The organism is Acinetobacter baylyi DSM 14961 = CIP 107474, from assembly GCF_000368685.1.
In the GTDB taxonomy this organism is placed as follows: Bacteria; Pseudomonadota; Gammaproteobacteria; order Pseudomonadales; family Moraxellaceae; genus Acinetobacter; species Acinetobacter baylyi.
This window is the reverse complement of sequence record NZ_KB849623.1, coordinates 288,357-346,027: the sequence shown is the minus strand read 5'-3', so window position 1 is coordinate 346,027 and position 57,671 is coordinate 288,357. Positions and strand designations below refer to the sequence as shown.

Annotated in this window: 51 protein-coding genes and 1 pseudogene (2 of these 52 cut by a window edge); 36 read left to right on the top strand and 16 right to left on the bottom strand. The window is 40.9% G+C overall.

All coding sequences use genetic code 11. The features are described 5' to 3' along the window. The 9 genes from secE to F952_RS01540 form a co-directional block, all read left to right on the top strand. Positions 1-333, top strand: partial view of a preprotein translocase subunit SecE gene (gene secE / locus F952_RS01580; RefSeq protein ID WP_004920616.1) — the 3' portion only. 108 nt of this gene lie to the left of the window's left edge; only the last 333 of its 441 coding nucleotides appear in the window; its start codon lies beyond the left edge, outside the window; it ends in the stop codon at positions 331-333. 7 nt (positions 334-340) lie between these two features. Then, on the top strand, positions 341-874 hold the full coding sequence (gene nusG / locus F952_RS01575; RefSeq protein WP_004920613.1) for a transcription termination/antitermination protein NusG: 534 nt from the start codon (positions 341-343) through the stop codon (positions 872-874). Positions 875-991: 117 nt separating this feature from the next. Then, positions 992-1,420: a 50S ribosomal protein L11 gene (rplK, locus tag F952_RS01570; protein ID WP_004718484.1), complete on the top strand. Its 429-nt coding sequence runs from the start codon at positions 992-994 to the stop codon at positions 1,418-1,420. A 3-nt stretch (positions 1,421-1,423) separates the two neighbouring features. After that, positions 1,424-2,119 carry a 50S ribosomal protein L1 gene (rplA, locus tag F952_RS01565; protein WP_004920610.1) on the top strand — a complete coding sequence of 232 codons (696 nt, stop codon included), beginning with the start codon at positions 1,424-1,426 and terminating at the stop codon, positions 2,117-2,119. Positions 2,120-2,480: 361 nt separating this feature from the next. Beyond that, a complete protein-coding gene (rplJ, locus tag F952_RS01560; RefSeq protein WP_004920606.1) occupies positions 2,481-2,987 on the top strand; it encodes a 50S ribosomal protein L10 in 507 nt (168 codons plus the stop codon). Between the two features lie 48 nt (positions 2,988-3,035). After that, a complete protein-coding gene (gene rplL, locus F952_RS01555) occupies positions 3,036-3,401 on the top strand; it encodes a 50S ribosomal protein L7/L12 (RefSeq protein ID WP_004920605.1) in 366 nt (121 codons plus the stop codon). 304 nt (positions 3,402-3,705) lie between these two features. Beyond that, positions 3,706-7,794 (top strand): DNA-directed RNA polymerase subunit beta, encoded by a 4,089-nt coding sequence (rpoB, locus tag F952_RS01550; protein ID WP_004718475.1) that lies wholly within the window; start codon positions 3,706-3,708, stop codon positions 7,792-7,794. Between the two features lie 88 nt (positions 7,795-7,882). Continuing rightward, positions 7,883-12,076: a DNA-directed RNA polymerase subunit beta' gene (gene rpoC, locus F952_RS01545; RefSeq protein ID WP_026056991.1), complete on the top strand. Its 4,194-nt coding sequence runs from the start codon at positions 7,883-7,885 to the stop codon at positions 12,074-12,076. A gap of 246 nt (positions 12,077-12,322) precedes the next feature. Further along, a complete protein-coding gene (locus tag F952_RS01540; protein ID WP_004920598.1) occupies positions 12,323-12,679 on the top strand; it encodes a YMGG-like glycine zipper-containing protein in 357 nt (118 codons plus the stop codon). Between the two features lie 46 nt (positions 12,680-12,725). Here the strand turns inward: F952_RS01540 and F952_RS01535 are convergent, their stop codons facing one another. Next, complete coding sequence (locus F952_RS01535) at positions 12,726-13,211, bottom strand: DUF4442 domain-containing protein (RefSeq protein WP_004920596.1); 486 nt, start codon at positions 13,209-13,211, stop codon at positions 12,726-12,728. 120 nt (positions 13,212-13,331) lie between these two features. On the opposite strand from F952_RS01535, the gene F952_RS01530 reads away from it, so the two are divergent. The 5 genes from F952_RS01530 (at position 13,332) to htpG (ending at position 19,263) form a co-directional block, all read left to right on the top strand. Further along, entirely contained in the window at positions 13,332-14,207 is an 876-nt protein-coding gene (locus F952_RS01530; RefSeq protein WP_004920594.1) for an alpha/beta fold hydrolase, read from the top strand. A 119-nt stretch (positions 14,208-14,326) separates the two neighbouring features. After that, on the top strand, positions 14,327-15,748 hold the full coding sequence (locus F952_RS01525; protein ID WP_004920591.1) for a Na+/H+ antiporter family protein: 1,422 nt from the start codon (positions 14,327-14,329) through the stop codon (positions 15,746-15,748). Positions 15,749-16,026: 278 nt separating this feature from the next. Then, positions 16,027-16,653, top strand: coding sequence for an OmpW/AlkL family protein (locus F952_RS01520; RefSeq protein ID WP_004920588.1), 627 nt, complete (start codon positions 16,027-16,029; stop codon positions 16,651-16,653). Between the two features lie 232 nt (positions 16,654-16,885). Next, positions 16,886-17,236 carry a lysozyme inhibitor LprI family protein gene (locus F952_RS01515; RefSeq protein ID WP_004920584.1) on the top strand — a complete coding sequence of 117 codons (351 nt, stop codon included), beginning with the start codon at positions 16,886-16,888 and terminating at the stop codon, positions 17,234-17,236. Between the two features lie 104 nt (positions 17,237-17,340). Beyond that, a complete protein-coding gene (htpG, locus tag F952_RS01510) occupies positions 17,341-19,263 on the top strand; it encodes a molecular chaperone HtpG (RefSeq protein ID WP_004920581.1) in 1,923 nt (640 codons plus the stop codon). An 81-nt stretch (positions 19,264-19,344) separates the two neighbouring features. Here the strand turns inward: htpG and F952_RS01505 are convergent, their stop codons facing one another. Further along, the gene (locus F952_RS01505) at positions 19,345-20,190 is read right to left on the bottom strand and encodes a hypothetical protein (RefSeq protein WP_004920577.1); all 846 of its coding nucleotides are present in this window, start codon (positions 20,188-20,190) and stop codon (positions 19,345-19,347) included. A 438-nt stretch (positions 20,191-20,628) separates the two neighbouring features. Between F952_RS01505 and cuyB the strand changes: the two genes are divergently transcribed. After that, positions 20,629-21,339: a cysteate racemase gene (gene cuyB / locus F952_RS01500; RefSeq protein ID WP_004920575.1), complete on the top strand. Its 711-nt coding sequence runs from the start codon at positions 20,629-20,631 to the stop codon at positions 21,337-21,339. 117 nt (positions 21,340-21,456) lie between these two features. Next, positions 21,457-22,755, top strand: a complete 1,299-nt coding sequence (locus tag F952_RS01495) for a dicarboxylate/amino acid:cation symporter (protein ID WP_004920571.1) — start codon at positions 21,457-21,459, stop codon at positions 22,753-22,755. Between the two features lie 54 nt (positions 22,756-22,809). On the opposite strand, the gene F952_RS01490 is transcribed toward F952_RS01495, so the two are convergent. The 3 genes from F952_RS01490 to F952_RS01480 all read right to left on the bottom strand — a co-directional run bounded on the left by F952_RS01490 (position 22,810) and on the right by F952_RS01480 (position 25,790). After that, entirely contained in the window at positions 22,810-23,706 is an 897-nt protein-coding gene (locus tag F952_RS01490; protein WP_026056990.1) for a LysR substrate-binding domain-containing protein, read from the bottom strand. A gap of 428 nt (positions 23,707-24,134) precedes the next feature. After that, positions 24,135-25,319, bottom strand: a complete 1,185-nt coding sequence (locus F952_RS01485) for a hypothetical protein (protein ID WP_004920565.1) — start codon at positions 25,317-25,319, stop codon at positions 24,135-24,137. 240 nt (positions 25,320-25,559) lie between these two features. Next, entirely contained in the window at positions 25,560-25,790 is a 231-nt protein-coding gene (locus tag F952_RS01480) for a hypothetical protein (RefSeq protein WP_004920562.1), read from the bottom strand. A 354-nt stretch (positions 25,791-26,144) separates the two neighbouring features. On the opposite strand from F952_RS01480, the gene F952_RS01475 reads away from it, so the two are divergent. After that, positions 26,145-26,372, top strand: coding sequence for a hypothetical protein (locus tag F952_RS01475; RefSeq protein ID WP_004920558.1), 228 nt, complete (start codon positions 26,145-26,147; stop codon positions 26,370-26,372). 420 nt (positions 26,373-26,792) lie between these two features. On the opposite strand, the gene F952_RS01470 is transcribed toward F952_RS01475, so the two are convergent. Then, positions 26,793-27,500: a DsbA family oxidoreductase gene (locus tag F952_RS01470; RefSeq protein ID WP_004920556.1), complete on the bottom strand. Its 708-nt coding sequence runs from the start codon at positions 27,498-27,500 to the stop codon at positions 26,793-26,795. Positions 27,501-27,667: 167 nt separating this feature from the next. Here F952_RS01470 and F952_RS01465 point away from each other — a divergent pair, with 167 nt between their 5' ends. Together F952_RS01465 and F952_RS01460 are read left to right on the top strand one after the other, a co-directional pair. Continuing rightward, complete coding sequence (locus F952_RS01465) at positions 27,668-28,426, top strand: hypothetical protein (protein WP_004920551.1); 759 nt, start codon at positions 27,668-27,670, stop codon at positions 28,424-28,426. A gap of 252 nt (positions 28,427-28,678) precedes the next feature. After that, positions 28,679-29,173, top strand: coding sequence for a hypothetical protein (locus tag F952_RS01460; protein ID WP_004920545.1), 495 nt, complete (start codon positions 28,679-28,681; stop codon positions 29,171-29,173). Positions 29,174-29,219: 46 nt separating this feature from the next. Here the strand turns inward: F952_RS01460 and fadA are convergent, their stop codons facing one another. Further along, the gene (gene fadA / locus F952_RS01455; protein WP_004920543.1) at positions 29,220-30,392 is read right to left on the bottom strand and encodes an acetyl-CoA C-acyltransferase FadA; all 1,173 of its coding nucleotides are present in this window, start codon (positions 30,390-30,392) and stop codon (positions 29,220-29,222) included. A 13-nt stretch (positions 30,393-30,405) separates the two neighbouring features. Continuing rightward, entirely contained in the window at positions 30,406-32,559 is a 2,154-nt protein-coding gene (gene fadB / locus F952_RS01450; RefSeq protein WP_004920538.1) for a fatty acid oxidation complex subunit alpha FadB, read from the bottom strand. 422 nt (positions 32,560-32,981) lie between these two features. Here fadB and F952_RS01445 point away from each other — a divergent pair, with 422 nt between their 5' ends. The 8 genes and pseudogenes from F952_RS01445 to F952_RS01410 all read left to right on the top strand — a co-directional run bounded on the left by F952_RS01445 (position 32,982) and on the right by F952_RS01410 (position 40,834). Further along, positions 32,982-33,965, top strand: a complete 984-nt coding sequence (locus tag F952_RS01445; RefSeq protein WP_026056989.1) for a hypothetical protein — start codon at positions 32,982-32,984, stop codon at positions 33,963-33,965. Between the two features lie 165 nt (positions 33,966-34,130). Continuing rightward, positions 34,131-35,045: a lipid A hydroxylase LpxO gene (lpxO, locus tag F952_RS01440; RefSeq protein ID WP_004920532.1), complete on the top strand. Its 915-nt coding sequence runs from the start codon at positions 34,131-34,133 to the stop codon at positions 35,043-35,045. Positions 35,046-35,397: 352 nt separating this feature from the next. Then, positions 35,398-35,778: pseudogene (locus F952_RS01435) on the top strand (CHAP domain-containing protein); the annotation flags it as partial. Positions 35,779-35,868: 90 nt separating this feature from the next. Then, positions 35,869-37,668 (top strand): excinuclease ABC subunit UvrC, encoded by a 1,800-nt coding sequence (gene uvrC / locus F952_RS01430; protein ID WP_004920527.1) that lies wholly within the window; start codon positions 35,869-35,871, stop codon positions 37,666-37,668. 99 nt (positions 37,669-37,767) lie between these two features. Then, the gene (locus tag F952_RS01425; RefSeq protein ID WP_004920524.1) at positions 37,768-38,559 is read left to right on the top strand and encodes a thioesterase family protein; all 792 of its coding nucleotides are present in this window, start codon (positions 37,768-37,770) and stop codon (positions 38,557-38,559) included. Positions 38,560-38,666: 107 nt separating this feature from the next. Next, a complete protein-coding gene (gene pgsA, locus F952_RS01420) occupies positions 38,667-39,254 on the top strand; it encodes a CDP-diacylglycerol--glycerol-3-phosphate 3-phosphatidyltransferase (protein WP_004920522.1) in 588 nt (195 codons plus the stop codon). A gap of 114 nt (positions 39,255-39,368) precedes the next feature. Beyond that, positions 39,369-40,229, top strand: coding sequence for a bifunctional transcriptional activator/DNA repair enzyme AdaA (locus F952_RS01415; RefSeq protein ID WP_004920520.1), 861 nt, complete (start codon positions 39,369-39,371; stop codon positions 40,227-40,229). After that, positions 40,226-40,834, top strand: coding sequence for an alpha-ketoglutarate-dependent dioxygenase AlkB family protein (locus F952_RS01410; RefSeq protein ID WP_004920517.1), 609 nt, complete (start codon positions 40,226-40,228; stop codon positions 40,832-40,834). Before F952_RS01415 ends, F952_RS01410 begins: the two co-directional genes overlap by 4 nt. Positions 40,835-40,887: 53 nt before the next feature. Here F952_RS01410 and F952_RS01405 read toward each other — a convergent pair whose 3' ends face one another. Further along, positions 40,888-41,670 (bottom strand): IclR family transcriptional regulator, encoded by a 783-nt coding sequence (locus tag F952_RS01405; RefSeq protein WP_004920515.1) that lies wholly within the window; start codon positions 41,668-41,670, stop codon positions 40,888-40,890. 453 nt (positions 41,671-42,123) lie between these two features. Here F952_RS01405 and F952_RS01400 point away from each other — a divergent pair, with 453 nt between their 5' ends. From F952_RS01400 to F952_RS01390, 3 genes are read left to right on the top strand one after another with little or no spacing between them, the layout of a single operon-like run. Next, positions 42,124-44,223 carry an FUSC family protein gene (locus tag F952_RS01400; protein ID WP_004920513.1) on the top strand — a complete coding sequence of 700 codons (2,100 nt, stop codon included), beginning with the start codon at positions 42,124-42,126 and terminating at the stop codon, positions 44,221-44,223. After that, positions 44,210-44,419 carry a DUF1656 domain-containing protein gene (locus F952_RS01395; protein WP_004920510.1) on the top strand — a complete coding sequence of 70 codons (210 nt, stop codon included), beginning with the start codon at positions 44,210-44,212 and terminating at the stop codon, positions 44,417-44,419. The genes F952_RS01400 and F952_RS01395 overlap by 14 nt, the downstream gene beginning before the upstream one ends. A gap of 34 nt (positions 44,420-44,453) precedes the next feature. After that, on the top strand, positions 44,454-45,470 hold the full coding sequence (locus F952_RS01390) for an HlyD family secretion protein (RefSeq protein WP_004920508.1): 1,017 nt from the start codon (positions 44,454-44,456) through the stop codon (positions 45,468-45,470). A gap of 62 nt (positions 45,471-45,532) precedes the next feature. Here F952_RS01390 and ruvX read toward each other — a convergent pair whose 3' ends face one another. From ruvX to recN, 3 genes are all read right to left on the bottom strand, one after another. Further along, the gene (gene ruvX, locus F952_RS01385) at positions 45,533-45,976 is read right to left on the bottom strand and encodes a Holliday junction resolvase RuvX (protein WP_004920504.1); all 444 of its coding nucleotides are present in this window, start codon (positions 45,974-45,976) and stop codon (positions 45,533-45,535) included. Then, on the bottom strand, positions 45,969-46,523 hold the full coding sequence (locus F952_RS01380; RefSeq protein ID WP_004920502.1) for a YqgE/AlgH family protein: 555 nt from the start codon (positions 46,521-46,523) through the stop codon (positions 45,969-45,971). The genes ruvX and F952_RS01380 overlap by 8 nt, the downstream gene beginning before the upstream one ends. Positions 46,524-46,638: 115 nt before the next feature. Next, complete coding sequence (recN, locus tag F952_RS01375; RefSeq protein WP_004920499.1) at positions 46,639-48,300, bottom strand: DNA repair protein RecN; 1,662 nt, start codon at positions 48,298-48,300, stop codon at positions 46,639-46,641. 115 nt (positions 48,301-48,415) lie between these two features. Between recN and F952_RS01370 the strand changes: the two genes are divergently transcribed. The 4 genes from F952_RS01370 (at position 48,416) to F952_RS01355 (ending at position 51,932) form a co-directional block, all read left to right on the top strand. Then, positions 48,416-49,723 (top strand): tetratricopeptide repeat protein, encoded by a 1,308-nt coding sequence (locus tag F952_RS01370; protein ID WP_004920495.1) that lies wholly within the window; start codon positions 48,416-48,418, stop codon positions 49,721-49,723. Between the two features lie 78 nt (positions 49,724-49,801). Next, positions 49,802-50,128, top strand: a complete 327-nt coding sequence (gene ppnP / locus F952_RS01365) for a pyrimidine/purine nucleoside phosphorylase (RefSeq protein ID WP_004920494.1) — start codon at positions 49,802-49,804, stop codon at positions 50,126-50,128. A 99-nt stretch (positions 50,129-50,227) separates the two neighbouring features. After that, entirely contained in the window at positions 50,228-50,974 is a 747-nt protein-coding gene (rlmB, locus tag F952_RS01360; protein ID WP_004920490.1) for a 23S rRNA (guanosine(2251)-2'-O)-methyltransferase RlmB, read from the top strand. Between the two features lie 40 nt (positions 50,975-51,014). Beyond that, positions 51,015-51,932, top strand: coding sequence for a DMT family transporter (locus tag F952_RS01355; protein ID WP_004920488.1), 918 nt, complete (start codon positions 51,015-51,017; stop codon positions 51,930-51,932). Here F952_RS01355 and coaE read toward each other — a convergent pair. The 4 genes from coaE to pilB are packed head-to-tail and all read right to left on the bottom strand — an operon-like array spanning position 51,929 to position 56,349. Continuing rightward, the gene (coaE, locus tag F952_RS01350) at positions 51,929-52,516 is read right to left on the bottom strand and encodes a dephospho-CoA kinase (RefSeq protein WP_004920482.1); all 588 of its coding nucleotides are present in this window, start codon (positions 52,514-52,516) and stop codon (positions 51,929-51,931) included. The genes F952_RS01355 and coaE overlap by 4 nt on opposite strands. Before the next feature lie 5 nt (positions 52,517-52,521). Further along, the gene (locus F952_RS01345; RefSeq protein ID WP_004920478.1) at positions 52,522-53,382 is read right to left on the bottom strand and encodes a prepilin peptidase; all 861 of its coding nucleotides are present in this window, start codon (positions 53,380-53,382) and stop codon (positions 52,522-52,524) included. After that, positions 53,382-54,608: a type II secretion system F family protein gene (locus F952_RS01340; RefSeq protein ID WP_004920476.1), complete on the bottom strand. Its 1,227-nt coding sequence runs from the start codon at positions 54,606-54,608 to the stop codon at positions 53,382-53,384. The genes F952_RS01345 and F952_RS01340 overlap by 1 nt, the downstream gene beginning before the upstream one ends. Positions 54,609-54,636: 28 nt before the next feature. Beyond that, entirely contained in the window at positions 54,637-56,349 is a 1,713-nt protein-coding gene (gene pilB, locus F952_RS01335) for a type IV-A pilus assembly ATPase PilB (protein ID WP_004920473.1), read from the bottom strand. 264 nt (positions 56,350-56,613) lie between these two features. On the opposite strand from pilB, the gene tpiA reads away from it, so the two are divergent. Both tpiA and secG read left to right on the top strand, forming a co-directional pair. Beyond that, a complete protein-coding gene (gene tpiA / locus F952_RS01330; protein WP_004920470.1) occupies positions 56,614-57,411 on the top strand; it encodes a triose-phosphate isomerase in 798 nt (265 codons plus the stop codon). A gap of 9 nt (positions 57,412-57,420) precedes the next feature. Then, positions 57,421-57,671 carry the 5' portion of a preprotein translocase subunit SecG gene (gene secG, locus F952_RS01325; protein ID WP_004920467.1) on the top strand. It continues 79 nt past the right edge of the window, so 251 of the gene's 330 nt are visible here — the first part of the coding sequence; its start codon is at positions 57,421-57,423; the stop codon falls past the right edge of the window.

Genomic DNA, 57,671 nt, shown 5'->3' with positions numbered 1-57,671 from the left:
GTCATTGCACTGGCATTATTGATTGGTGCCGCGATGGTGAATCAATATTTACCAGCCTACTGGCCACCAGCAAATAATATTTGGGTGCGCGTTGGTGTAATTTTGGCTTGTATCGTCGTCGCTTTAGGTTTATTATACGCCACCCATCAAGGTAAGGGCTTTATTCGTTTGCTGAAAGATGCGCGAATCGAGTTGCGTCGAGTAACTTGGCCGACCAAGCAAGAAACAGTGACTACATCTTGGCAAGTGCTGTTGGTCGTAGTCATTACATCCATTGTATTATGGTGTTTTGATTATGGTTTAGGCTGGTTAATTAAGTTGATTATCGGGTAAGAGAGCTATGAAACGTTGGTACATTATTCATGCCTATTCAGGTTATGAAAAACAAGTGATGCGTTCACTTAATGATCGAATCCAGCGTAGCGCTGTTGCTGATAGTTTTGGTGAAGTCCTTGTTCCTACCGAAGAAGTGGTAGAGATGAAGGATGGTAAGAAACGTAAATCAGAGCGTAAATTCTTTCCTGGCTATGTGTTAGTCGAAATGGAAATGAATGATGAAACTTGGCACATTGTTAAAGAATGTCCAAAAGTATTAGGTTTCATCGGTGGTACAGCTGAAAAGCCAGCACCAATTACGCAAAAAGAAGCTGATGCGATTCTTGCACGTGTACACAATAAAGGTGAAGCACCTCGTCCTAAGACGATGTTTGAGCCGGGTGAAGAATTATTGGTTATTGACGGTCCATTCACAGACTTTAAAGGAGTCGTGGAGGAAGTTCAGTACGAAAAATCACGTTTAACGTTGACGATTAATGTATTTAATCGACCAACTCAAGTTGAATTGGAATTTCGCCAAGTCGAAAAAACAATTTAATTTGCACTGTTTGAAAGCGCCCGATTTGTTATGGATCGGGCATTGTTGTTGTAACGGTATCGTTACTTGAAATGTTGGGGAGCTCTAAAAGGCGTTTGTACCCAGAGGTAATTTGAAATGGCTAAGAAGATTGACGGCTATATCAAGCTGCAAGTTCCAGCTGGTAAAGCGAATCCATCTCCACCGATTGGTCCTGCACTAGGTCAACGTGGTGTTAACATCATGGCATTCTGTAAAGAATTCAATGCTGCTACACAAAAAGTTGAACAAGGTCTTCCAATTCCTGTAGTGATTACTGTGTACAACGATAAGTCGTTCACATTCATCATGAAAACTCCACCTGCTGCGATTCTTCTTAAGAAAGCTGCTGGTATCCAAAAGGGTTCTGCTGTACCAAACAAAACTAAAGTTGGTAAGTTGACTCGCGCTCAGTTAGAAGAAATTGCGACTACTAAAGAACCAGATTTAACTGGTGCTGATTTAGACGCACGTGTACGTACCATTGCTGGTTCTGCGCGTTCTATGGGCTTGGAAGTGGAGCTATAAGACATGGCAAAGTTAACTAAACGTCAAAAAGCCATTGCTGCAGCTATTGAAGCAAACAAAGTTTACACTTTGGAAGAAGCAGTACAAGTTCTTAGCAGCCTACCTGCTGCAAAATTCAAAGAATCTTTGGATGTTGCGGTAAACCTAGGTGTTGATCCTCGTAAATCTGACCAAGTTGTTCGTGGCGCGACTACACTTCCTGCAGGTACTGGTAAAACTGTACGTGTTGCTGTGTTTGCTCAAGGCGCTGCTGCTGAAGCTGCTAAAGCTGAAGGCGCGGACATCGTTGGTTTTGATGATCTTGCTGAAAGCATTCAAGCGGGTAACTTAGACTTCGACGTTGTGATTGCTGCTCCAGATGCAATGCGTGTTGTTGGTAAGTTAGGTACGATCCTTGGTCCACGTGGCTTAATGCCAAACCCTAAAGTGGGTACTGTAACTCCTGACGTAGCAACTGCAGTTAAAAATGCAAAAGCTGGTCAAGCACGTTACCGTGTAGACAAAGCGGGTATCATCCACGCTGCGATTGGTCAAGTAGGTTTTACTGCTGAAGCAATCCGTCAAAACGTTGAAACCTTAGTTGCAGACTTGAAAAAGTTAAAACCTGCGACTTCTAAAGGTATCTACATCCAAAAGATCACTTTGAGCTCAACTATGGGTCCTGGTCTTGTTGTTGATGTACAAAACGTTTCTAAATAATTATTTTTCAATAATTATATTGCGATAAAAGAATTTTAAAGTCCTGAGTAAAATTTGAAGTGTTACTTCAAATTTTACGCAAGAAAGAGTGATGACTTCTATTGAGGTTGAGCTTTTCTTCTTGTGGATTGATAAAGCATTGCTTTGTTGATCATCAGGCGGACTTTGAATTGATAGATGTAAATTTATCAGCGTCAAAGACCTCAGGCGAGGGGAGTCTTCGGATTCGCTTCTTAAAATACCAGTCTGAGTAGACGCGGTGGTGTGATTGATTCCTCCTCCGCGTGTAAGTCAAGAGATTGATTTACGAATTGGGAGTGCAGTCCGTGGATTGCATAAATCACCGTTAGGAGGTTTTACAATGGCTCTTCTTATCGAAGACAAAAAACAGATCGTTGCGGAAGTAAATGAAGTTGCTTCTACCGCGTTTGCTGCTGTTGTTGCTGACTACCAAGGTTTAACAGTTGAACAATTGACTACACTTCGTGTTGAAGCTCGTAAGCTTGGTGTTGCTACACGTGTTGTACGTAACACTTTGGCTAAACGTGCTTTCGAAGGTACTCAATTTGATATCTTAGACGAAAACCTTGTTGGTCCAACTATTCTAGCTTTTTCAACTTCTGAAGATGACATGGGCGCAGCTGCTCGCTTGTTTGAAGAATTTGCTAAAACGAACAAAGCATTTGAACTTAAAGCTGCTGCATTTGACGGCAAACTTTATCAAGGTGCTGACGTTAGCGTTATCGCGAATCTTCCGAACCAAGAAAAAGCACTTACTATGCTTGCCAATGTTCTTCAAGCTCCTATTTCGAAATTGGGTCGCCTTATTACAGCGCTCAAAGAGAAAAACGAGTCAGAAGCTGCATAAGCTTAATAAATTTCACACACCATTCAATATCCATTTGGAGTTATTCTCATGGCTTTAACTAACGAAGAAATCTTAAACGCAGTTGCTGAAAAAACTGTTCTTGAACTTGTTGAACTTATCTCTGCTTTCGAAGAGAAATTCAACGTATCAGCTGCTGCTGTAGCTGTAGCTGCAGGTCCTGCTGTTGCTGCTGTTGAAGAGCAATCAGAATTCAATGTTGAATTGACTTCTTTCGGTGCTAACAAAGTTGCTGTAATTAAAGCAGTACGTGAAGTTACTGGTCTTGGCTTGAAAGAAGCTAAAGACTTAGTAGAAGGCGCTCCTTCAAATCTTAAAGAAGGCGTTTCTAAAGAAGAAGCTGAAGAACTTAAGAAAAAACTTGAAGAAACTGGTGCTACAGTTACTGTTAAGTAATTTCGCTAGGGGTCGAATTTTAATTTGACCCCAAAAATTGGCTGATGGCTCTTGGGTCATCAGCCTTTTTGCGTTACAATAATCGGCTCGATTTTAGATTGATTGGTAGAAAAACCATCAATTTTAAAAATAAATAAACACAATCAAACGCTTAGCAATATTTTTCCATTTTAAAAATATTGCTAAGCGTTTTGTACCACTGAAATTTGCAGCATTTGTATAAAAGTGGTGGTCATATCGACCTGCGTAATTCCTTCTAAGTTCGTTCTGCAGGCGGACTTAGTTTACTTTCCGAGGACTCCAGATGGCATACTCATATACCGAAAAGAAACGGATCCGTAAGAATTTTGGTAAATTGCCCCAAGTCATGCATGCTCCGTACCTGCTCTCGATTCAAGTCGACTCGTACAGAACATTCTTGCAAGACGGCAAAACACCAAAAAATCGCGAAGATATCGGTCTCCAAGCTGCATTTCGTTCAGTTTTTCCTATTGAAAGTTATTCGGGCAATGCTGCTTTAGAATTCGTTGAGTATAGTCTTGGTAAACCAGAGTTTGATGTTCGCGAATGTATTCTTCGTGGCTCAACCTTTGCGGCACCAATGCGCGTTAAAATTCGTTTGATCATCAAAGATCGTGAAACGAAATCTATTAAAGACGTACGTGAACAAGAAGTGTACATGGGTGAAATGCCACTCATGACTGAGAATGGTACCTTTGTGATCAATGGTACTGAGCGTGTAATCGTATCTCAATTACACCGTTCACCAGGCGTATTCTTTGACCATGATAAAGGTAAAACGCATTCAAGCGGTAAAGTGCTTTATTCAGCACGTATCATTCCTTACCGTGGTTCATGGTTAGATTTTGAGTTTGATGCTAAAGATTTAGTCTTTGTACGTATTGACCGTCGTCGTAAATTGCTTGCGACTGTTGTGTTACGTGCATTGAGCTATAGCAATGAACAAATTCTGAATATGTTCTACGAAAAAGTACCTGTATATCTTGATATGGGTAGCTATCAGATTGACCTTGTGCCTGAACGTCTTCGTGGTGAAATGGCTCAATTTGATATCGTGGACAATGATGGTAAAGCCATTGTTGAACAAGGTAAACGTATTAATGCTCGCCATGTACGTCAAATGGAAGCTGCTGGTTTAACTAAACTTCCAGTTCCAGATGAATATTTGTATGAGCGTATTACTGCTGAAGATATCGTACTTAAAGACGGTGAAGTAATTACTGCTAACACTGTATTAAGTCATGAGATTTTGGTCAGAATTGCTGAAGGTGGTATTAAACAATTTAATATCCTGTTCACCAATGACATCGATCGTGGTTCTTTTGTTGCTGACACCTTACGTGCAGATACAACATCTGGTCGTGAAGAAGCGCTTGTAGAAATCTACAAAGTGATGCGTCCAGGTGAGCCACCAACGAAAGAAGCGGCTGAAAACTTATTCAATAACTTATTCTTCTCTACAGAGCGCTATGATTTATCGCCTGTGGGTCGTATGAAGTTTAACCGTCGTTTGGGTCGCCCTTACGAAGTAGGTACAGATCAGAAGTCTCGTGAAGTAGAAGGTATTCTTTCTAACGATGACATCATCGATGTACTGAAAACACTGGTAGAAATTCGTAACGGTAAAGGTGAAGTCGATGATATCGATCACTTGGGTAACCGTCGCGTACGTTCTGTTGGTGAAATGACAGAAAACCAATTCCGTGTTGGTTTAGTTCGTGTTGAACGTGCTGTTAAAGAGCGTTTAAACCAAGCTGAAACAGATAACTTGTCTCCACAAGATTTGATCAATGCGAAACCAGTTGCTGCTGCAATCAAAGAATTCTTTGGTTCAAGCCAATTGTCACAGTTTATGGATCAAAACAACCCATTGTCAGAAATTACACACAAACGTCGTGTATCAGCATTGGGACCAGGTGGTTTGACACGTGAACGTGCAGGCTTTGAAGTGCGTGACGTACATCAAACTCACTATGGTCGTGTATGTCCAATTGAAACTCCTGAAGGACCAAACATTGGTTTGATCAACTCGCTTTCTGTTTATGCAAAAGCGAACAACTTCGGTTTCTTGGAAACACCATACCGTCGCGTTGTTGATGGTCGTGTAACAGATGATGTTGAATATTTATCTGCAATTGAAGAAGTAGGTACTGTTATTGCACAGGCCGATTCTGCATTGGATAAAGATGGACATTTAACAGAAGACTTCGTTTCAGTACGTCACCAAGGTGACTTCGTTCGTATGCCACCTGAAAAAGTGACGCATATGGATGTATCTGCTCAACAGGTTGTATCTGTCGCTGCATCACTTATTCCATTCCTTGAACACGATGATGCCAACCGTGCATTGATGGGTTCAAACATGCAACGTCAGGCTGTTCCTACATTGCTTGCTGATAAACCACTTGTGGGTACCGGCATGGAAGCAAACGTAGCGCACGACTCTGGTGTATGTGTGATCGCGAAACGTGGCGGACGCATTGAGTTTGTAGATGCATCACGTGTGGTTATTCGTGTCAACGAAGATGAAATGATCGCGGGTGAAGCAGGTGTAGATATCTACAACTTGATCAAATACACGCGTTCAAACCAAAACACATGTATTAACCAAAAAGTGCTTGTGAGCATGGGCGATAAAGTCGGCCGTGGTGACGTTCTTGCTGATGGTCCATCAACTGATGGTGGTGAATTAGCATTGGGTCAGAACATGCGTGTCGCGTTCATGACTTGGAACGGTTATAACTACGAAGACTCGATTTTATTATCTGAACGTGTTCTTCAAGAAGATCGTTTAACGTCAATTCATATTCAAGAATTATCATGTGTTGCACGCGATACGAAGTTAGGTGCGGAAGAAATCACTGCCGATATTCCTAACGTAGGTGAAGCAGCGTTATCTAAACTTGATGAATCAGGTATTGTTTATATCGGTGCTGAAGTTGCAGCGGGTGATATTCTTGTTGGTAAAGTGACACCTAAAGGTGAAACACAATTAACCCCTGAAGAAAAATTACTTCGTGCAATCTTTGGTGAGAAAGCAGCAGACGTTAAAGATTCATCTTTACGTGTTTCTTCAAGCGTTAAAGGTACAGTCATCGACGTTCAAGTGTTTACACGTGACGGTATCGAGAAAGATGAACGTGCTCAAGCGATTGAGAAAGCGCAACTTGATGCTTATCGTAAAGACTTGAAAGAAGAATTCAAAATCTTCGAAGAAGCTGCTCGTGAACGTATTATCCGTTTGTTAAAAGGCCAAGAGTCAAATGGCGGCGGTACGACCAAGCGCGGTGATAAGCTATCTGAAGATGTATTGTCTGGTTTAGAGCTTGTTGATCTTTTAGAAGTTCAACCAACAGACGAAGGCATCGCTGAACGCTTAACTCAAATTCAAGTGTTCTTGAAAGAGAAGAGCTACGAGATTGATGAGAAATTTGCTGAGAAAAAACGCAAACTTTCTACAGGTGATGAGCTTACAACAGGTGTATTGAAAGTTGTTAAAGTTTACTTAGCTGTAAAACGTCGTATCCAGCCTGGTGATAAAATGGCGGGTCGTCACGGTAACAAAGGTGTTGTATCAAACATCTTGCCTGTTGAAGACATGCCGCATGATATCCATGGTGTTCCAGTTGATGTCGTACTTAACCCATTGGGTGTACCATCACGTATGAACGTGGGTCAGATTCTTGAAACTCACTTAGGTATGGCTGCAAAAGGTCTTGGCGATAAGATCGACAAGATGATGAAAGAGCAACGTACCGTTCTTGAGCTTCGTGATTTCTTAGACAAGATTTATAACAAAGTTGGTGGCGAGCAAGAAGATCTTGATAGCTTAACTGATGAAGAAATCTTGGTGTTATCAGGTAACTTGCGTAAAGGTGTTCCTTTAGCTACGCCAGTATTTGATGGTGCAGAAGAAAGTCAGATCAAAGAGTTACTTGAGCTTGGTGGTATCTCACGTACAGGTCAAACAGTATTGTATGACGGACGTACAGGTGAGCGTTTTGACCGCCCAGTAACTGTTGGTTATATGTACATGCTCAAGTTGAACCATTTGGTTGATGACAAGATGCATGCACGTTCTACTGGTTCTTATTCACTTGTAACTCAACAACCGCTTGGTGGTAAAGCACAATTCGGTGGTCAGCGTTTCGGTGAGATGGAAGTCTGGGCACTAGAAGCTTATGGTGCTGCTTATACACTTCAAGAAATGCTTACTGTGAAGTCGGATGACGTTGAAGGTCGTACTCGCATCTATAAGAACATCGTAGATGGTAACCATTATATGGATCCGGGTATGCCTGAATCGTTTAACGTATTGACCAAAGAGATCCGTTCTTTAGGTATCAACATTGAACTGAAAAATGGTGACTAAGCGTTAAGCTGACTCAGATTTTTCAGGAAAAACAGTATTTGTGACCCAGCCGAGTGAGCGAATGCTCCTCGGTATACGGAGAAATAAATTGAAAGACTTGCTCGATATCATGCGTAAGAAAACGGACTCAGACGGTCACACACCGATTGAGTTTGACCGTATTCGTATTGGTCTTGCGTCACCAGAAATGATTAAGTCATGGTCTCACGGTGAAGTTAAAAAGCCTGAAACCATTAACTACCGTACTTTTAAACCAGAACGTGATGGTTTGTTCTGTGCCAAAATCTTTGGTCCAGTAAAAGATTACGAATGCTTGTGTGGTAAATACAAGCGTATGAAATACAAAGGCGTCATTTGTGAAAAATGTGGCGTTGAAGTAACAACTGCAAAAGTTCGTCGTGAACGTATGGGTCACATCGAGCTTGCATCTCCAGTGGCTCACATCTGGTTCTTAAAATCATTGCCAAGCCGTATCGGTTTGCTACTTGATATGACACTACGTGATATCGAACGTGTATTGTATTTCGAATCTTACGTAGTAACTGATCCTGGTATGACTCCGCTTGAGAAATATCAGCTTTTAACCGACGAAGAATATTTCAACGCGCTTGAAGAGCATGGCGATGAATTCTCTGCCAAAATGGGTGCAGAAGCAGTTCAAGACTTGTTGAAAGATATCGATCTTGAAGCTGAAATTTCACGTCTACGTGAAGAAATTCCACAAACAACCTCTGAAACGAAGTTGAAAAAAGCGTCAAAACGTTTGAAATTGATGGAAGCTTTCAAAGAGTCGAACAACAAGCCAGAATGGATGGTGATGAATGTATTGCCAGTACTTCCGCCAGATCTACGTCCGCTTGTACCACTTGAAGGTGGCCGTTTTGCGACATCTGATCTAAACGATCTTTACCGTCGTGTGATCAACCGTAACAACCGTTTGAAGCGTCTTCTTGATCTTGCGGCGCCAGATATCATCGTACGTAACGAAAAACGTATGTTGCAAGAATCTGTAGATGCATTGCTTGACAACGGCCGTCGTGGTCGTGCGATTACTGGTTCGAATAAACGTCCATTGAAATCTTTGGCAGATATGATCAAAGGTAAACAAGGTCGTTTCCGTCAGAACTTGTTGGGTAAACGTGTTGACTATTCTGGTCGTTCGGTCATTACCGTAGGTCCTACTTTACGTCTACATCAATGTGGTCTTCCAAAGAAAATGGCACTTGAGCTCTTCAAGCCGTTTATTTTTGCAAAACTACAGGCATCTGGTCAGGCAACCACCATTAAAGCTGCGAAGAAAATGGTTGAACGCGAAACCCCAGAAGTATGGGACGTTCTTGCCAACGTGATTCGTCAGCATCCAGTGATGTTGAACCGTGCGCCAACACTTCACCGTTTAGGTCTTCAAGCGTTTGAACCGATTCTGATTGAAGGTAAAGCGATCCGTCTACACCCACTCGTCTGTGCTGCGTTTAACGCCGACTTCGACGGTGACCAAATGGCGGTACACGTGCCATTGACACTTGAAGCACAGCTTGAAGCCCGTGCCTTGATGATGTCGACCAACAACATCTTGTCACCGGCCAACGGTGAGCCGATTATCGTTCCTTCTCAGGACGTGGTCTTGGGTCTTTACTACATCACCCGTGATGCAGTCAATGCCAAAGGCGAAGGCATGATGTTTGCTGACACACACGAAGTTAACCGCGCGCTTGCAACCGGTCAGGTGGCTATTCACGCACGCGTAAAAGTTCGTGTTCACCAAACCGTAATCAATGAAGACGGTCAACGTGAAAAGCAAACTATTGTTGTGGATACTACACCAGGTCGCTGCTTACTTTGGGAAGTTGTTCCTGAAGGCTTGAGCTTTGAAATGATCAACCTTGAGATGACTAAAAAGAACATCTCGAAGTTAATCAACTCGTGCTACCGTAAGCTCGGTCTTAAAGACACGGTTATTTTCGCCGATCAGTTGATGTATCTTGGCTTCCGTCAAGCAACACGTTCAGGCGTTTCTGTTGGTATGGAAGACATGGTCATTCCACCGCAGAAGCAAGCGATTATCGACAAAGCAGAAACTGAAGTTCGTGAAATCGAAGAGCAGTTCGAGCAAGGTTTCGTAACCGCAGGTGAGCGTTATAACAAAGTGGTCGATATCTGGGCGCGTACCAACGACCAAGTTGCAAAAGCGATGATGGACAACTTGTCTTTCACCAATGTGAAAAACAAGCAAGGTCAAGACGAGAAACAAAAATCGTTTAACAGCATCTATATGATGTCTGACTCGGGTGCCCGTGGTAGTGCGGCGCAGATTCGTCAGTTGGCGGGTATGCGTGGTTTGATGGCGAAACCAGATGGTTCGATCATTGAAACGCCAATTAAGGCAAACTTCCGTGAAGGTTTGACGGTACTTCAGTACTTTATTTCAACGCACGGTGCGCGTAAAGGTTTGGCCGATACCGCATTGAAAACTGCAAACTCGGGTTACTTGACACGTCGTCTTGTTGACGTTGCGCAGGACTTGGTGATTACCGAGCCAGATTGTGGCACCATGGGTGGTCTGGTGATGACACCATTCATTCAAGGTGGTGACGTGATCGAGCCATTACGTGACCGCGTATTGGGTCGTGTAACGGCAGAAGACGTACGTCGTGCATCTGACAATGAAATCGTATTGCCTCGCGGTACGCTCATTGATGAAAAAATCGCAGCTCAGCTTGAAGAAGCGGGTGTCGATGAAGTTAAAGTCCGTTCAGTCATTGCATGTGAATCTACATTCGGTGTGTGTGCAAAATGTTATGGACGCGACCTTGCACGTGGTCATCAGGTCAACCCTGGTGAGTCTGTTGGTGTTATGGCTGCCCAATCAATTGGTGAGCCAGGTACACAGTTAACCATGCGTACCTTCCACGTGGGTGGTGCGGCAAGCCGAACTTCTGCTGCAAACAGTGTTCAAGTACGTAATAAAGGTACGGTTCGTTTCCATAACGTAAAAACTGTACAGCATGCAAAAGGTCACTTGGTCTCTGTTTCACGTTCTGGTGAAATCGGTATTGCAGATGAGTTAGGTCGTGAGCGTGAACGCTATAAACTTCCTTACGGTGCAAGCATCTTGATTAAAGATGGTGAAGCTGTAGAAGCTGGTGGTATTGTGGCGACTTGGGATCCGCATACGCATCCACTCGTAACAGAAGTAGCAGGTAAGGCACGTTTCAGCCAAATCGCGGATGGCGTGACTGCAACATCGAAAACTGATGATGCAACAGGTATGACTACTGTTGAAATCTTGCCTGTAACAGCACGTCCTGCGTCTGGTAAAGATTTACGTCCTGCGATTGTACTGGATACAACGGATGGTGGTGAACAGTTCTACTTCTTGCCACAAAATACCATTGTGACCGTTCGTGACGGTGAAACGATTGGTGTAGGTGATGTACTTGGTCGTGTACCACAAGAAACTTCACGTACACGTGATATTACCGGTGGTCTTCCACGCGTAGCTGACTTGTTCGAAGCGCGTAAACCGAAAGAACACGCGATCTTGGCAGAAGTGTCTGGTATCGTGAGCTTTGGTAAAGAAACCAAAGGTAAGAACCGTTTAGTGATCACGCCTGATGATGGTTCTGAAATTTACGAAGAATTGATTCCAAAATGGCGTACCATTAACGTGTTCGAAGGTGAGCATGTCAACCGTGGTGAAACCATTTCTGATGGTCCGCAAAACCCACATGACATCTTGCGTTTGAAAGGCGAAGTCGCATTGACCAATTACATCGTGAACGAAGTTCAAGACGTTTATCGTCTCCAAGGTGTAAAAATCAACGACAAACATATTGAAGTCATCGTACGTCAAATGTTGCGTAAAGTGGACATCACCGATGGCGGCGATACCAGCTTCATCAAAGGCGAACAAGTGGATTACATCCGTGTTGTTCAAGAGAACCAAGCAGTCTTGGCGCAAAACAAATTCCCTGCGAAATTTGAGCGTCAATTGATGGGTATTACCAAAGCATCGCTTTCGACTGACTCATTTATCTCGGCTGCATCGTTCCAGGAAACAACGCGCGTGTTAACCGAAGCGGCTGTTACTGGTAAAGAAGATGATCTACGCGGTCTCAAAGAGAACGTGGTGGTGGGTCGTCTGATCCCAGCAGGTACAGGTCTCGCTTATCATCTAGAGCGTCGTCGTCAGGAAGCGGAAGCGGCAGAGTTTGAACTGCACAACGACTTCAGCGAAGTCGATCAAGCGTTTAGTCAAGCATTGAACCAAGAACAGTTCTAATCTGAACAGATCATAAAGAAAGCCACCTTCGGGTGGCTTTTTTTTATCGTGTTATATTGCTTGATATATCCATTTAACGCTGCGTTGTTGTTAAAGCGCTCACCAGCTTTAGTCATTGATAAGTTATGCAATATATTGCGATAGTAGTTACAAAACTCCTGCACTTTTTTGTAGGAATTAACATTTTGACAAGTATGAGTTCACAAAAAATGCTTATGCTGAGTTGAAAGAAAGGAGGATCTTTTCATGAAAAAGACAATAAGTTTAATTGCTACAGCACTCGTTTCAACTGTACTGCTTGCAGGCTGCCAAAACATGAGCCCATCTGATCAACGTATTGGTGCAGCAGCACTCGGCGGAGCAGTTGGTGGTGGTGTAGGTAACCATGTCGGTGGTGGTTTAGGTGCAGGTGTAGGCGCAGCTGCCGGCGCAGGTGTAGGATCAAATGCCAAAGGTGGTAGCAGTAATACCACCACCAGTAGTGCAGTCGGTGCTGGTATTGGATCTGTGGTGGGTAAAGCTATTTTTGGCGGCGATAGTGGTGCTGCGATTGGTGGCGCGATTGGTGGTGGTGCAGGAGCCGCAATTCAAGAGAAACGCTAAAAGCTCTATATGTCTATCAGAAAAAGACGACACTAAGTCGTCTTTTTTAATGCTGATAAGGCTTGGGCTTCTTACGTCTAATGTATAAAGTCTTGTGTACCTCGGCGATGCGTAAACCTGACTCATCAAAAATATTCACTACATAATTACGGATGACGGGTGCATAATTTTCTGCAAGTTCTTTGACATGATTGATTTCATTGGCATCGAGACGTATGTCTGCATATACCGTACTTCTGCCAGGAGCTAAGAAGTTAATTGTCGCTGCTTTATCCCACACGATATATTTTGAGCCTAAATGATGCATTAAGATCAGCATGTAGAACGGATCAACCATTGAGTAAAGACTGCCGCCGAAATGTGTCCCCACGATATTTTGATTTTTACGAGTCAGTGGCATTTTGACGCGAATATAGTAGTTGGCTAGATCAATCTGATCAATTTCAATCCCCGCACCGCGATAAGGGGAATATCGATTGATCATAAATTTGGACACCATGGGTATGGTTTGAAGTTGTTTTAAAATATTCATATCGGTCAATTGTTTTTATATCGTGATTATTCATACTAGATAACTATCACTAATATGGCATTGATGGCAATGCCCAATCTGACTAACAATATGGTCAATCAAAATAAAAAGGAAACGACAATGCATCCACAGATTCATACCGTCCAGACCTCAGATCATCAATTCTTATGTGCGAAAACTTGGGGAAAACCTGAACTTCCAGCATTAGTTTTAGTGCATGGCTATCCAGATAACCAAGAAGTGTGGGAGCCGATCATTCACGAGTTAATCAACGAGTTTTATATCGTCACGTATGATGTTCGAGGTGCGGGTGAGTCTAGTATTCCAAAACATATCCGTGATTATCGTCTTGAACGCTTATCCTTAGATCTGGAAGCAGTGGTTAATCAGTTATTGGGTCATCGTCCATTTCATCTGGCTGCACATGATTGGGGATCCATCCAAACATGGGAGTCAGTGACAGAACCTAGATTCAAAGATCGCATACTTTCTTATACGACTATTTCTGGCCCTTGTCTGGATCATGCTGCGATGTTGCTAGGTGATGAAATCAAACAAAATCCAGTAGGATTTTTGAAAAAACTGTCTAAATCATGGTATATCGCAGCATTTCATTTACCGTTACTTGCACCTACGGTGTGGCAATTTCTTACTGCAAAACAATGGGCCAAAGTCTTAAGTGGTCTTGAAAAAAAATCAAATTTACCACTTAACCACAATATTGCAAAAGATGGAAAATATGGCATCAATTTGTATCGTGCCAATTTTATCCCTGCGCTGACCAAACCGCGTGAGCGTTATGCTCAGTGCCCTGTACAGGCCGTTGTTTTGACACGTGATGCTTTTGTCAGTCCTGATTATATTTTAAAGGAAATGCCAAAGTGGGTAGATCAATTTGAATACGTAGAACTTGATGCAAACCATTGGGCTATCCTGAGTCAGCCACAAACGATTGCCAAGTATATTGCAGGTTTTGCACAACGACATCCTGTATAGGTTATCTTGGAATCATCAGGAGACGACATTGAAGTGGTTTGACTAAATAGTGAATTATCCAGAATCATGAAAGTGAATCTGCTAAAATATCGCCCTTTTATGTTGTCTAACCTGAATTCATGAATGCTGTTGTTATTGCGATTGCCGTGATGTTTATCTTGTCACTGGCACGAGTTTCTGTTGTTTTAACGTTGGTAATTTCTGCTGTTGTTGGGGGATTGGTTGCAGGATTAAGCTTGTCTGATACCGTTCAGGCATTTAATGCTGGACTCGGAGATGGCGCTGAAGTGGCACTTGCCTATGCAGTTTTGGGTGCATTTGCGCTGGCATTGTCTAAATCTGGATTACCTGACTTACTGGCACATAAGCTGATTGGCTTACTGGGGATGGAAGCCAGCAAGAGCCGAGAAAAGAAAGTTAAATTTCTTCTGCTTGTGATTTTATTGATAGCCGCTATTTTTTCACAAAACCTGATTCCTGTGCATATTGCATTTATTCCTGTGCTGGTGCCACCTTTACTCAAAGTAATGAACCATCTGAAGTTGGATCGTCGCGCGGCGGCATGTGTACTGACCTTGGGATTGGTAGGTACCTATATCTTTTTACCTGTTGGTTTCGGCGCAATTTTTCTAGAGCAGATTCTAATGGGGAATATCAACAAGATTGGTACTCAATACGGCCTGCATGTCGATCGCTGGATGATGCCAATGGGCATGGCAATTCCAGTGGTTGGAATGGTGGTAGGAACATTGGTTGCCGTGTTTATCAGTTATCGAAAACCACGTCATTATCAGGATCGCGCTGTAGCACGCGTGACCAGCATTGATCTGGATAAGCCACTTCGCTCAGACGAGCATGTGACCCACAATTTACGTGAAGATGCAGAAGAACTGAAACATGAAGCAGAACAAGTGCCTTATATTTCAAAGAAAACCATGTTGATGGCGGTCATCGCAATTGCGCTGACTTTGGTCGCCCAGTTGTATTCAGGTTCGATGATTTTAGGTGGATTGGTGGGTTTTGCTGTCTTATCCACTGCAGGTATTTTCAAATGGCAAGATGCCGATGATGTCTTTGTGCAAGGTATGCGCATGATGGCACTCGTAGGATTTATCATGATTTCGGCAGCGGGTTTTGCATCAGTGATGACGCATACAGGCGATATTGGTCATCTGGTCAATGGTGTTGTTCATATCATTGGTGATAATCGTGCTTTAGCTGCATTTCTCATGCTGTTTATTGGTTTGTTTGTGACGATTGGTATTGGTTCTTCATTTTCAAGTGTGCCTGTATTGGCGGTTATCTATGTACCTTTGTGTGTACAGTTTGGCTTTTCACCACTCGCAACCATTGCACTCATTGGAACCGCAGCAGCATTAGGTGATGCGGGTTCACCTGCTTCTGACTCAACCTTGGGGCCTACAGCAGGGTTAGGTGTTGATGGGCAGCATGATCATATTTGGGATACGGTGATCCCTACTTTTGTTCACTTTAATATTCCGCTGTTGATATTTGGATGGATTGCCGCAATGGTGCTTTAAAAAGCACCATTTTTTTAAGTTATTAATCAGAGTAAATTGCTCTGATTAATATCAATTCTGATTTATTCACTTGGTTTAATTTATATAAAATAAATAAAATATAAAATCATATTAAAATGGTATGGATTTATTTTAATTCATACTAAAATGCTATGTTTAAAATAAATATTTATATAAAACAAATTATTAAAAATATTGTTGTTAATTAATTTATAATCCATATTGCATTAAATTAAAATAGATGTTTATTATTATAAAAGAAGTTGAGGGGTAGTAAAATGTTAGGTAAATTATTTGTTGTAGCATTAATGGGTTTGTCATCTTCTGTATTTGCAGGTGGTTGGCAAGTTAAAATTGGTGGTAGTGTTTTAGCGCCATCAAAAGACAATAATACTTTGGCTGATGGTGCGGTAACCAATGCAAAAGCCGATCATGCTTTTAGTTTTACCCCATCGATTGAATATTTCTTCGGTGATACGAATATTTCTTCAGAGTTATTATTGGCGACACCATTTAAGCATGATGTCACTGCCAATGTCGCGGGTGGGCCATCTGAAACAATTGCATCATTCAAGCATTTACCGCCTACATTAACGGTGAAATATAACTTTAAAAATTCAACAGGTTTTACGCCATATATAGGTATAGGCGCAACAGCCGTGATTGCCTGGGATGAAGAGACCAAAGGTTCACTGACAGGCACTGAACTTAAAGCAGAAAATGCATACGGTATCGCGGGTCAGGTCGGTTTTAATTTTCAACCTGCCGATGCTAAAAACTGGGGTGTTTTTGCCGATGTGCGTTATGCCGATGTAGGCTCTGAACTGAAATGGAATGGCCAGAAAATTGGTACGTTGGAAGTCAATCCATGGGTTTACAGTGTTGGCTATAGTTATAAATTTTAACCAGCGACCGAACAAAATAAACCGTACAACATAATTAAAAGTAAATCAGAACAATAACCCAATAATAATAACGATAATGTGCAATCGGCGATTTAGACCTTAATGGAGAGCTTAAGGTCTTTTTTTTTCACTTTTCAAAGATACATAGTGTCACATATTGTGGTGAAAAATTACTAAACATCCTATTGGCTTTTTCTAATCTAATAGGAACCATCTTGAAGAGACAATTAGAATGAAAGCTTCAATTCAACTTATCACCATATTCATAGGTGTAGCACTCAGCGGAGCTGCTTCTGCGGCAAGTTTTCCATGTAACAAAGCACAGTTGCGTTCAGAAAAAACCATTTGCCAGACACTTTCTCTCAACGATGCTGATGTCAAAATGGCAACCACCTATAATATTATTTTACATGCGTTGCCTATGGGCGGACGTGATTCAGAGAAAGGTGCACAATATCAGTGGCTCAAACAGCGTAATGCGTGTGGTTCAAATGTAAGTTGTTTAACCGCCAGTTATGCCTCACGCCAACAACATTTAGACAGTATTATTCAAAATCGGATTTTAAGCCAAGGGCCGTTCTGATTGATCAAAAAATCTTAAGCAGCCCCATTGAAAAAAGCATAGGGCACTCCAATACATATGGCATTACATAAAAAGATGTCGCTATAGATTTTAAGGAGTGCTTTATGACTGAACAAACAGCAACACAGAATTATAGTTTTCAGGCGGAAGTTGCACAGCTTTTGCATCTTGTGACCCATTCATTGTATTCCAATCCAGAAATTTTCCTGCGTGAATTGATTTCGAATGCTTCTGATGCCTGTGATAAATTACGTTTTGAAGGAATTAATCATCCTGAATATTATGAAGATGATGCCAACTTACGTGTTCGTGTGAGTTTAGATAAAGAAAACAAAACGATCACTATTTCAGATAATGGTATTGGTTTAAGTCAGCAAGAAGCGATTGATAATCTGGGAACCATTGCAAAATCGGGCACCAAAGACTTTATGTCGAAACTCACGGGTGACCAAAAATCAGATGCACAACTGATTGGTCAGTTTGGTGTTGGTTTTTATTCTGGATTTATTGTTGCGGATAAAATCACGGTAGAATCACGTCGTGCGGGTTTACCTGCAAATGATGGTGTGCGCTGGATTAGTGGCGGTACAGGAGATTTTGAAGTACAACAAATCACCAAGGATTCACGTGGAACAAGCATCATTTTGCATTTACGCGATGATGCATTGGACTATCTGGATGCATGGAAAGTTAAACAGATTATCAATAAATACTCTGACCACATTAGCCTGCCTATTGAAATGCAAAAAGAAGTCTGGCAGGAAGAAGAAGTCGCGGAAGGCGAAGAGCCAAAAGGCGGTCAGTATGTAAAAACAGACGAGTGGGAAGTCATCAACTCGGCAAGTGCCTTATGGACACGCAGCAAAAATGAAATCAGTGAAGAGCAGTATATTGAGTTTTACAAAAATTTGACTCACGACTTTGACGCTCCTTTAGCTTGGTCACATAACCGCGTAGAAGGCAATACCGAATACACCCAGTTACTTTATATTCCTGCCAAAGCATCGAGTGATATTTTCACCCGTGAAGCCAAAGCAGGTATTAAGCTGTATGTGAAGCGTGTGTTTATTATGGATGATGCGGATAATCTGATTCCAAACTATTTGCGCTTTGTTAAAGGTGTCATTGACAGTGCAGACTTGCCACTCAATGTGAGCCGTGAACTTTTACAAGAGAGCCGTGATGTTAAAACCATTCGTGAAGGCAACACGCGCCGTGTATTGACTTTACTGGATGGTCTGGCCAAATCTGAAGATGAGAAAGATCAGGAAAAATTCAAGACTTTCTATCAAGAGTTTGGTTCTGTACTCAAAGAAGGTTTAGGTGAAGATTTTACAAATCGTGAGCGTATTTTAAAATTATTGCGCTATGCGACATCAAATCAGGACGAAATCTCGACCTCATTTGCCGATTATAAAGCACGTATGAAAGAAGGCCAAAAGGCCATCTATTATGTGAGTGCTGATAGTTTGGCTGCTGCCAAAAATTCGCCACAGCTTGAATTATTTAAGAAAAAAGGCATTGAAGTATTACTGATGTCTGAACGTGTAGACGAATGGGCAATGAACTTCGTACATGAGTTTGATGGTACACCTCTACAAAATGTGTCTAAAGGCGCGGTAGATTTGGGTGACCTGCAAGATGCCGAAGAAAAGAAAGCATTGGAACAGGCAGCAGAACAGTTCAAACCTGTGGTGGATAAACTCACAGATGCTTTAAAAGACAAAACCAAAGAAGTACGCGTGACTACACGTCTAGTAGACTCGCCAGCATGTTTGGTCACCAGTGATGGTGAGTTGTCTCCTCAACTGATTCGTATGCTGAAACAGGCGGGTCAGGCTGTACCAGAGAGCAAGCCGATTTTAGAAATCAATCCTGAACATCCTTTGGTACAAAAACTAGAAGGTTCGGCTCAGTTTGATGATTTGGCCAATGTCATTTTCGATCAAGCTGTGATTGCAGAAGGTGGTTTACCAGAAGATCCTGCGGCTTATGTCAAACGTATTAACAGCTTACTGTTAAAATAAAACATTTAAAAAACCGATCTAGTATCGGTTTTTTAAACACACTGTGGATAACTTCAAGGTTATCCATAGTTGTTGCTGTGGTTAAAAGTTGGCTTCAAACGTCATTTGATAACTTAAATGATAGCCATGCTGGTCGTTTAAATCATCGGTATAGTTTAAATCATTTTGAATATATAGCCAGTTGCGCCACAGTGGACGTCGCCAAGAAAAATAAGGCCCCCATTGGCTCACCTTCATATCTTTTTTCTCTTTTTCATACACACCTGTACTAAATACACCATAGGTGAGCTTATCTTTCGTCGGAAAACTCAGTTGATGAAAGGTATAGTTTTTCCACGAAAAATCTTCGTCCTGACTTTTACTTAAATTAAATTGACTGGAAAACATGGTGTTGTCCCGTAACGTCTGATTTAAGTTTAGATTGGTTTCACTATAATTTTTACTGGTGGCGCCATAGCGAAAAATCTGTTGGGTATCAAGATTGAGATGATGCTGTAAAACCCATTTTTTCTGTGCCAAAAATTGCACATATACATCTGAATCTGAATTCGAACCTAGATCCAGACCATTTGAGAATGGAAGCAAACTAGACAGTGTGTTCCAGCTCGCTGTAAGTGGATTGCTCAGTGAAACAGACTTAGGCGTAACTTTGGTCTTTTTTTTCGACTTACCAAATTTTTTAATCTCTTTCGGATAGTTTTTTTCGGTACGTTCCCACAATGAATCTTGTGCGAAAGCGGCCATAAGCTCTTTGATCAATGCTGGATTATTTTTTTCATTGAGTGAAGCATCTGAAACAGAATCCAGTTCTGCTTCACAAGGCTGGGGCATCAGCTTGTGGTCGCCTTGTCTTGCCAGAAATTGTTCCGCATACAGCAAACTAAATTGTTCTGATTTTTTAAATGATCTCTGTAAATAGTGAGACATTAAGGAAGAATGTAAGGAAGTTGTGAAACAACAATATGAAGCAAATATTGCGACCATCACAGAATACGTTTGAACAGCATACCGTTGAGCCATGAGAACAAGAAAAATAATCAGCGATTAAAAAGAAAATTATAAAGATCTAATCTTAACAATTTATTTTTGGCTAATACATTATTTAATTATTCGCTGCTATCTGTCAGGTAGCCAGGCTTTAAAAGAAGGCAGGCATAATGCAATATGCTACATTGTGATGCATATTTTGCATTAGGATAAAAATGTTAAATTCTACTAGTATATATAAATCAAATACATATAAAAATTTGGATAATTCTTATATTTTAATGTTATGCAAAATGTAGATGGTTAATCTGTATTTTGCAAGGTGATGGATTTTTTTTCTGTAAAGCTAATAAATATCTTAGATTACAGGTAAAACTCATGCATAAAGCAATCGGAATATTAGGAGGAATGGGACCGCAAGCAACAGTTGATGCGATGAATAAAATTATTAAAAACACATCTGCTCATTCTGATCAGGAACATATTCCTGTCATTATTGTTTCTATTCCTGATATTCCAGATAGAACAAAATCCATTATTAATCATGATGATAAGCCATTCGAAAAAATGAGAGAGTATCTTAAAATTTTAGAGAATGCGAATGTCGGCTGTATCATTATTCCATGTAATACTGCGCACTTCTGGTTTGATCAATTACAGCAACAAACACATACCAAAATGATTAGTATCATTGAAGCAACGGTACGCTTTATTCAAAAAAGTAATGCTCAAGAGATTTGTATACTTGCGACGTCAGCAACCATCAATACGGAACTGTATCAAAAAGAATTAGCGAATCATCAGATAAAATTTACTCTTCCTGAGTTGGAGATCCAGCAACTGGTCATGCAAAGTATCTACTCCTATAAGTCTGGAAATATTGAAGAAGCTAAAAATATAATGATTAATATCATTAATTTATATGAATATAATCCTGCCAGAAAATTTCTTTTAGCATGTACAGAAATTCCTTTGATCTTAGAAGACTGGATTATAGAAAAACCAGAATTATTTATTGATGCGACCGATGTATTAATTCGAAATGCAATCGAATGGTATCAAAACGGACAGCCAGAAACTTGTAGCTGATCATGAAGGTTCATGCATTTTGTGCATGAGCTTTTTTATTTATGCATTAAGCAACAAGAAAAAGCTGCCATAACTAAAAAGGGACACTGAGTTCTTCGGTAATCTAGTGAGTGTAGTATGAAAAAGGAAACCACAGTACGCTATGTACTTATTGCCATATTTTTGGGTGCCATAATTGGGTTGTTATGTCACTATCTGGCATCTACAGCAGAGCAGGCAAAAGAAATTTCATCTTATTTTAATCTATTAACCGCTATCTTTCTTAGATTAATTAAAATGATTATTGCCCCATTAATCTTCTCAACGATTGTCGTTGGTATTGTATCTATGGGTAACTCATCATCAATAGGTAAAATTACCTTTAAGGCCATGGGATGGTTTATTAGCGCCTCAATTATTTCGCTAGGGCTTGGAATGTTATTTGCAAATGTCTTCCATCCTGGTGTTGGCTTGAACCTCACTCCTGATCATGCAACCAATGCATTACCTTCTTCTATTAATACAGATGGGTTTTCATTAAATGGATTTATTACTCATCTATTTCCGCGCAGCTTTGCTGAAGCCATGGCGAACAATGAAATTCTGCAAATCCTCATTTTCTCGATTTTCTTTGGGAAAGCGCTCAGTTTTATTAATCATCAATACACGTCAGTTATTTTTAAGATGGTTGAAGAACTTAGCCATATCATGTTTAAAATTACAGAATATGTCATGAAATTTGCACCTGTTGCTGCATTTTCAGCGATTGCTTCTGCAATTACAGTACAAGGTGTTGGTGTATTTGTAAATTATGCAACTTTTCTCGGTTCATTCTTTTTAGCTTTAGCTGTTTTACTTGTTATTCTATTTTCTGTGGCTTACATTTTCCTTAGAACGGATACATTTAAGTTGGCTAAACTTATACGTGAACCTGTCATGTTAGCTTTTGTAACGACCAGTAGTGAATCTGCTTATCCTAAAACCATGGATGCATTGAATAAATTTGGTGTACCTAAGCAAGTGACGAGCTTTGTATTGCCTTTAGGCTACTCATTCAACTTAGATGGTTCAATGATGTATGCAGCGTTTGCAATTCTTTTTATTGCACAAGCTTACAATATAGATTTGAGTATTACACAACAAATCCTCATCTTATTGACGTTGATGATTACCAGTAAAGGGATTGCAGGGGTATCAAAGGCATCGATTGTGGTGGTTGCTGCAACGCTCAGTTTGTTTAAGCTCCCTGAAGCTGGATTACTCCTGATACTCGCAATTGATCAATTTTTAGATATGGGACGTACCGCGACGAATGTTGTCGGTAATAGTATTGCAACAGCAGTGATTGCGAGAACGACACCAATGGAAGAGTTAAAGCCAGAAACGAATATGGAAGACGTTCAACAGATGGTGAACACTTCGCAACAAAGTGCCTAACTCAGTTTTTAACTAGGACAAAAGAAAGTAGCTTAGTTGGAGTTACTTTCATTTTTATGCAATTGTCCAGTCAATTGCTTTAATGAAGTTCCATAGACCTTCTGATGCTGCATTCAATCTTGAGCTACTTCTATATAAGTAGATATCAACGGATAAAACAGAATCTTTTAACGGAATAATCATCAATTCATTATTTTTAAGTTCTTCCTGAATACTATAATCGGGTAACCATCCAATACCAAAACCCCCTTTAATCATATCTTTAAGCAAAATACTCATAGAAGAAACAAAAGTAATATTAAAATATTCAGATTGACTGTCTTGAAGAAATTTATTGACCTTTTTGCCCATATAGCTATCATCGGTATAATTCATTAATGGCAATGACCGATCTTCTAAAGAGAATTTTGGACGCCCAAGATGATTCGGTGCGGTCACTAAATACAGTTTTGCAGAAAAAATTTTATGGCATAAAAACTGTGGATTCATCAATTCATCATCATAAAATGAAGCAATAAAATCACATTTTCCATTTCGTAAATGGTCTACCGTTTCATTGACATTGATTGCTTCGACATGAAAGATTTTTTCTTGATAATTTTTAAGATTGCCTAAGATTTTTGGAAAAATATAGCCAGCTAAAGAATGGGCAGAAGCAATGGTCACTTTACTTCTGATATTGTCAGTTCCTTTAATTTTATCAATATTATATTCAAAATCATCGAGAAAGCTCCTTGCATGTAAAACAAAGAGCTTGCCTTTCTCGGTGAGTTGTAATGGTGACATTTCTCGATTAAAGACCTCAAATCCTAACGTATTTTCTAGGGTTTGAATGCGTCTACTGAGTGATGATTGAGAAATATTTCGCATATCAGCGGCCATGGTGAAGTTCCGATACTTTTCTAAAGTAATCAGATCGTACAACCACTTTAATTCAATATTTTGTATCAAGGACATTCACCATTTTTGAATTGCCTAATCAAGAGCAATAACTACTGTTACACACTAAAAATAACTGGTTATATAAGTTTGATTTTAACATAATTACCTGTCTAGTCATTTTAGTCTATCGACGATGCTCAAGCTTGCAAGAGTTTGGGGGGTGACCTTTACTAGATTATTTATAGCTTTTAGGAAAGTTTAATAAGGGCTAACTTTTTTCTACTGTTTTACATCCTTTAAGGTGAGTAGCAAGATGAATCTATGCGATCAAATTTACTCACCATGAATAGAAAGTGGGGCATTACTCATGCTTATATGCTCGAAATAACGAGTGTGATAGCTATGTTAGTTTAATTCTTAGATTAAAAAATTAGAGGGAACTCCAAGTTAAATAAGAATAAGAATATGAATGCTGAACAATTCTTTGATGTTCAGCATTAGAATAAAGCTTCCAGACGCACAAACGTACTCAGATAATGATTGCGGTCTTCACGATGATCGTTTAGGTAATTTAGATCGCCTTGGACATAAAACCATTCCCGCCACACAGGTTGACGCCAAGACATAAAAGGCCCCCAACTATTTAGACGTAGATCATTATCGTTATAATATCCACCTGCATAGATGCCGTAGCTGAAGCGATTATTGGCAAAGAACTGATGTTGCCTAAATAGTCGATTGTCCCATGTCCAGTTATCATCCTGATCATCGGCATGCGTTAGGCTGAGCTGATTTGAAAAAAAAGCTTCGTCTGGTCGAGCATGTGTCAGTTCAAGATTGGTTCTAAAATAGTTTTTGCTATTGATCCCATAACGGTAAATTTGTTCGGCATAGAATGAAAAATCATTTCGAAGTTCCCATGTACGTTTTGCTTTTAGGCGAACATAGATATCATCACCTGAACGTATCCCAAGATCTGCATCTGTTTCAAACGGAAGACGTTTTGCAAAGTCAGACCAGCGTAAGGCAATTGAACCATTACTATCTCGGGTCTGGCGTGTATCCAGACGTTTATTATCACCATTTGGATCGATATTGGTATTTGCAATATTATTGTCAAATTCGTTATCCAGGGAATCATCACCAAAAACGACACTTAAACGGCGTTCAAGCGTAGGCAACTTGATTTTACCGCGAATACGGGGTTTCACTTCAAAGCCGTTATATTTATCCCAATAGTTATCCAGCATGATTCGCAAGGAGGCATCGGCTGGTTTTTTTGGATCAATTTCACCAAACCAGTTATCAATTTTAACTGATGTTCGATCAGCCCATTGACTGATTTGTTTTTGTTTACGATCAACCCATGTCTTGTTTTGTGTTTCTATCACAGAGGGAACTATGGATTGATTGGATTCTGGGGGAAGAATCGTTGGTAATGCATCAATCCAGGCTGGAATATAATCCAGAAGATTTTTATCGTGTACCTGATTGAGATTACGTAATTCAATGGGATAAGCCACCGAGGTTGGTGGTATGTCTGGATTATTTGGCAGGATCAGGTCATTTGAAGATGAATCATGTGGTTGAACCATTCCTGCAAAGCCAAATTGGGGTGTCACCAATAACAGGCAAATTGAAAGTGAGGCTAATTTCCATATCTTTTGTTGTGCTGTCATCATGTAAAAATTCATTATTATGAAGATGATGTGACAACTGTTATTGTTTTCACTTATAAAATCAAGTGTATACAACAAAATAAAGTAAATTTAATAAGATAAGTGTCTTTTAATCTAAAACAATTGGTTTTTTAACCAAACATTGGTTGCGCCAAAGTAAAAATGCGGCCCAGATAGCATGATATAACATACCCTGAGCCGCAATTGGTCTAATTGTTCGCTTGGTTCAATATGCATGACCCATTATGCTTTGGCACAGCGCTTGGAATAGACTTTACCTGCGATACCTCCAATTAAAGCACCGCTAAAAGTACCAAATACGGGCAGAATGCTACCCGCAGCTGCACCAATTAAAGCGCCTTTAACCGTAGGTGAAAAACGAGACTTTTTATTCGGCACAGGGGTTTCATTTTTTTCTGAAGGTTCTACAGAACCTAAAGGACGAGCTGTATCATGCGTATCTAATGTAGTCATTGAATGGCCCTCGTTGTAAATTATTAAATTAAACAGATATAACAATGATCTGATTTATTTTATCTAAACACAGAATAGATTTTAGAATGTGGTCGAGATGTTACGATGCCTTTCTGTTAAGTAAAAAGCAGGAGTATTTGATTGCAAATATAGCGTAGTGCACTGTTTGGGTAACGGTATGTACTAAACTCGATAAGCTGAAAGTTAAAAAGATGACAGTATCTTTCCATTCACTTTTAAAAACAGTATCAATTAATTTGCTTACTAAAAAAACCAGATAACTCGATTTGCAATAAAAACTAAATAAAATTGCCGTAGCATCATGAACTAACGATAGATCATGGATATATCAGTATGTCGGAAGTTTCGGTTAAGTATATTAACAAGATGATTGATCAAGCAGTTGAAGCAGGAAAAAACCCAACTAAACTTTTATTAGGTTACAAAACTTTTCCGCTATTGCTGAATGATGAGAAATTTCAAAAAGATTTATCATCAACAGGTAAAAATGGAAAAGATAAATTTTATAAAAAATTAAAAATTAAGCTCGTCACAGAAAAAGACTTCTGTGATATAGAGTAAAAATAATGACAATAAATTTAATTTTCATCGTTCAATATTTACGCTTTTTTGGCTTTAAAGCAGAATTCCACTCGAAAATTTTGGGCGAATCATAAACTTTAAATTCAACAGCAACAAAAGTGATGAGCAAAATTTTATATAAAAATAACGTTTTATTTCGCTATAACGTAATAAATGAGATGAGGTGATTATAACGTGCAGAAACAAAAAAACCTCTCTTAATGACTCAAGAGAGGTTTATAAAATATCATCTCAAAAAGTGAGATAAAATAAGAGAACTACAGCGCGTAATTTCAAAAATAACGTGAAGGCGCAATAATACGGATAAATATCAAGCTTGTACAGTCACAATTTTGCAACGCTGCATTCTATTTATTGGTTAATAAATGATCGATAGTGTGCTTTATTTTGCAAATTTGCTTAACTTTTTTGCGGTATATCACAGCTATCATCTGAGCATACGGCATCAGACGATGCCTCGGCAACGGCATCATTTTCACGCTGTGTCAAAGCTTTTTGTAAAACCTGCAAAAATACTTCTTTAGGTTGCGCACCTGATAAAGCGAGTTTCTGATCAAACACAAAAAAAGGAACCCCAGAAATATTTAATTGCTCATGCGCAATTTTTTCATCATGTCGAACAAAGTCTGAAAGCTCATTGCTATCCAGTACAAACTCGACTTCGGCATGATCAAGTCCAATACGCGATGCAATTTCTTCTACAACTTCACGCTCACCAATGGCTAAACCTTCAGTCATATAGGCATGAAAAAAAGCTTCTTCTGCTTCATTTCCCAGCCCTTTGCTTTGTGCTAAATGGATAATACGGTGTGCGTTAAAACTATTGCCAGAGTTGGCTTTTTGCCACTGGAAGTCAATGCCTTCCTGTGCTGCCATACTCGCGATATTCTGTTGCATCTCCTGCATTTCTTCAAAGGTCCGTCCATACTTCTTAGCCAGACGTTCAGTATTTGATGTGTCATGAGATGTGGGTGCATCTGGATCTAATTCAAAACTATGCCAGTGCACATCAAGCTCAATACCTGCTTCTGCCGCCACATGTTCAAGACGTTTTTTTCCAATATAACAAAATGGACAAACTACATCTGACCAGATATCTACACGCATGGAAAGTTCTCAAATCTATAATTCATTATTTATAATAGGGGTCATCTCATCAGATTTAAAGTCTGCAATGTGTAATGGCGTGTTGCATCTTATGAAATAAATGGCATATAAAAGAATAAGTAAATGAGCGATCAGATAACAAAATAGTGTAGCCAAGGGAGATGCCTATGCGTCGTGTCAGCATCATGATCGTCAGTTTGATTGTCGTCGCAAGCCTTGTATTTTTTTCATACCAATACATTCAGAAAAGAAAGTCACAAGACAGTAGTCAGATGTTTGATCTGGTCATGTCTGAAAAAATGGGTCAGCTTTATGATCAGGCACAAGACTGGTCAACACCCGTACAATTAAATATTCACGATAAACGTCTGGCAGGCAATTACAAGAAAATGTCTGAATTTTTGCTCAATTACTGGATTGAGAATATCAATGCACGTAACGCTTATTTAAGAACACTTAAAGCAGCAAAATGGGATACATTCCTAAATGTAGATCGTTTAGAACTGGATAAAAAACAGAAATATGCCGAAACTGAAAATATGTTGGCAGCAGTGAGTGAAGCCTCCGAGCAGTACCAAGTTCAATATGAAAAAATTCATCAAGCATTTCTGACACAAGCCCAAAGTCTATCGGTAGAACCAGAAATGCGTGTATTACTTGAACAGAAATTGGGAAGTAATGAAAAAGTTGGGCAGGATCATGCAATTTTTATGATTGAACTGAAAATACTAGATAAGGCTAAACAAATGTTTGCCTTATTAAAACAGTATCCGTGGGAAAAAAAGGATGGCATGATTTTGTTTCATGAAAATGCCCAAGTTAGGAAATTTAATGGTCTTTATCAAGATGTTTTAAAACTGAATGCCAAAATTGAAAGTATTAAGAAAAAGAACGTAGCTGCTTTAGAAGACGATTTAAAAGAATAATTGCAGAATGAATAAAATATAGAAATGTATTTTATAGAATCAATACATTGCTTCTAATTTATGGGCTGTTTCGTATCGCTAGTTTTTTAATAAGAAAAAGAATTGTGGCTAAGTAGAAAAATCCAATGCTATTTACCGTTTATCCGAGCCTTACTGAATCAATAAGTAGTTTGATGTAGCCTGATAATAGAGACCTTGATTCAGATCTTCATCTTTTAAGTGTAATAGAGTGACTGATTTTTGGAGTAAGTGATGAACTTTCTAAAACGATCAGCTTTGATCGCTGCATTTGCTTTGACGGCCTTACAAACTATTCAAGCAGAAGATGTAACTAATTTACCGACTATTCGCGTTATGGCTGAATCTGAGCTACGAGAAGAGGTGGGCTTTGTACCGCTCCAAGAAGATAAGGAAGTACGCCAAGCGCTGCAACATCGTATAGATCAAACTCAGAATGCGACACAGAATATAAATGTTAAAGAAAATTTTCCATTGGCTATTGATTATCAGCCCATAACAAGTTCTCCTGATCTAAGTCAATTTTCTCCATTCTTACAACAGTATATTTTAGCCATAACCAATGGAATCCAATCCTCTGATCCTACAAATGGTCTTTTTGAAATGTTAAGACCTCTGAATATTAATCGAAATAATGTTGATACTTATCGTGAAGGTACAATGAAAGTAAATATGAATGACCTCATAAATCTACAGCAGCAAATTCAAGACGGTTTAAAAGGCCGATAAAATAAAAATCCCCGCATTGAGCGGGGATTTTTTATCTTGGTATTAATTAAACACGTTCAATCACGGTTGCGATCCCTTGGCCGAGACCAATACACATCGTAGCAAGACCAATTTGAGTGTCTTGTTGTTCCATCACATTAAGTAGGGTCGTTGTGATACGTGCACCCGAGCAGCCAAGCGGGTGACCCAGTGCAATCGCGCCGCCATTTAGGTTGACGATATCTTGTTTCTCATAAAGTCCCAGACCTTTAAGGACAGACAAACCTTGAGCCGCAAATGCTTCATTCAGTTCAACTGTTTGGATGTCTGCAACCGATAAACCAGCACGTTTAAGTGCTTTCTGCGTTGCTGGAACTGGGCCATAACCCATAATCGCTGCATCACAACCCGCAACTGCCATAGAGCGAATCACTGCACGAGGCTTTAAGCCTAATGCTTGTGCGCGCTCAGCCGACATTAATAGCATGGCAGAAGCACCATCAGATAAAGCTGAAGACGTTGCTGCCGTTACAGTACCGCCTTTCGGATCAAACACAGGACGTAATGCTTTGAATGCTTCAAGGTTTGCATCTGGACGAATCACTTCATCGATATCGCAGAGAATTTTAAAGCCATTGGCATCGTGGCCTTCAACACCCACGATTTCATTTTTGAAACGACCTTCTTGAGTTGCAGCCCAAGCACGGCGGTGAGATTCAACACCAAAAGCATCTTGCTCTTCACGGCCAATACCATTCATACGACCCAGCATTTCGGCAGTTAAACCCATCATATTCGATGCTTTAGCGTAATGTTTAGATGCTTCTGGGTTCAAGTCGATACCGTGCATCATTCCAACATGACCCATATGCTCTACACCACCAATGATGAAGATATCACCTTGATTGGTCGCAATTTGCGCTGCTGCGGTATGAATCGCTTGCATAGAAGAACCACACAAACGGTTGACGGTTTGACCTGCAACAGTTTTAGGTAAATCGGCCAATAAAACAATATTACGGCCAATGTTCATGCCTTGTTCAAGGGTCTGATTGACACAACCCCAAATCAAGTCTTCAACTTCATTAACATCAAACTGGTTGCGGGCAACAAGTGCACGAACGAGCTCGGCAGAGAGGCTGTCTGCGCGTACATTGCGGAACATTCCGTTTTTAGATTTGCCCATGGCAGAACGAACACCATCAACAATCACAACGTCACGTGGATTTAAATTAGTCATTCACGTTGCTCCCTTAACCGTAAAATTTCTTGTTGTTTTCAGCCATGTCGCGCAGTAGTTGCGGCGCTTCATAAGCTTTACCCAAATGTGCGTACTTGTTGCAAAGCGCAACATACTCAGCCACACCTGTTTGATCGATATATCGACATGGGCCACCACGAAATGGTGGGAAACCAATCCCCATAATCATTGCCATATCTGCTTCAGCAGGTGTTGCAACGATATTGTCTTCAAGGCAGCGTACGGTTTCATTGCAAAGCGCCAGCATCATACGATCAATGATTTCCTGAGCATCAAACTCACGTTTTTCACTAGTCACAACTGGTGCAATGACTTCATATGCGGTTGAATCAACCGTTTTTGCTTTCTTGCCTTTTTTGTCGAGTTCATATTTGTAGAAACCAACGTCATTTTTTTGACCTAGACGCTTGGCTTCATACATGGTTTGAATTGAACCTTTGTAATCTGGCTTCATCCGATCTGGGAAACCTTCTGCCATGACTTCGGCACCATGAACACCAGTGTCAATTCCCACCACGTCCATCAGATAAGCAGGGCCCATTGGCCAGCCAAATTTTTCCATGACTTTATCGATTTGCTGGAAGTCAGCGCCATCTTTCAGTAATAGATCAAAGGCCCCAAAGTAAGGGAACAATACGCGGTTGACCAAGAAGCCAGGGCAATCATTGACCACGATTGGGGTTTTACCCATCTTCTGAGCCAGAACCACAGTCGTTGCAACAGCTTCTTCAGAAGTCTGTTCACCACGAATGACTTCAACCAGTGGCATCATGTGTACTGGATTAAAGAAGTGCATACCTACAAAGTTTTCTGGACGCTTGAGTGCTTTTGCTAAACGCGTAATTGAAATGGTTGAGGTATTTGAGGCAATAATGGTGTTGTCACGCACTTTTGCTTCGGTATCTGCCAGGACTGCTTCCTTGATTTTTGGATTTTCTGTGACCGCTTCAATCACGATATCCACTTCTTTAAACTCGTCATAGCTTAAAGTTGGACGGATACGCGCCAAAGTTTCGCCCATTTTTGCAGGGGTAAGTTTTTTGCGCTCGACCTGTTTGGTGAGTAGACCATTGGCTTCTTGCATACCTAACGCAAGCTGCGGATTACCAATATCTTTCATGATAATTGGCGTGCCTTTACTCGCTGCTTGATAAGCAATACCACCGCCCATGATACCAGCACCCAGTACCGCTGCCTGATTCACAGGATGCGCGCCTTTTTCATGTTTCTTAGAGGTTTTCTTAATGATCTGATCATTCAAGAAAAGACCAATTAATGCTTCTGCCTGTGGTGTGATTGCAGCTTTAGCAAAACCTTCTGTTTCAACTTTGAGTGCTTCATCACGACCCAAGCTTGCACCTGCTTGTAATGAATCAAGCATGAGTTTCGGTGCAGGATATTGAGCCGGATTGGCTTTTGCTAGTACAGCACCTTTTGCTGTATTAAAAGCCATCATTTGCTCAAGTGGATTAAGCTTCACAGGGTTTAGCTTTTCCTGACGTTTGGCTTTCCAGTCGACACGACCTGCCAACGCCTGTTTTACCAGATCAATTGCAGCTTCCTGTAATTTGTCTGCTGAAACTACAGCATCCACGGCACCATCTTTGAGTGCTGCCGCTGGTTTTTTCGGTGCCGCCATGGCAATCCATTCAACGGCATTGTCAATACCAATCAAACGGCTTAAACGAACAGTACCGCCAAAGCCTGGGAAAATTCCCAGTTTAATTTCTGGTAGGCCTACTTGTGCTTGATCTGACATCACACGGTAGTCACAGACCAAACACATTTCAAAACCACCACCCAACGCCATGCCATTGATCGCAGCAACTTTAGGGATGTCTAAATCTTCAAAGCTATTAAAGATGTCATGTACAGGTAAAGCCCATTCAACAATGGCTTTTTCGCCTTGAGCAAAGTTTTGTCCAAACTCGGTAATATCTGCACCCACGATAAACGTAGATTTTGCTGAAGTGACAATCAAGCCTTTAACTTCAGGATGATTTTTGACTGCTTCAATCGCAGCTTGAAAGTCTTCGATGGTTGCACGGTTAAATTTGTTGACCGACTCACCTTGTAAGTCAAAGCGGAATTCTGCAATTCCGTCCGAAAGCATTTGGACGGTAATGGCATTGCCAGCGTGGATCATGCCTGATCTCCTTTATTTTGGAGGACTTATACGTTGATGTTATGAAGCCTGTGCATCTTTATACACTTAAAATGCTCCGCTAATCTTACGATAACTATATCTAAAAAGAACATAACAAGTTGTATCTAGTCGTGACGCGAGGGTCACCTATTATTTTTAAATATTTTTTATCCATATTTATGAAAAATATATTTTTAATTGTGAAAGCTGCTTGTTAGGAAATGCTTCAAGATAAAGCTAGGGAATGTAATACACAGTTATTAAATTAGGGGCTTAGGAAGTTACCTTATTTTTTAATATGCTTAACTTCCTAAGCCCCAAAATTAATATTCTATGTGTGAATTATTAGACAGAAAGGCTTGTCTATTTTTTTATCTTTGGATAAACTTTGTGTTATAAAAATGTTCAATAAAGTATTTATTATGTTAAAAAATAAATTTATGATTTTGACAATTCTTTCTTTTATGTTGAGTGCATGTGGGGGAGGGAGTGATAATAATCAAAGCAATACATCGCAAGATTCTACTGCGAATGGAACTCGTTACTATTTTATGGATTATAATGCGAATGAAACAGATGAGCTAAACGTTTCTTATTTTGAAATATTCAATAAAAAATCAACAGATGCCGCCTCCAATCAAGCTTTGAATGAGTATTTACTCACAGAAAAAAAACTTTATTTTCCAACTGATAATGCGATTAATGTTATGAATATTAATTCGCTAACAGATTGGACACTAGATATTATTGGAGATGTCAAAGAAGATTGGAAATTTCAAAGAGTTGATTTGTCTGGTCAGAATATGTTTGATACTGTTTTACCTGGTTATCGAGCAATAGGGTTTCCAGTGAATAATCAGACCTCAACTAATGGACGTATATTTCTTAATACTTATGGGCAGAATAAGTTTCCTCAAGGAAGTAGTTGCTATCGTTTGATTTCAAAAAAGTCTAATCAAGAAACATTTGCATTTAATATCAGTCAGGATTATGAGATTAATCAAAATTTTGAAGAATTCGATGCAGAAAATGAACCTTTTCTTAAATATTTGAATCAAACAAGTCCATTTGGTTTAACTTATAAAGCAGTTAAGGGGACATGGCAAAATGTTCAATGGACCACAATTTATGATACTACTTTAGGTCTTGCTGTAGATGATGGTGTTGCGGTGCAATATCAAGGTAAAACATATTCAGCAAATTACACGAGTAACATTGGCTGGACCGCTGATCAAGAAATTAAACATTGGGAAATATTCTTAAAAAATACTGATGCTCCTGAAAGTATCCGTTTTGCTCAGTTAAAAATTGCACAATTGAAATCTGGTTGTTATGCCTATAATGAAACTGCTGCAAAAGCACTCGTTTCTCTGACTGCATTAAATTGGCAACCATATAAAAACTAGTTTAGAGTTTGAGAAATCTCAAAAATAGGTATTTTTGAGATTTCTATTTAATCAAAATAATACTTGCTAATACTAAGTCTGAATTTTCTTCGAGATTTTGTTATTATTCCTTCAATTTCAAATTTTTTGAAGTATCTTTAAATATGCTTAAATGCGAGTAACTATATGATTAAGTGGATCATATTAGCGATTTTTGTGATATCAGCCTTGTATATCCAGCATCGCGGCAAAGTTCGTCATTCGTTTTATCGTCAGTTCTTTGATCATTCGACGTTACTTGCGCCCATCAATTTTCTGATGTACATGTTTTCAAAAGTGCCTAATCAGCCTTATATTGAAACTCAACATTTCAAGGATTTGAAAATACTGGATGAAAATTGGGAAATGATTCGCGATGAAGCCAGAGCATTGTATGATCAGGGCGGGATCAAGGCTTCAAGTACTTATAACGATCTTGGTTTCAATTCATTTTTTAAAACTGGCTGGAAACGATTTTATCTAAAATGGTACGACTCTGCGCATCCTTCTGCGGCTGAGCTCTGTCCAAAAACAACGGCACTATTAAAAACATTGCCATCTATTAAGGCGGCGATGTTTACCGAGCTTGCACCCAATAGTCGTCTGGTTCGTCATCGTGATCCTTATGCAGGTTCATTACGCTATCATTTGGGTTTGATCACGCCCAATGATGATCGTTGCTTTATCGATGTAGATGGACAGCGTTATTCATGGCGTGATGGGGAAAGTGTGGTGTTTGATGAAACGTATATTCATTATGCTGAAAATACCACAGACCAAAACCGGATTATTTTCTTTGCTGACGTTGAACGTCCTTTAAAAACAAGGCTTATGGAAAAGTTTAACCACTGGTTTGGTAAAAATGTAATGACGGCTGCAAGTTCTCCAAACGAGACAGGTGATAAAACTGGTGGTCTTAATAAAGCCTTTGGTTATATTTATCAGATTCGTATCAAAGCCAAAGCATTAAAAGCCAAAAACCGTAAACTGTATTACTTCTTGAAGTGGTTTCTCATGCTTGGAATCTTTTTCCTGATTTTTGTACGTCCTTATGTGTTTTAAAATTTAAACGCCCAATAGGGCGTTTTTTTTTGAGATGTAAAAAAGCATAATAGGGTGTAGATGTGATGTGTATCACGTTGTTTTAAATTTGTTACAACTATTAAAATTGAATTAAGTATTTTAGCTCTAAAATGGCTCGGTTTTTGAGAAGTGGTTATTTTAGATAGGTTCAACAATGGCTCATGTTCATCACGCGGTACATGTTCAGCACATGCAGGTTACAGAAAGAAAAAATGCACATGTACATCATAAAGTACAGCATCCGCTAAAGAAAACATACACAGAGCATCAAGGACATTCAGCGCATACTTCTCGTAGCAAGTCGCACCATACTACTCAGCATAAAATTCATCATAAAAACCTATCTCAAAATATTGATTTGCATAAATTTTCGCACAAACTAGAAAGTATTTCAGCAAGACATAGTAAGGAAAAGTGTGCTCAACATATCCGCATTGCTTTGCAAACAGCAGGGGCTGATGTCTCTAAACATCCTGTGGCTGCTTCTGATTGGGGACACACTTTAGAAAAAAACGGCTATAAAAAAATTAAACCCGCGTTTGGTAATCCTCAAGAAGGTGATATTTATATTATTCAGCGCACGGATGGCCATATGTATGGTCATATTGCTGGATATACAGGCAATGGCTGGTTTTCAGATTTTCGTCAAAAAACCTATGCGGTTTATAGAGAAAAAGACGTCAAATACAGTTACTATCGCCTGGAATCTTAAAACTTCAACATTTTGTCATCATGACAACGCTTGAAAAGCATACATGGAAACATCACATTAGTATTCTAGCCTTTAGCCAAGAATCTAATAGTGAATCCAAACGCGCGTCCACATATTGAAAAAATTCTCGCCAACATGACCCAATTACCTGGCGTATATCGTATGCTGGGTAAAGACGGCGAACTGCTCTACGTTGGTAAAGCCAAAAATTTAAAAAATCGTGTTTCCAGTTATTTTGTCAAAACGATTGAGCATCCTAAAACACAGGCCTTGGTCGCGCGAATTCATGATATTGAGACACTGGTTACACGCTCTGAAACTGAAGCACTCTTACTTGAACAGAATCTGATTAAACAGCATCGTCCGCCTTACAATATTATGCTGCGTGACGATAAATCCTATGTCTATATTTTTGTGTCCAGTGATAAACCTTATCCACGTATTGCAAGTGGAAGAGGTAAAGGCAAGCATCAGATTGGGAAGTTTTTTGGGCCGTATCCAAGTGCATATAGTGCCCGAGATACTTTGCTGGTATTACAAAAACTATTTAATGTGCGTCAATGTGAAAACAGTTATTTTGCCCAGCGTAAACGGCCGTGTTTGCAATACCAGATTAAACGCTGTTCTGCGCCGTGTGTGGGATTGATTTCCCCTGAAGATTACAAGCAGGACGTGGACAACTCGATTCGATTTTTGCAAGGTGATACCAAAGAGCTCAATCAGGAATTGATTGCCAAGATGGAAGAGGCTGCCGAGCAGCTCGCGTTTGAAAAAGCCATGTTTTATCGTGATCGTTTAGGGCTGTTGCGTGAAGTACAGGCACAACAGGCAGTTTTCAAAATTAAAGGTGAGGCAGATATTCTGGCAATTGCTTTTCAGGCAGGTGTCACCTGTGTACAAATCATGTATGTACGCAATGGACGGATGCTCGGTGGAAAAAGTTATTTCCCAGATATGCTCAGCGATGATTTGGGGCAAATGCTGAGTGATTTTATTGCCAATTTCTACTTTCAGGTGGCAGATGAAGTTCCTTCAGAGCTCATTGTTAATGTTGAGCTGCCCGACCGTAAAGAGCTAGAACAAGCACTACAAACCCAGTTTGACAAGAAAATTCAGATCAAACACAAGGTACGAGAAACCCGTGCAGAATGGCAAGAACTGGCCATCATGAATGTTCAGCATGCCATTAAAGGTCAGTTAAGTAATCATTTGGAACTCAATGAGCGTTTCCATCAGCTTGAACAAGTGGTAGGGCGCCCAGTAGATCGAATTGAATGTTTTGATATCAGTCATACCATGGGCGAAGCCACAATTGCATCTTGTGTGGTTTTTGATCAGGGAGGTGCGCGTAAACGTGATTATCGTCAGTTTGGTATTGAGGATATTACCGCAGGAGATGATTATGCAGCGATGCGCCAGGCACTCACCCGACGTTATAAAAAGCACATTGTACCTGATTTATTACTAATTGATGGTGGCAAGGGGCAGTTACACATGGCCATGGAAGTGATGCAGACACTGGGTCTGGATGCATTTATGGTGGGCGTATCTAAAGGTGAAGGTCGTAAGCCAGGGCTTGAAACTTTACATTTTACTGATGGCAGCAAGATTCAGTTGCCAGAAGATCACAAGGCATTACATCTGATTCAGCAGGTACGTGATGAAGCGCATCGCTTTGCGATTACCAAACACCGTGCCAAACGTGATAAACGTCGTGCCGGCTCGGTTTTAGAAGTAATTCCAGGATTAGGGCCTAAGCGTCGTCGTGACTTATTGACTCATTTTGGTGGTATCCAGGGTGTACTCAAAGCTTCGGAAAAGGAGCTGATGCTGGTTTCTGGTCTGGGGCCTTCTATGGCAAGAACCATTTATAAAATCTTGCATGAATAAATTGGCAAAAACATCCTGTGACTGGCGCGTCACTGATCATTTTTGTTGTCATAAAATACTGCACAATAGCAATCAGAATGAAAAATAATGAGTGATGCTATGCCTTTAGATCAGACATTGGAACAACTGACGCAAGATGAATGGATTGATATTCCCCAAGGCTGGTCGCAGGGAAGAACGATTTATGGTGGATTGGTTGCAGGCTTGCTCATGCATAAAGCATTAAGTGTGATGAATGATGAGTCCAAAAATCTGTTAAGTACCAGCATTACTTTTGTGGGACCAGTGAATGAAGGGCGGGTACGACTAACAGTTGAAATCTTGCGGCAGGGTAAATCTGTCACCACAATTGAGGCACGTTTATGGCAGGACCAGGCTGTTCAAACCATCTTGATCGCAAGTTTCGGACAGCCGCGTTCTTCTGAAATTTTTGTGCTTAACTTACCCGAGGCACCAGACTATTTGTCTCCCGAGCAGTTCTCAAGAATGCCTTTTGTAAAAATGATGCCAGAATGCTATCAACAATTCGATCTGCGATGGGCAGAAGGTCATTATCCCATGACTCAACAAGCTCCAGATTTTGGTGGCTGGTGCCGTTACGATATCCAAAAACATTCACCGCGAGCATTGAATGTGGCTGATTTGTTAATTTTGATGGATATCTGGCCACCAGGGGTACTGCCCATGTTTCAAACCATCGCACCTGCCAGTTCTCTAACATGGCATCTCACTTTTGTTCGTCCCGTTGCTTATGAGTTACATGATTGGTTTAAGTATCAGGTCGTCACGCAGCATGCTGCCTTTGGCTATGCTACAGAATATGCGCATTTATGGGATGCTCAAAACCGTCTGATTGCTATTTCGAGGCAGACAGTTACTGTTTTTGCCTAGTCGACACTGTGTGACATTTCGTATAAAGTTGGCGTTAGTGAAAAATGCATAAAACCTTAATTAACTAAATTCGCATGATGTAATTAGGGGACTAACAGGCGGTGTCTATGACAACAGGTCGAATCCTGAATATCCCAAATATTTTAACACTTGCACGAATCGCCCTTATTCCTGTTTTTCTTATAGTGGCATATTGGCCACCTGCAATCGGGGTAAACTTCCATGAAGGAAGCTTTCTGCGGCATCTCGTGCTGACAGCCATTTTTATTTTGGCTGCGGTTACAGACTGGTTTGATGGTTATTTGGCGCGAGCTTTAAACCAGACATCGGCTTTTGGCCGTTTTTTAGATCCTGTGGCAGATAAATTAATGGTGGCTTCGGCACTGATTGTATTGGTGCAGTGGCAACCGACGATCTCCATGGCATTTGCTGCAATTGTGATTATCTCACGAGAGATTACAGTTTCTGCATTACGCGAGTGGATGGCAGAACTGGGTGCAAGAACCAATGTTGCAGTTTCGACCGTAGGTAAATATAAAACAGCTTTCCAGATGATTGCGATTAGCGTCTTCTTATTAAACTGGCAGCCCCTGGATCTGCTGGCGTATGCCTTGCTTTACACGGCTGTGATTTTGACTTTATGGTCGATGTTTATTTATCTGAAAGCAGCTTGGCCTTATCTCAAACAGCCTTAAGATGTGTAAAAAGCCTTTCAAGTTGAAGGGCTTTTTTATATGTTTAGTGCAAGAATCGGGTCGAAACACGATGCTGGCTCGTCTACGCTCAACATAAAATGCAGGAGTTTGAGCATGAAAAATCTCTCTACGACTCAGTTTATGACCATGGCAGCAGTTATCGATTATTTGTATCAGCATCAAGATAAGCAGCCGACGCTTGAACAGATTGCAGCGAGTGTGGGCCTGAGCTCAGGTTATGTGCAGCGCCAGTTCCAGGAATGGGTAGGTATTAGTCCCAAAAAATTTGTTCAGTATTTGAGTTTACAGCATGCGAAATCGTTGCTTCAGCAGCAGTCGAGTATACTAGACACCGCATTGGATTCGGGCTTATCTGGTACAGGTCGTTTGCATGATTTATTTATTCAGTTTGAGGGAATGACACCAGGTGCCTATAAGCAGAGAGGTGTTTCAGTCTGCTTGAATTATTCTTATGAAACCACGCCATTTGGTGAAATCTTTGTCGCCAGTACGCCAAAAGGCATTTGTTCTATACAATTTATCCAGACAACGTCTGAGTATGAGCAGCCTCTGAATGAATTACGACAAAAATTTGTTGCTGCTGATTTTTGTCATAGATCTGCGCCTCTACATCAGCAAGTCTCGGCATGGATTTCGGGAGACCTGACCCAGTGTTTGCAGCAAAAGCTGCCTTTGTGTTTGCAAGGCACACCATTTCAGCTCAAGGTTTGGGAGGCTTTGCTTTGTATTCCAGCGGGACAATTACGTAGTTATCAGCAGATTGCAGAGCAGATCGGACAGCCACAGGCGGTGCGTGCAGTTGCCAGCGCCGTAGCTAAAAACCCAATTGCCTATTTGATTCCATGTCATCGCGTGATCCGTTCAACTGGGGCGATTGGTGAATATCATTGGCATCGTAGCCGTAAATTGGCTTTACTTTCATGTGAAATGGCAAAATATGGGAATCAGGGATGACGCTGGATTTATTTGCACCACAGCCTAAAACGAACTTATTACCCTACGATGGTGACGTTGAGGATTATGGATGCTTTATTTCTACAGCCGAAGCCGAGCAGTATTTTCAATATTTTTTGAAGCATCTGGCTTGGCGGCATGATGAAGCACGTTTATACGGCAAGCATTTTATTACACCACGTCAAGTGGCATGGTATGGCGATGATCATTATCGTTATGCTTATTCGGGAATAATGCGTGATTCACTACCATGGGATCCGCAGCTTCTCATTCTAAAACAGCAGATTGAGCAGACATTAGCAGAGCGTTTTAATTCTTGTCTAGCAAATTTGTATCAGGAAGGTACGCAGGGAATGGCTTGGCACAGTGATGGCGATATGTCTCTGGCCAAGCAAACCACGATTGCTTCTTTAAGCTTAGGCGCCACCCGAAAATTTTGTTTTCGTCATCTTCGCACCAAAGAAAAAATCGAGATGCAGCTACAATCTGGGCAGCTCATTGTGATGCGTGGTGAAACACAACAGCATTGGCAGCATGCCATCATGAAATCACAAAAGGTGATTCATCCCAGAATCAATCTCACTTTCCGACAGTTCCTGTTATAAATCGTTCAACGCAAGTGATCACGATTCTTATCCTTTGACGTTTTAAAGTGGCTTTAATGTAGTGATTTCTCGATTTGGATTAAGGCCAGCGATTTCTGTTCAATATGGATGACATTGGCCTGCAAAATTTCAATTAATTTATCAATATTAATAAACTCGAAACGATTTTTAGAGGCTACCAATGTAAGAGCCATCGGAGATTCTTTGGTGTGCGAAAATTTGATTGGAACAGAGAGCCCTGTCACATCTGGATTGAGTTCACCATGTGAAATGTAATAGCCATCTTTTTTGATTTTTTTCATACGAATCAGAAAGCTTTCTTCATCGTGGGCAAAATCTACTTCTGCCAGTTGACGCGAAAAACGTTGATAATAATCCTGAATCTGCCGTTTAGGCAGATGTGCCATAATCACTTTAGGCGATGAGCCCATATACACAGGTCGTGGGCAACCTCGTCCGTAAGAAAGCAAGTCTGCATTACGAAATACTTCGTGGTGAACATCGATACAATAATCACGGTTAAGGTGTGTAAGTAAGCAGCACAACTCTGTACGTTCGGCAATATCACGCATAAATGGACTGCTCATTTGCACAATCGGATCGGTGGTACGTGAAATATAATCCATGACCGCAATTTTAGGCCCCAGCGTATAATCTCCCGACGTGCCACTGATTCTTTGCAAAATTTCTGATGAAACCAGTTCTTTTAGATAACGGTAGCCTGTGGGTTTTGATAAAGCCAGTTCTTCACAAATGATATCTACATTGATGATTGGTCGATGAACAGAAAATAAATCAAGAACTGTTAATATTTTACCAAAACTAGAAAGCGCCATGATCACCTACTAAAATGACTCAAAAATCTGAAAGATGAATAGTTTGTCTTTATAACAAATTGCCTTCTGATTTGCAGAGTTATTTATGGGAAAATTGTATTGTAGCTATTTTTAGCCACAGCATATTGTTTTAAACTGGTTAGATTATCACTATAAGATATTTTATCGTATTTTTAATTTCATTTCCAAAAATAATTATGTAATAATATCCAATAGTGAAATTAAAGCACTTTAAGTTTTTTGCTTCTCCTTTTCTTTTTTCATTTTAGAAAAAAGTATCTCGTCTATTGAGAGTCAAGCTATTGGCATAAATGATCTAATAGCACGTAGTTTGTATTGGCTATGATTTTGATGTGTAAGATAAAACTGATGCGCCGTGTCGGTGTTGACGTCTTCACACAAGTAACTCGCTGAATGATGTAATACCAAAGCACACCGTGTAGAGAGCTTTTCATGTTGTGGAAACAAATTCTGGCATTTCGGCCCAATCGAATGGACCTGATTTTTGCGGTCAAGACGTTTATTGCGATGCTGTTGGCCTTGTATATTGCATTTGCACTGGATCTGACCTATCCAATGTGGGCAGCAGGTACGGTGATTATTATTGCACAGCCTTATGCTGGGATGGTGTCGTCTAAGGCGGTTTATCGTTTGATGGGTACCGTGATTGGTGGGGCATTTGCAATTTTTCTCACGCCTCGTATGATCGATATGCCAATTCTCTTTACGTTTGTTTTAGCGCTTTGGATTGCCTTTTGCCTGTATGTTTCTTTGCTTGATCGTACGCCGCGAAGTTATGTATTTATGCTGGCAGGCTATACCACGGCTATGGTCGCCTGTAGTTCAATCAACAGTATTGATACCTATAGTGTGTTTGACATGGCGTTGAGTCGTGTACTTGAAATCTCGATTGCGGTCATCTGTAGTGCAGTGGTTTCTGCGACGATATTTCCTGCACATCTTGGTACTCAACTCCAGCACAGGGTGCAAAAAACACTGGATGATACCCGAGAGGTGTTTAAAAGTATTTTGACCGATCCTCAGCATAGTAGTAGTTATGCAGAACTTTTGGCTGGGATTACACGAGATACTTCTGATATTCACGGTCTAGCTGTTCATCTGACCTACGAACATGGTGAGCTTAGGGGCATGACCAAGCCTTTGCAGGAATTACTGCATCAGATCACGATGGTGGTTGCCAATTTGATGTCGATGTCGGAGCGCATTTTACAATTGGATCAAAGTGACGTGCAGTATCGACAGGGGCTGGGCGATCTGTATCAGCATGTGGTGACATTTTTACGTGCCCAAACCGAGATTGAAGAACAACAATTAAATCGTTTGCCAGATGAGTTTGAACAAGACTTTCATCATCTGATCGCACTGAGTCAGCCTCCACAGCAGGTCATGCTCATGGCACTGAAAATGGATATTCGCCACTTTGTGCAGAATGTCATGACGATCAAACTATTATGGGCAAGAATTCAACAAGGTGATAAACGCATTCCAGATCATATTGCAGCGTTGACAACTCAATATCCAAGTTTGCATCGTGATCATGGTATAGCCGTTCGTAGTTCGATAGCGGCTGGTGTAGCAACCAGTATTTCGTTTTTGCTCTGGATCTATAGTGGTTGGCATGCAGGTTACATGATGGCGCAGTTAACAGCTGTCAGCGTATGTATTTTATCCATGCTGGATAATCCTGTGCCTGCTTTAAAGCTGTTTGTCCGTGGTTCTATTTATGCTGCGATTCTTACTATTTTTTATGCTTTTGTGATCATGCCAGAGGTTAAAGAGTTCTGGCAACTGGCTTTTGTGTTGGCACCGATGGCGATTTATCTGTTGTCGATGTTTCCACATCCGCCTTTAATGGGGCTGGCTTTGCCCATGCTGATTAATTTCATTATGAGTCTGAACTTGCAGAATCATTACACAACCAATGCTGTGATTTTGATGGATACTGCCATGGCAGGTGTAGTCGGCCCAATTATTTCGATTTTGGCCATTTATTTTATTCGTGCGATGTCTCCCGAAACCAGTGCGACCCGAATTTTGGCATCGCATTATCGTGCGATGCGAGCAGCTTTGTATATTCCGTATGGTGTGGGGTTTCGTATTCATTTGCGTGGCATGCTGGATCGTATTGGCATTCTCAATACCAAAATGGTACAGGTTGATGAGCTAAAATTTGCGATGAATCAGGCATTAATTGAAACCAGTGCTGTAGTAAATTTAAGCCGAATTGCTGAATTGATGTATCAATCAGCAACCTCTCAACCTTTACAGCATGCCTTATTTCGTTTGCAGCAACTTCTAGATCGTGCCTTTCGTGAGCTAGAAAAACAGTTGACGTTAGATTTGTCGTTAAAGGATAAAATTTTGCAGCAGATTCAGCATATTCAGGAATTACTGGTTAATGAAACCCATACAGAAATTCGGCAGCGTATCGAGATCAGCTTAAATAATATTCAAAGCAGTATTTTGCATGTTCAAGGGACTGAAACTGTTCAAGCCCTGGCTAAAGTGAGAGAGATTGATGGGCGAGTTTAATGCATACGGTGTTTATATTCCGAGTTTCCTGATACAGGCAATTTGTGCATTTGTTTTATTCAAACTCGTTACATTGTGGACAGATCGTCTGATTGCTAAAGGCTGGATTGGCTTTCCAGGGGTTTTTAATCTTTCGCTGTATATCCTGTTATTAATGTGTATGCATTGGATCTTTATTTGGCATTTTGGCAGATGAAATCGTCTTTAATATTTGAAATTGGAACACGATCATGAGTCAGGTAGATTTACGCAAAATTGTTCGGCCCGTGGTGACACTACTAATGGCTATAGTGGCAATTGCGGTGATTATTCATTTGTGGAATTACTATAATTCAGCACCTTGGACACGCGATGGTCGTGTACGTGGTGATGTCATACAAGTGTCTTCAGATGTATCTGGACTGGTCACAGAAGTCTTGGTTCAAGATAACCAGACCGTTAAAAAAGGACAGGTTTTGTTTAAAATCGATGTGGTTCGTCAGCAACTGGATGTAGAACAGGCACGTTCTGATTTGGCCAAGGCCAAAGCTGGATTGGCTCAATCCCAAGCCAATCTGATTGCAGCCAAAGCGAATTTGACCAAATCTGAGGCGAATACTGCACTGGCTGAAAAAAATGCTGCACGTTATTCAAGTTTATTGGATGGCGCAATTTCTAAACAGGAACAAGACCAGATTTATGCAACACGCGATCAGTCACGTGCTGAAATTGCTCAGATGAAAGCCGCAATTGAGCAGGCGGAAGCAACAATTGTTCAACAGAAATCACTAATAGAAGTTGCTCAGAGTAATTTAAATCTGGCGTTGTTAAACATGCAACGCTCGGAAGTGGTTGCTCCAGCAGATGGTACACTGTCAAATTTTGGCCTGCAGGTAGGAAATTATGTGAAAACAGGTGATGCTGTTGCTGCACTTATTGATCGTCATCAATTGTATGTGGTGGGATATTTTGAAGAAACAAAATTAAATCACATTCATATTGGAGATCAAGCCACCGTACAATTGATGGGCGATGACCAGAAGATACGGGGTCATGTGCAGGGGATTGCTTCGGGTATTGAAGATCGTGAACGTTCAAGTAGTTCAACCCTACTTGCGAATGTCAATCCAACATTTACATGGGTGCGTTTAGCTCAGCGTGTACCTGTAAAAATTGTACTGGATGAAGCACCTAAAAATTCTTTAGCTTTTGTGGCTGGACGAACTGCAACGGTGAATATTGTACAAAGTAATTCGCAAAAAAACTGAGTGTGATACGAATTTTTGATCGAAAAAGATGGCTTGACCCTGTGGTTGGGCCATCTTTTTATTTAGGGTTGGACACCTTGTGGGGCGCGATACCAGCTTTGAATTAAAAGTGATGCTGCGATGCTGTCTGCCGCAATCTTTTTTGCACGTCCTTGCTCTTGATAACTTTCAAGCTCATCACGTGCTTCACGGGTGGTAAGCCGTTCGTCGACCATCCACGTTGTAATATTGGTCTGGTGGCGTAAGCGACGCGCAAATTTACGTGCTCGTGCAGACAGCTCCGATTCAGAATCGTCCATATTGAGTGGAAGACCAACCAGAAAAAGTGTGGGTTGCCATTCCTTTACGATTTTTAGCAGTTGGTTCCAGTCTGGAATGCCATCCTTCATCGGAAAAAGCGCCAGTGGCGTACTGCTTTCAATCGCGGCTTGACCTATGGCGATTCCCATTTTCTGAGTACCAAAATCAAAGGCCATAATCATTTGGTGAGACATTGAATCAGGCATGGCCGATCTCTGAAGATAACCAGATACGATCAACGCCAAGCTTTTTATAAGCAGCATCCCAGCGTTCGTCATAAGGAAGATTAAAAATAAGATCCATATCGGCATCACAAATCAGCCAGTCGCCACGTGAAATTTCACCTTCAAGCTGATTCTTGGTCCAACTGGCATAGCCAAGTGCAATCTGGTAACGTCCTACACCTTCATTGTGGGCAATCGCATCCAGAATGTCTTTACTGGTGGTAATACACAGATTTTCACCCACCGCAATCGAGGAATGCCATACAGGTTGTCCTGTATGCAACACAAACCCTGCTTCGGGGCGTAGCGGCCCACCTTGCAAAACCTCATGGGGCTGCACATGATCTGCCTCGATATCCAGATCGTTGAGAAGTTCTCGCACCTGAATGCCAGAAGGACGGTTAATAATCAGTCCTTGTGCGCCTTCATCATCATGACGAGCCAAATAAATCACAGTATTCGCAAAAAAGTCATCGGCCATTTCTGGAGGGGCAATCAGACAACGGTGTGTCAAATATTGTTTGGTCACCTAGATGCTTCTCCTTAAATTCAGGTCGTGTTGAAATATAGATTCTTCATATCAACATACAAGAGTAAATGGGTTTCGCCAATCGTTTTCCTTGATTTATTTCACAGTTTAATACTTATGAATGTTGAAATTTCAAGCGTCTTAGCTGTTTTGCATGCTGTAAAGTCGTTTCATTAATTTCTACACCACCTGACATACGTGCCAGTTCAAAAATACGCTGTTCTTCATCCAGTTTAACAATGGTACTGCTGGCTGGATCTGTTTGCTGTTTTTTGACCAAAAGATGTTGATCTGACTGAGCGGCAACCTGTGCCTGATGTGTGATACAAAGCAATTGCACATGTTGAGCCAGATCTGCCAGTAGTCGACCTACTACTTCTGCTGTGCCTCCACTAATTCCGACATCAATTTCATCAAAGACCAAGACTTCTGACTCAGTTTTTTCGGCATTCATCACCTGCATGACCAAGGCAATACGGGATAACTCACCACCAGATGCAACACGTGCCAGTGGTTGCGGTGGAATACCTTTATTGGCAGTAAATAGAAGCTGGATGAAACTTAGACCCTCAGCATTGGGTTGTTCTAAGGGTTCAAACTTAAACTCGAAATGAGCTTCGGGCAACGCAAGTGGCTTGACTTGTTCAGTGAGTTGTTTGGCCAAAGGAAGGGCAGCCTCACGACGGATTTGATCCAAATATTTGGCTTTTTCCAGAAATTGCTGATGTGCAAGATCGACCTGTTCGGCAAGTGTTTCTGGATCCTCAAGTTGATGCAGTTGATCCAGTTCTGCCTGCCATTCAGCATAGTCCTGTTTTAACTGTTCTGGTTGAGTGCGGTATTTTCGTGCCAGACGGTGGAAACTTTCAAGTGTACTGTTAAGTTCTTCCATGCGTGCAGGATCAAAGCTCTGCCGGTCCATGAACTGGCGTAAGTTTGAAGTTGCATCCTCAATTTCACTTTGGGCGTTGACCAGTGAATTATAAATTTCTGAAAGTTGTTCGCTGCGTCCTGCATGGGATTCGATACGGCGTAATAACGATGACAGTTCTTGTGTAATGTTTGGCTCAGCTTCATCCAGCAGATTTAAGCTGTAGGCACAATCCTGCATGATATGTTCATGATGGCTTAAGCGGTCAAATTCCTGTTCGATGTCTTTATAATCAATTTGAACAATATCTTCGAGCTCTTCAAGTTGTAATTCTAGCGCTGCAATACGTTGCTGACGCGTTGCCTGAGCATCTAGCGCGGCTTGATGCTGACGAATCGTACTTTGCCATACGCTATAAGCTGTTTTGACTTCCTGTGCTGGAGCATAAAAGTTGCTGTAACGGTCTAGCCAGTGTTTTGGGTAAGGCGGTTCTAATAGCTGTTGCTGACTGTGCTGGCTGTATAACTGAACCAGTAACCGTCCGAGTTCTTTCAGTTCAGATAAACTGCTTGGACGGCCATTGATCCATGCTTTGCTACGACCAGTCGCAAAAATGACACGACGCAAATGAATTTCTTCAGATTCATCATCGAGCTCATGTTCTTTGAGCCACTCGGCTTCAGGACTATAATTTTTATAACTAAACGTTGCACTGATATCGGCTTTCTCGGCACCGTATCGAACATAGTTGGTATCTGTACGTTCTCCCAGACTGGCCGAGAGGGCATCCAGAAGTAATGATTTTCCTGCACCAGTTTCACCAGTCAGAACATTAAATCCCTGTTCAATATCGAGTGCGAGGTGATCTGCCAAAGCAAAATTAATTAAAGTTAAATGTGTCAGCATAAACGCATCCAGGGCGCCAAGAGTTTTTTGTCTAAGATAGAGAAGTTTTGGACTTGTCACAAGACATTCGTTATTCTAAGTCCAGTATAAGAATAGCAAGATTTATTAGCAAAATATGAAAATGAAACTCCCTTTGCCTAAACCCAGTACAAAAATAGCAAAAAAACCGCAACAGCTTGCGCTTCTAAACCAGCGTTTAAATCAATTGTCACAGCAATTTAAACAGGCATTGGCTCAAGAGGACTATCAACGTGCCTATGAGTGTGTACATGAGGTCATTCATCTTGTACCAGATCATCGAGTCGCTTATATGGATTTGGCATATACAGCATTAAGACTTAAACGTTTTGACGCAGCTTATCAGCATTATCAAAAAGCACTTGAATTATCTGAGAAAAATATTGATCCCAATATCTATGATGGGTTAACAGAAGTTGCTTATTTTTTGAATCAGCAGGAACAAGTGAGACACTATGGACATTTGTCACTCAAGACGAAGCAAAAACAAGTTGCGTCTGAAACGATGACCGCTTTACCACATAGCGCGCCACCGCCCATTTCAATAGAATCTCCTGAGCAAAATATTATTGCTTTTTCCTTATTTGGAGATCAGCCACGCTATTGTGAGACTGCGATCTTAAATGTGATTGAAGCCCGAAAAATTTATCCCGAATGGCGCTGCCGTTTTTACGTCGATGAGAGCGTTCCCTCCTCGGTACTAAGTCGGTTGCAACAACATGGTGCACAGCTTGTACTGGTTTCCCCAGAACAACAACAAATCTCTGGATTGTTCTGGCGATTTTTTGTGATGGATGACCCAGAAGTGAAACGTTTTCTTATCAGGGATGCTGATTCACTCATTTCGATGCGTGAACGGGAGGCTGTCGATGAGTGGTTGCAAAGTGATCGATGGTTTCATGTCATGCGCGATTATTATTCTCATACCGAACTTATCCTTGCGGGGATGTGGGGGGGCTGTACAGGCATATTTCACCAGATTGAAACAAGTATCCGCCAATATATTGCATCTGGTCGCTATTTAAATGAGCGAGTGATTGATCAGCATTTTTTACGGTATTGCATCTGGCCCACATTACAGCAGAGCGTAATCACGCATGATCGCTATCTATTTGCAGATAATGCAAGTCGCTTTCCACAAGATCGTGATCGACAGCCAGACTGGCGTATACAATATCAGCATGTGGGTATGAATGAATCTGCTGCAACGGTGAGTGTGACGGTTAATCATCCTGATGCAGTGCGTGTAAAGTGGGTACTGCTCAATCAAATGAAACAGATCGTGTGTCAATATTCTGCACAGGTTTTAAGCAATCGAAGCATAGAGATTCATCTGCCAGAAAATTATGTCGAAAAAATTCGACTCAAGGCATGGAATTTGCAAATTTATCCTTATGAAAATTGATTGATTAGTTATTTCGCCACAATTAAACTACGTCAGTCATCACCTAATATAAATGCGGCATTATTTGGAGAAGTATGCATGAGTTCAGCTCAGTTTGATCATGTCACAGTCATTAAAAAATCAAATGTTTATTTTGGCGGTTTATGCATTAGTCATACGGTTCAATTTGAAGATGGTACCAAGAAAACTTTAGGTGTGATTTTACCAACAGAACAGCCTCTTACCTTTGAAACGCATGTTCCTGAGCGCATGGAAATCATTTCAGGCGAATGCCGCGTCAAGATTGCAGACAGCACAGAAAGTGAATTGTTCCGTGCAGGCCAGTCTTTTTATGTGCCTGGCAACAGTTTATTTAAAATCGAAACAGATGAAGTGCTCGATTACGTTTGTCATTTAGAAGGCTAACTCTTCGGCTGTTAAATCAGTTAAAATAGTTGTGTTAAAAATCCTGTGAAGCTGGCTTTACAGGATTTTATTTTTTATATGCGGTTTTAGAGGTTAAACATGGCAAAACCAGAATATTACTATGGCGTTCATTCGGTGGAGTCATTGTTAGAATTAGAACCCGAACGTGTTTTAACACTGTTTACTTTAAAAGGTCGTGATGACCAGCGCTTGCAAAAGATTCTGGAGCTGGCGGAACCTTTTGGTATCAGTGTACAAAAGGCGAGTCGTGACAGTCTTGAAAAGCTGGCTGGCCTTCCTTTTCATCAGGGCGTTGTTGCTGCAGTGCGCCCTCATCCTGTACTCAATGAAAAAGATTTAGATCAGCTTTTACAAAATAATGATCAAGCATTGTTGCTCGCGCTTGATCAGGTGACCGATCCACATAATCTGGGGGCTTGCATTCGAACAGCCGCTGCGATGGGCATTGCTGCGGTGATTGTGCCACGTGATCGCTCAGCGAGTCTGACACCGACAGCACGTAAAGTTGCGGCAGGTGGGGCAGAAAAGGTCAAATTTATTCAAGTGACCAATCTGGCACGGACCTTGGCGCATATCAAAGCGCATTTTTTTGTGAAAGTGGTCGGCACCATGCTGGATGAAAAAGCACTTCCGATTCAGAAATATGATTTTTCTGGCAACGTTGCGATTGTGATGGGGGCTGAAGATACAGGTTTACGTCCAATCACACAGTCTCAATGCGATCAAACCGTTTATATTCCAATGTCAGGCAATTTGCAAAGTTTGAATGTGAGTGTCGCAGCAGGAATGGCATTATATGAGGCATGTCGTCAGCGCCTCGGCTAAAACGCTATTTCGCTTCTCTTTTGTTGCTTAAGAAGGTCTTATGTCACCGCGTTTTCAAGGTTATTGTTTTGTCGCGATAACAATGTGTATTTGGGGGGGATTTACAATTTTCTCCAGACTCAATGCGCAGTGGCATATTAGTGCCTGGGATATTGTTGCCATCCGTTTTGCAATCGCATTCTGTATTCTCATGCCGATTTTAATCTATAAAAAAGATCTGGCATTTTTATGGCAACGTGAAGCAGTCATCTTGGCGCTGATTGGTGGAATTGGATACTGTCTGACCGTTTATAGTGCGTTCTTATATGCGCCTGCGGCACATGCTGCTATTTTTTTGAATGGCTGTATCCCTTTATGTACGGCCATTGCAGCCTATATATTATTTAAGCAACCCTTCGATGGTCATACGTGGTTAAGCTTTTGCATCATGCTCGGTGCGATTACGCTCATGAGCTTTCTGATGATGCAACGAGATCATGTCAGTTTTGGTGTGGGTGATCTGCTTTTTGTTATGAGTGCTATTTGTTGGGGCGTTTTTACTGTGCTATTGAAGCAGTGGAAGCTTTCGGCGTGGCATTCTATGGCCAGTGTAGCGATCTGGTCAGCAGTAATTTATCTACCTGTTTATCTGTTGTTTTTCCCTAAGCATTTTACAGGTGTCAATCCTATACATCTGATGATTCAGGGCGTCTTTCATGGCGTGTTTGTCGTGATTATTTCGACGCTCGCCTATATTGCGGCCATTGAACGTCTGGGTGCTTTCAAAACAGGAAGTATTGTTACCTTGGCGCCATTTATTGCCGCGGTGGTTGCTGTTCCTTTATTGAATGAGCCGTTAAGTGCTTCAATCATATGCGGTCTGATCGGGATGGGAATTGGTGCTTTACAGCCATGGCGTTGGCGACTAAAAGATACCCTCACCATTGAGCTGGAGAAACAAAAGCAGAAATCTGATTAGTGATTCAGATAGTTTTCATGTAAAGCTATAAGTTGCTGATAAAGATGTTTCAAATGCCCATCATTGAGGACGATATCATCGGCACGTTGTTGTTTTTCAGCTCTTGGCATTTGTGCCGCAATAATCTTTTGAATCTGCTGGATGGATTGACCATCTCGTTGGCTGGCACGTGCAATTTGAATTTCTTCACTAGCATCAATCAGTAAGTTGCGATCTGTCAGTTCGTGCTGATTAGTTTCAAATAAGAGTGGAGAAACCAGAATGACATACGGGCTTGTGGCAGCATTGAGTTGTTCAATAATAGACTTTCGAATGATGGGATGGGTAATAGCTTCAAGCGTATGCCGTGATTCTGGTGACTGAAAAATATGCTCTCTTAATGCGCGGCGATTCAGACTTCCATCTGCTTGTAACACCCAGTCACCAAACGCTGTAGCAATCTCTTTGAGTGCAGGTTGCCCGACATCGACCACTTCACGCGCCACAATGTCGGCATCTACTACCTGTATGCCTTGCTTTTCAAACCATTGGCTTGCAGCAGATTTACCGCTACCAATCCCACCGGTCAGGCCCACAATAAACATGATCCTTAGCCTCCCAGGTAGACTTTCATAATCTGATCGCCCCACAAAAATGCAATCCAACCTGCAATCGCGATATAGGGACCAAATGCAAAAGGCTGATTTTCCTGACGCTTACGTAGCAAAATGATACCAATAATGGCGCCGACGCAGGATGACAAGAGCACGATCAATGGCAGCATCATGGGTCCCATCCATGCTCCTAGAGCCGCGAGTAATTTAAAATCGCCATAGCCCATGCCTTCTTTTTTGGTAATCAGCTTAAAAATGTAATACACAATCCAGAGGCAAAGGAAGCCCACAATATAACCCCAAATCGCTTGAGTGGGGGAAACATAGATTGTGAAGCTATTTACAGCTAACCCTAATCCTGCAAGTGTCAGGGTAAAACGATCAGGTAGAAGCTGGGTATCAAAGTCAATAAAGGTCAGCGCAATCAATATCCAGGTCAGCACTAAACCGAAAAGCATGTGTAGTGTCGCACCAAATACCACAACCACCAGCAGCGAACAAAGCATGGTCAGTAACTCAACCAGCGGATAACGACTACTGATGGAAGCTTTGCATGACTGACATTTACCACGTAGAAATAACCAACTGATTAATGGAATATTTTGATACCAGCGGATAGGAGTATGACAGTGTGGACAAGTTGAAGCAGGGTAACTGAGCGTTAACTTTTCACTTTCGATGAGTGGCTGATCTGGATGTAATATCATCTGACATTCTTGTTTCCATTCTTGTTCCATCATTTTGGGTGTGCGAAAAATCACAACATTGAGAAAGCTTCCTATACATAGACTTAAAATACCTACAAGACAATATAAAGCAGTTAAATTTTCAGAAAAATAACGAATGAAGTCAGACATTAAACCACAGAGCCCATTTGGAAAATTGGAAGATACATTGCAATAACCAGTCCACCGACTAAAATGCCCAAAATCGCCATAATCAGCGGTTCCATCATGGAGGTAAGGCCATCGACCGCATGATCGACTTCACTTTCATAATAATTTGCGACTTTATCCAGCATTTCATCGAGTGCTCCAGATTCTTCACCAATCGCTACCATTTGGATAGCCATGGTTGGAAAACGATTGGATACGCGCATAGCGAAGTTAAGTTGTTGTCCAGTTGATACATCTTCTCGGATTTTAAGCACTGCCTGTTCATAAACAGTATTATTCGTGGCACCTGCGGTAGAGGCCAGCGCATCAATGAGTGGTACACCTGCAGCAAAAGTTGTGGCCAAAGTGCGACTGTATCGGGCAATGATTGCCTTGTAGACCAGATCACCAACAATGGGCAATCGGAGAACCAAACGATCAAGTTGATCGCGAAAGCGTTTACTGCGTTTTCTAGCTTCCAGGAAACCTGCAATTGCAGCCCCAATCACCAGAATTAAAATAAACCAGTAATCTTGCATCCAGTTTGACATATTGACCACCAGTTGCGTAAAAGCAGGTAAATCTGCACCAAATGATGTAAATAAGTCTTTAAATACAGGGACAACCTTTACCATCAAAATAATGGTTACCACAATCGCAACTACAATGACGGTGGCAGGATATTTCATGGCTTTTTTAATTTTTTGCTTAAGAACTTCACTTTTTTCTTTATAGACGGCCACACGGTCTAGCATAATTTCAAGAGAACCCGACTGCTCCCCTGATTCAATGAGGGAACAGAATAAGTTATCAAAATACTGGGGATACTTGCGTAAAGCACCAGCAAAGGTATTGCCGCCTTCAACTTCATTTTTTAAGCCAAGCACTACATCGCGCATGGCTGGGTTTTCTAACCCTTCTGCTACAATTTCAAATGCTTGTACCAATGGAACACCTGCCTTCATCATGGTGGCAAGTTGACGAGTAAAAATGGCAATATCGAGTGGTTTGACTTTCTTTTTAAGTAAACCTTCAAAAATATTTTTACGTTTTTCACGTATGGTGCGAATCGTAATGCCTTGTTTTCGCAAAGTGACTTTGGCCAATGCCATATTGCGTGCAGGTAATTCCCCTTTTAACTTGATGCCTTTACGGTCGACACCTTCATAAGCAAATACTGGCATTACTTGCGTTTTTTTTGCTGCCATTTGGTTATCCTTATTTTGAGACTTTGCATTATTCACTGGTTACACGATTAATTTCCTGTAACGAGGTGACCCCCTGCATCACTTTTTTCAGACCCGACCGACGTAAATTATTGAACCCCAATGTTTCGGCTGTTGCGGCAATTTCTAGCGCATTACCATCTTCCATAATAATTTTTGATATTTCTGGTGTAATTTTCATGACTTCGTAAATCCCCACACGGCCTTTATAGCCTTCGCGACAGTCATGACACCCTACAGGCTCAAAAATCTGAAATTCTGGTTGAGCTAAATCTTCTGGCGTAAAGCCCATTTCCAGCAAACTTCGCTCTGGAACCTGAATCGGTCGTTTGCACTGGCTGCATAAACGCCTAGCAAGACGTTGTGCGATCACCAGATTCACTGAGGTTGCAATATTAAAAGAAGCAACGCCCATATTTCTGAGTCGAGTCAGTGTTTCTGCTGCATTATTGGTATGCAACGTCGACATGACCAAATGACCTGTTTGAGCTGCTTTAATGGCGATCTCAGCGGTTTCCAGATCACGTATTTCCCCGACCATAATAATATCAGGATCCTGACGTAAAAAGGATCTTAATGCAGCAGCAAATGTCAGTCCAACCTTTGGATTGACATTGACCTGATTGACGCCTTCGAGATTGATTTCTACTGGATCTTCTGCTGTGGAAATATTGGCATGTTCGGTATTGAGTATATTTAAGCCTGTATATAAAGATACGGTTTTACCTGAACCCGTTGGTCCCGTAATTAGAAGCATCCCTTGCGGTTTGTTTAAAGCCTCCATAAATAGTGCTTTTTGCTCGGGTTCATAACCGAGTGCATCAATACCGAGCATGGCACTGGCTGGATCAAGAATCCGAAGAACAATTTTTTCCCCAAATAATGTCGGCAAAGAATTGACCCGAAAATCAATGGTTTTACTTTTAGACATTTTGAGTTTAATACGGCCATCTTGCGGAACACGTTTTTCCGAAATATCCATTTGTGACATGACTTTCAAACGTGAGGCCAGTCGTGTTGCCAGTTGCAGGGGAGGTGTTGCAATCAACCGCAGTACACCATCTACCCGATAACGGACCCGATAGCTTTTCTCATAGGGCTCAAAGTGTAAATCCGAAGCACTCATGCGTATCGCATCAATCAGTAACTTATTAATGTATTTAACAATAGGTGCTTCGTCTTTAAGTTTGTCATCCTCATCGTCGTCATCCGTTGTATGTGGATCGACTTCAACATCCAGATCAAGCTCTTCTGTATCAAAATTAAAATGAGTTTCCTCAACAAAATGTTCTGAAAGCAATCGCTCTAATTTGTCATGTTCAACAATAATTGGTTCAACTTTGAGCTTGCTATTAAATCGAATCGCATCCATTGCCTCAATGTTGGTTGGATTACTGGTTGCGACATACAACACATGCCCGCGATGCACCAATGGCATGATTCGATATTTCTGGATCAGTTTTTCATCAATTTTATCTTTTAAAAATAAAGCGGGATCAAAAACACCCAGATCAAGTAATGGTTCTCCAAACTCTAAAGAAATGATTTCTGCAATGGTGAGTGGAGAGATTGAAAAATTATCAATCAAGTAGGGCACAATATCTTGTTTAAATTTTTTTGCTTTTTCCAAAGCCTGCTGCATATTTTGTGCATTCACATAGCCTTCTTCGACTAAACGCCGAATAAACCCCGAAAACTTAGGTGGTGTTGTAAATGCTGACATTAGACCGCCTTGTGATTCTGATATCATTATAATTTGTATATAGAAAATTATACGGGGCTTATGGAAAAATTCTACCCTTGCGACATGACTTTCGATACATCGGAGAGGTTAATTTGTTACTTGACGTGCAGAGATGAACTGTAATAAATATCAATTTAGTCATAAATTCACTTCGGTGAATAAGAAGGGTGTGAAAAGAAAACGTTCTAATTTTGCCAAAAACCCGTGTAGAATGTGCTGCATTTTCGATGAAAGGTTAGCAATATGTCGGGCTCGACTATTATTCCTTGGGTTGTCGGCAATTGGAAAATGAATCCTAAACAATCTGATGCCATTCAACTTGTACAACAATTTAAAGATTTATTAAAGCAGCAACCTATTTCTGAGCAGTATTGTCATGTGGGTGTTGCACCTATAGCCATCGCATTGACAACAATTCAAAGCGAACTGGCAACGGCAAACCGTCAAGTTGCGACGGTTGCGCAAGATGTTTCTCGTTTTGCTGGTACAGGTGCTTATACAGGTGAAATAAGTGCCGAATTGCTGACAGATAGCCAAATTCGATATGTCCTGATTGGACATTCTGAGCGTCGTGACTTACTTGGTGATCATGTTGAAATTTTAAAAGCAAAACTAAGCCATGCCTTAAATGCAGGAATGACAGTCATTTATTGTGTAGGTGAAAGTCTTGAACAGCGTGAACAAGGTTTGGCTGAGCAGATTGTGTTGCAGCAAATCTGTGATATTGCACCTGTAGTGAGTGCCGAGCAGTGGCAGCATCAAATCGTCATTGCTTATGAACCGATCTGGGCCATCGGTACAGGCCGTACTGCATCACCAGAAGATGCGCAAGCCATTCATGCCAAAATTCGTGAAGGTTTATGTCAGATTACCCCAGCAGGCTCTCAAATTGCATTACTTTATGGTGGTAGTGTCAAGCCAGAAAATGCGGTAGAGTTGGCGGCTTGTCCAGATATTAATGGGGCATTGGTTGGCGGAGCATCACTCAATGCTGAGTCATTTTATAAAATTGCTCAAGCATTTGCCCAAACGCAACAATAGGAGTTCAGCATGCATACGTTTGTATTGGTTGTACATATCATTTTGGCTGTACTAATTATTGGTCTCGTGTTGATTCAACACGGTAAAGGTGCTGATGCCGGTGCATCTTTTGGTGGTGGCGGTGCTGCAACTGTATTTGGTGCTTCAGGTTCAGGCAACTTCCTGACCCGTGTCACCGCAGTCTTAACCGCATTGTTTTTTGTGACCAGTTTGAGTTTGGCAGTCTTTGCAAAAAAACAAACCACAGATGCTTATAGCCT

Bases quoted from the DNA above. Each gene is read 5' to 3' on its own strand.
- F952_RS01530 (WP_004920594.1), top strand. From the start codon at position 13,332: ATGCATCCACAGATTCATACCGTCCAGACCTCAGATCATCAATTCTTA.
- F952_RS01465 (WP_004920551.1), top strand. From the start codon at position 27,668: ATGCGTCGTGTCAGCATCATGATCGTCAGTTTGATTGTCGTCGCAAGC.
- cuyB (WP_004920575.1), top strand. From the start codon at position 20,629: ATGCATAAAGCAATCGGAATATTAGGAGGAATGGGACCGCAAGCAACA.
- tpiA (WP_004920470.1), top strand. From the start codon at position 56,614: ATGTCGGGCTCGACTATTATTCCTTGGGTTGTCGGCAATTGGAAAATG.
- F952_RS01415 (WP_004920520.1), top strand. From the start codon at position 39,369: ATGAAAAATCTCTCTACGACTCAGTTTATGACCATGGCAGCAGTTATC.
- F952_RS01395 (WP_004920510.1), top strand. From the start codon at position 44,210: ATGGGCGAGTTTAATGCATACGGTGTTTATATTCCGAGTTTCCTGATA.
- coaE (WP_004920482.1), bottom strand. From the start codon at position 52,516: ATGTTTATTGTGGGCCTGACCGGTGGGATTGGTAGCGGTAAATCTGCT.
- htpG (WP_004920581.1), top strand. From the start codon at position 17,341: ATGACTGAACAAACAGCAACACAGAATTATAGTTTTCAGGCGGAAGTT.
- fadA (WP_004920543.1), bottom strand. From the start codon at position 30,392: ATGACTAATTTAAATCCACGTGACGTTGTGATTGTTGATGGTGTTCGT.
- rplL (WP_004920605.1), top strand. From the start codon at position 3,036: ATGGCTTTAACTAACGAAGAAATCTTAAACGCAGTTGCTGAAAAAACT.
- F952_RS01520 (WP_004920588.1), top strand. From the start codon at position 16,027: ATGTTAGGTAAATTATTTGTTGTAGCATTAATGGGTTTGTCATCTTCT.
- recN (WP_004920499.1), bottom strand. From the start codon at position 48,300: ATGCTGACACATTTAACTTTAATTAATTTTGCTTTGGCAGATCACCTC.
- pgsA (WP_004920522.1), top strand. From the start codon at position 38,667: ATGACAACAGGTCGAATCCTGAATATCCCAAATATTTTAACACTTGCA.
- F952_RS01515 (WP_004920584.1), top strand. From the start codon at position 16,886: ATGAAAGCTTCAATTCAACTTATCACCATATTCATAGGTGTAGCACTC.
- F952_RS01410 (WP_004920517.1), top strand. From the start codon at position 40,226: ATGACGCTGGATTTATTTGCACCACAGCCTAAAACGAACTTATTACCC.
- F952_RS01460 (WP_004920545.1), top strand. From the start codon at position 28,679: ATGAACTTTCTAAAACGATCAGCTTTGATCGCTGCATTTGCTTTGACG.
- nusG (WP_004920613.1), top strand. From the start codon at position 341: ATGAAACGTTGGTACATTATTCATGCCTATTCAGGTTATGAAAAACAA.
- F952_RS01480 (WP_004920562.1), bottom strand. From the start codon at position 25,790: ATGACTACATTAGATACGCATGATACAGCTCGTCCTTTAGGTTCTGTA.
- rplA (WP_004920610.1), top strand. From the start codon at position 1,424: ATGGCAAAGTTAACTAAACGTCAAAAAGCCATTGCTGCAGCTATTGAA.
- F952_RS01485 (WP_004920565.1), bottom strand. From the start codon at position 25,319: ATGATGACAGCACAACAAAAGATATGGAAATTAGCCTCACTTTCAATT.
- F952_RS01475 (WP_004920558.1), top strand. From the start codon at position 26,145: ATGTCGGAAGTTTCGGTTAAGTATATTAACAAGATGATTGATCAAGCA.
- F952_RS01540 (WP_004920598.1), top strand. From the start codon at position 12,323: ATGAAAAAGACAATAAGTTTAATTGCTACAGCACTCGTTTCAACTGTA.
- rpoB (WP_004718475.1), top strand. From the start codon at position 3,706: ATGGCATACTCATATACCGAAAAGAAACGGATCCGTAAGAATTTTGGT.
- F952_RS01400 (WP_004920513.1), top strand. From the start codon at position 42,124: ATGTTGTGGAAACAAATTCTGGCATTTCGGCCCAATCGAATGGACCTG.
- F952_RS01505 (WP_004920577.1), bottom strand. From the start codon at position 20,190: ATGTCTCACTATTTACAGAGATCATTTAAAAAATCAGAACAATTTAGT.
- rplJ (WP_004920606.1), top strand. From the start codon at position 2,481: ATGGCTCTTCTTATCGAAGACAAAAAACAGATCGTTGCGGAAGTAAAT.
- lpxO (WP_004920532.1), top strand. From the start codon at position 34,131: ATGATTAAGTGGATCATATTAGCGATTTTTGTGATATCAGCCTTGTAT.
- ppnP (WP_004920494.1), top strand. From the start codon at position 49,802: ATGAGTTCAGCTCAGTTTGATCATGTCACAGTCATTAAAAAATCAAAT.
- F952_RS01525 (WP_004920591.1), top strand. From the start codon at position 14,327: ATGAATGCTGTTGTTATTGCGATTGCCGTGATGTTTATCTTGTCACTG.
- F952_RS01445 (WP_026056989.1), top strand. From the start codon at position 32,982: ATGTTAAAAAATAAATTTATGATTTTGACAATTCTTTCTTTTATGTTG.
- rlmB (WP_004920490.1), top strand. From the start codon at position 50,228: ATGGCAAAACCAGAATATTACTATGGCGTTCATTCGGTGGAGTCATTG.
- F952_RS01345 (WP_004920478.1), bottom strand. From the start codon at position 53,382: ATGTCTGACTTCATTCGTTATTTTTCTGAAAATTTAACTGCTTTATAT.
- F952_RS01470 (WP_004920556.1), bottom strand. From the start codon at position 27,500: ATGCGTGTAGATATCTGGTCAGATGTAGTTTGTCCATTTTGTTATATT.
- F952_RS01405 (WP_004920515.1), bottom strand. From the start codon at position 41,670: ATGGCGCTTTCTAGTTTTGGTAAAATATTAACAGTTCTTGATTTATTT.
- F952_RS01425 (WP_004920524.1), top strand. From the start codon at position 37,768: ATGCCTTTAGATCAGACATTGGAACAACTGACGCAAGATGAATGGATT.
- F952_RS01390 (WP_004920508.1), top strand. From the start codon at position 44,454: ATGAGTCAGGTAGATTTACGCAAAATTGTTCGGCCCGTGGTGACACTA.
- F952_RS01370 (WP_004920495.1), top strand. From the start codon at position 48,416: ATGAAAATGAAACTCCCTTTGCCTAAACCCAGTACAAAAATAGCAAAA.
- F952_RS01355 (WP_004920488.1), top strand. From the start codon at position 51,015: ATGTCACCGCGTTTTCAAGGTTATTGTTTTGTCGCGATAACAATGTGT.
- rplK (WP_004718484.1), top strand. From the start codon at position 992: ATGGCTAAGAAGATTGACGGCTATATCAAGCTGCAAGTTCCAGCTGGT.
- fadB (WP_004920538.1), bottom strand. From the start codon at position 32,559: ATGATCCACGCTGGCAATGCCATTACCGTCCAAATGCTTTCGGACGGA.
- ruvX (WP_004920504.1), bottom strand. From the start codon at position 45,976: ATGCCTGATTCAATGTCTCACCAAATGATTATGGCCTTTGATTTTGGT.
- F952_RS01495 (WP_004920571.1), top strand. From the start codon at position 21,457: ATGAAAAAGGAAACCACAGTACGCTATGTACTTATTGCCATATTTTTG.
- F952_RS01340 (WP_004920476.1), bottom strand. From the start codon at position 54,608: ATGGCAGCAAAAAAAACGCAAGTAATGCCAGTATTTGCTTATGAAGGT.
- F952_RS01535 (WP_004920596.1), bottom strand. From the start codon at position 13,211: ATGAATATTTTAAAACAACTTCAAACCATACCCATGGTGTCCAAATTT.
- pilB (WP_004920473.1), bottom strand. From the start codon at position 56,349: ATGTCAGCATTTACAACACCACCTAAGTTTTCGGGGTTTATTCGGCGT.